The 57,671-nt window shown below is 66.9% G+C and carries 43 protein-coding genes (1 of these 43 running past the window's edge); 21 read left to right on the top strand and 22 right to left on the bottom strand.

Annotation, left to right across the window (positions count from 1 at the left end):
* Positions 1–238 carry the 3' portion of a gamma-glutamyltransferase gene (ggt, locus tag J7024_RS03555; protein WP_124826168.1) on the top strand. The gene continues 1,484 nt to the left of window position 1, outside the view, so the window shows 238 of its 1,722 coding nt (coding positions 1,485–1,722); its start codon lies beyond the left edge, outside the window; its stop codon occupies positions 236–238.
* Positions 239–351: 113 nt separating this feature from the next.
* Here the strand turns inward: ggt and J7024_RS03550 are convergent, their stop codons facing one another.
* On the bottom strand, positions 352–1,275 hold the full coding sequence (locus J7024_RS03550) for an alpha/beta fold hydrolase (protein WP_124826167.1): 924 nt from the start codon (positions 1,273–1,275) through the stop codon (positions 352–354).
* Between the two features lie 334 nt (positions 1,276–1,609).
* Between J7024_RS03550 and J7024_RS03545 the strand changes: the two genes are divergently transcribed.
* The gene (locus J7024_RS03545) at positions 1,610–2,059 is read left to right on the top strand and encodes a winged helix-turn-helix transcriptional regulator (RefSeq protein ID WP_124826166.1); all 450 of its coding nucleotides are present in this window, start codon (positions 1,610–1,612) and stop codon (positions 2,057–2,059) included.
* 21 nt (positions 2,060–2,080) lie between these two features.
* Here J7024_RS03545 and J7024_RS03540 read toward each other — a convergent pair whose 3' ends face one another.
* From J7024_RS03540 to J7024_RS03515, 6 genes are all read right to left on the bottom strand, one after another.
* Positions 2,081–2,692 carry an ANTAR domain-containing response regulator gene (locus tag J7024_RS03540; protein ID WP_124826165.1) on the bottom strand — a complete coding sequence of 204 codons (612 nt, stop codon included), beginning with the start codon at positions 2,690–2,692 and terminating at the stop codon, positions 2,081–2,083.
* A 6-nt stretch (positions 2,693–2,698) separates the two neighbouring features.
* On the bottom strand, positions 2,699–3,841 hold the full coding sequence (locus tag J7024_RS03535; RefSeq protein WP_124826164.1) for a transporter substrate-binding domain-containing protein: 1,143 nt from the start codon (positions 3,839–3,841) through the stop codon (positions 2,699–2,701).
* 32 nt (positions 3,842–3,873) lie between these two features.
* Positions 3,874–5,430, bottom strand: a complete 1,557-nt coding sequence (locus J7024_RS03530) for a nitric oxide reductase activation protein (RefSeq protein ID WP_234744795.1) — start codon at positions 5,428–5,430, stop codon at positions 3,874–3,876.
* 8 nt (positions 5,431–5,438) lie between these two features.
* Positions 5,439–6,272, bottom strand: coding sequence for a CbbQ/NirQ/NorQ/GpvN family protein (locus tag J7024_RS03525; protein WP_124826162.1), 834 nt, complete (start codon positions 6,270–6,272; stop codon positions 5,439–5,441).
* The gene (locus J7024_RS03520) at positions 6,272–6,754 is read right to left on the bottom strand and encodes an AmiS/UreI family transporter (RefSeq protein ID WP_096499012.1); all 483 of its coding nucleotides are present in this window, start codon (positions 6,752–6,754) and stop codon (positions 6,272–6,274) included. The genes J7024_RS03525 and J7024_RS03520 overlap by 1 nt, the downstream gene beginning before the upstream one ends.
* 70 nt (positions 6,755–6,824) lie before the next feature.
* Positions 6,825–7,862, bottom strand: coding sequence for an aliphatic amidase (locus J7024_RS03515; protein WP_124826161.1), 1,038 nt, complete (start codon positions 7,860–7,862; stop codon positions 6,825–6,827).
* A 1,112-nt stretch (positions 7,863–8,974) separates the two neighbouring features.
* On the opposite strand from J7024_RS03515, the gene ppk2 reads away from it, so the two are divergent.
* Positions 8,975–9,925: a polyphosphate kinase 2 gene (gene ppk2, locus J7024_RS03510; protein WP_124826160.1), complete on the top strand. Its 951-nt coding sequence runs from the start codon at positions 8,975–8,977 to the stop codon at positions 9,923–9,925.
* A 58-nt stretch (positions 9,926–9,983) separates the two neighbouring features.
* Here the strand turns inward: ppk2 and J7024_RS03505 are convergent, their stop codons facing one another.
* The 3 genes from J7024_RS03505 to J7024_RS03495 all read right to left on the bottom strand — a co-directional run bounded on the left by J7024_RS03505 (position 9,984) and on the right by J7024_RS03495 (position 15,223).
* Complete coding sequence (locus tag J7024_RS03505) at positions 9,984–10,571, bottom strand: IMPACT family protein (protein ID WP_124826159.1); 588 nt, start codon at positions 10,569–10,571, stop codon at positions 9,984–9,986.
* A gap of 722 nt (positions 10,572–11,293) precedes the next feature.
* Positions 11,294–13,495, bottom strand: coding sequence for a glycoside hydrolase family 3 C-terminal domain-containing protein (locus J7024_RS03500; protein WP_175786678.1), 2,202 nt, complete (start codon positions 13,493–13,495; stop codon positions 11,294–11,296).
* Between the two features lie 468 nt (positions 13,496–13,963).
* The gene (locus tag J7024_RS03495; protein WP_124826157.1) at positions 13,964–15,223 is read right to left on the bottom strand and encodes an oligosaccharide flippase family protein; all 1,260 of its coding nucleotides are present in this window, start codon (positions 15,221–15,223) and stop codon (positions 13,964–13,966) included.
* A 608-nt stretch (positions 15,224–15,831) separates the two neighbouring features.
* Here J7024_RS03495 and J7024_RS03490 point away from each other — a divergent pair.
* The gene (locus J7024_RS03490) at positions 15,832–17,688 is read left to right on the top strand and encodes an alpha/beta hydrolase (RefSeq protein ID WP_124826156.1); all 1,857 of its coding nucleotides are present in this window, start codon (positions 15,832–15,834) and stop codon (positions 17,686–17,688) included.
* Positions 17,689–17,819: 131 nt separating this feature from the next.
* Here the strand turns inward: J7024_RS03490 and J7024_RS03485 are convergent, their stop codons facing one another.
* A complete protein-coding gene (locus tag J7024_RS03485) occupies positions 17,820–18,245 on the bottom strand; it encodes a hypothetical protein (protein ID WP_175750546.1) in 426 nt (141 codons plus the stop codon).
* 128 nt (positions 18,246–18,373) lie between these two features.
* On the opposite strand from J7024_RS03485, the gene J7024_RS03480 reads away from it, so the two are divergent.
* From J7024_RS03480 to J7024_RS03465, 4 genes are all read left to right on the top strand, one after another.
* The gene (locus tag J7024_RS03480) at positions 18,374–19,612 is read left to right on the top strand and encodes a polysaccharide biosynthesis/export family protein (protein WP_124826155.1); all 1,239 of its coding nucleotides are present in this window, start codon (positions 18,374–18,376) and stop codon (positions 19,610–19,612) included.
* Positions 19,613–19,670: 58 nt separating this feature from the next.
* A complete protein-coding gene (locus tag J7024_RS03475) occupies positions 19,671–21,935 on the top strand; it encodes a polysaccharide biosynthesis tyrosine autokinase (RefSeq protein WP_124826154.1) in 2,265 nt (754 codons plus the stop codon).
* Between the two features lie 64 nt (positions 21,936–21,999).
* The gene (locus J7024_RS03470; protein ID WP_234744794.1) at positions 22,000–23,364 is read left to right on the top strand and encodes an oligosaccharide repeat unit polymerase; all 1,365 of its coding nucleotides are present in this window, start codon (positions 22,000–22,002) and stop codon (positions 23,362–23,364) included.
* Positions 23,365–23,468: 104 nt separating this feature from the next.
* Entirely contained in the window at positions 23,469–24,521 is a 1,053-nt protein-coding gene (locus J7024_RS03465) for an acyltransferase family protein (RefSeq protein ID WP_124826152.1), read from the top strand.
* 61 nt (positions 24,522–24,582) lie between these two features.
* Here the strand turns inward: J7024_RS03465 and J7024_RS03460 are convergent, their stop codons facing one another.
* Entirely contained in the window at positions 24,583–25,611 is a 1,029-nt protein-coding gene (locus J7024_RS03460; RefSeq protein WP_234744793.1) for a glycosyltransferase family 2 protein, read from the bottom strand.
* 593 nt (positions 25,612–26,204) lie between these two features.
* On the opposite strand from J7024_RS03460, the gene J7024_RS03455 reads away from it, so the two are divergent.
* The gene (locus J7024_RS03455; RefSeq protein ID WP_124826150.1) at positions 26,205–27,467 is read left to right on the top strand and encodes a right-handed parallel beta-helix repeat-containing protein; all 1,263 of its coding nucleotides are present in this window, start codon (positions 26,205–26,207) and stop codon (positions 27,465–27,467) included.
* Positions 27,468–27,527: 60 nt separating this feature from the next.
* On the opposite strand, the gene J7024_RS03450 is transcribed toward J7024_RS03455, so the two are convergent.
* Together J7024_RS03450 and J7024_RS03445 are read right to left on the bottom strand one after the other, a co-directional pair.
* Positions 27,528–29,108, bottom strand: coding sequence for a mannose-1-phosphate guanylyltransferase/mannose-6-phosphate isomerase (locus J7024_RS03450; RefSeq protein WP_124897132.1), 1,581 nt, complete (start codon positions 29,106–29,108; stop codon positions 27,528–27,530).
* Positions 29,105–29,677, bottom strand: coding sequence for a drug:proton antiporter (locus J7024_RS03445; protein ID WP_124826148.1), 573 nt, complete (start codon positions 29,675–29,677; stop codon positions 29,105–29,107). The genes J7024_RS03450 and J7024_RS03445 overlap by 4 nt, the downstream gene beginning before the upstream one ends.
* A gap of 302 nt (positions 29,678–29,979) precedes the next feature.
* Here J7024_RS03445 and J7024_RS03440 point away from each other — a divergent pair, with 302 nt between their 5' ends.
* Together J7024_RS03440 and J7024_RS03435 are read left to right on the top strand one after the other, a co-directional pair.
* Positions 29,980–31,221, top strand: coding sequence for a glycosyltransferase family 4 protein (locus J7024_RS03440; protein WP_175750549.1), 1,242 nt, complete (start codon positions 29,980–29,982; stop codon positions 31,219–31,221).
* 689 nt (positions 31,222–31,910) lie between these two features.
* Positions 31,911–33,302, top strand: coding sequence for a sigma-54 dependent transcriptional regulator (locus J7024_RS03435; protein ID WP_175750550.1), 1,392 nt, complete (start codon positions 31,911–31,913; stop codon positions 33,300–33,302).
* 60 nt (positions 33,303–33,362) lie between these two features.
* Here J7024_RS03435 and J7024_RS03430 read toward each other — a convergent pair whose 3' ends face one another.
* The 6 genes from J7024_RS03430 to J7024_RS03405 all read right to left on the bottom strand — a co-directional run bounded on the left by J7024_RS03430 (position 33,363) and on the right by J7024_RS03405 (position 40,264).
* Positions 33,363–35,807: a glycosyl hydrolase 2 galactose-binding domain-containing protein gene (locus J7024_RS03430; RefSeq protein WP_175750551.1), complete on the bottom strand. Its 2,445-nt coding sequence runs from the start codon at positions 35,805–35,807 to the stop codon at positions 33,363–33,365.
* Positions 35,808–35,836: 29 nt separating this feature from the next.
* Positions 35,837–36,892: a DUF1839 family protein gene (locus J7024_RS03425; protein WP_124826145.1), complete on the bottom strand. Its 1,056-nt coding sequence runs from the start codon at positions 36,890–36,892 to the stop codon at positions 35,837–35,839.
* Positions 36,889–37,872 carry an amino acid--[acyl-carrier-protein] ligase gene (locus J7024_RS03420; RefSeq protein WP_234744792.1) on the bottom strand — a complete coding sequence of 328 codons (984 nt, stop codon included), beginning with the start codon at positions 37,870–37,872 and terminating at the stop codon, positions 36,889–36,891. The genes J7024_RS03425 and J7024_RS03420 overlap by 4 nt, the downstream gene beginning before the upstream one ends.
* Positions 37,869–39,065 (bottom strand): acyl-CoA dehydrogenase family protein, encoded by a 1,197-nt coding sequence (locus J7024_RS03415; RefSeq protein WP_124826143.1) that lies wholly within the window; start codon positions 39,063–39,065, stop codon positions 37,869–37,871. The genes J7024_RS03420 and J7024_RS03415 overlap by 4 nt, the downstream gene beginning before the upstream one ends.
* Positions 39,062–39,313: an acyl carrier protein gene (locus tag J7024_RS03410; RefSeq protein WP_175717055.1), complete on the bottom strand. Its 252-nt coding sequence runs from the start codon at positions 39,311–39,313 to the stop codon at positions 39,062–39,064. The genes J7024_RS03415 and J7024_RS03410 overlap by 4 nt, the downstream gene beginning before the upstream one ends.
* A gap of 168 nt (positions 39,314–39,481) precedes the next feature.
* Entirely contained in the window at positions 39,482–40,264 is a 783-nt protein-coding gene (locus tag J7024_RS03405; protein ID WP_175750553.1) for a Crp/Fnr family transcriptional regulator, read from the bottom strand.
* 915 nt (positions 40,265–41,179) lie between these two features.
* Between J7024_RS03405 and J7024_RS03400 the strand changes: the two genes are divergently transcribed.
* From J7024_RS03400 to polX, 5 genes are all read left to right on the top strand, one after another.
* A complete protein-coding gene (locus J7024_RS03400; protein WP_124826141.1) occupies positions 41,180–41,962 on the top strand; it encodes a Crp/Fnr family transcriptional regulator in 783 nt (260 codons plus the stop codon).
* An 11-nt stretch (positions 41,963–41,973) separates the two neighbouring features.
* Positions 41,974–43,386, top strand: coding sequence for an undecaprenyl-phosphate glucose phosphotransferase (locus J7024_RS03395; protein ID WP_124826140.1), 1,413 nt, complete (start codon positions 41,974–41,976; stop codon positions 43,384–43,386).
* Between the two features lie 146 nt (positions 43,387–43,532).
* On the top strand, positions 43,533–44,705 hold the full coding sequence (locus J7024_RS03390; protein ID WP_442861894.1) for a glycosyltransferase family 4 protein: 1,173 nt from the start codon (positions 43,533–43,535) through the stop codon (positions 44,703–44,705).
* Positions 44,706–44,999: 294 nt separating this feature from the next.
* The gene (locus tag J7024_RS03385; protein ID WP_124826138.1) at positions 45,000–45,392 is read left to right on the top strand and encodes a TraR/DksA family transcriptional regulator; all 393 of its coding nucleotides are present in this window, start codon (positions 45,000–45,002) and stop codon (positions 45,390–45,392) included.
* A gap of 148 nt (positions 45,393–45,540) precedes the next feature.
* Complete coding sequence (polX, locus tag J7024_RS03380; protein WP_124826137.1) at positions 45,541–47,307, top strand: DNA polymerase/3'-5' exonuclease PolX; 1,767 nt, start codon at positions 45,541–45,543, stop codon at positions 47,305–47,307.
* Positions 47,308–47,328: 21 nt separating this feature from the next.
* Here polX and ald read toward each other — a convergent pair whose 3' ends face one another.
* Positions 47,329–48,444, bottom strand: coding sequence for an alanine dehydrogenase (gene ald / locus J7024_RS03375; protein WP_124826136.1), 1,116 nt, complete (start codon positions 48,442–48,444; stop codon positions 47,329–47,331).
* 350 nt (positions 48,445–48,794) lie between these two features.
* Between ald and J7024_RS03370 the strand changes: the two genes are divergently transcribed.
* From J7024_RS03370 to J7024_RS03350, 5 genes are all read left to right on the top strand, one after another.
* Positions 48,795–49,208 carry a DUF3995 domain-containing protein gene (locus J7024_RS03370; protein WP_124826135.1) on the top strand — a complete coding sequence of 138 codons (414 nt, stop codon included), beginning with the start codon at positions 48,795–48,797 and terminating at the stop codon, positions 49,206–49,208.
* Positions 49,209–49,824: 616 nt separating this feature from the next.
* Complete coding sequence (locus J7024_RS03365) at positions 49,825–50,565, top strand: gluconate 2-dehydrogenase subunit 3 family protein (RefSeq protein WP_124826134.1); 741 nt, start codon at positions 49,825–49,827, stop codon at positions 50,563–50,565.
* Complete coding sequence (locus J7024_RS03360; RefSeq protein WP_175760357.1) at positions 50,565–52,343, top strand: GMC family oxidoreductase; 1,779 nt, start codon at positions 50,565–50,567, stop codon at positions 52,341–52,343. Before J7024_RS03365 ends, J7024_RS03360 begins: the two co-directional genes overlap by 1 nt.
* Positions 52,340–53,737 carry a c-type cytochrome gene (locus J7024_RS03355; protein ID WP_124826132.1) on the top strand — a complete coding sequence of 466 codons (1,398 nt, stop codon included), beginning with the start codon at positions 52,340–52,342 and terminating at the stop codon, positions 53,735–53,737. The genes J7024_RS03360 and J7024_RS03355 overlap by 4 nt, the downstream gene beginning before the upstream one ends.
* Before the next feature lie 154 nt (positions 53,738–53,891).
* Complete coding sequence (locus tag J7024_RS03350) at positions 53,892–55,607, top strand: cation:proton antiporter domain-containing protein (RefSeq protein ID WP_124826131.1); 1,716 nt, start codon at positions 53,892–53,894, stop codon at positions 55,605–55,607.
* Between the two features lie 157 nt (positions 55,608–55,764).
* On the opposite strand, the gene J7024_RS03345 is transcribed toward J7024_RS03350, so the two are convergent.
* The gene (locus J7024_RS03345) at positions 55,765–57,660 is read right to left on the bottom strand and encodes a peptidoglycan D,D-transpeptidase FtsI family protein (protein ID WP_124826130.1); all 1,896 of its coding nucleotides are present in this window, start codon (positions 57,658–57,660) and stop codon (positions 55,765–55,767) included.
* Between the last annotated feature and the right edge of the window lie 11 nt (positions 57,661–57,671).

Here is a 57,671-nt window from a genome sequence, read left to right as displayed (position 1 = left end):
GTTGAAGGAGGCCGTCGGCGCGATGCGTTTCCACCATCAGCTGTTGCCGCCGAACACGATCTTCTGGGAGCCGTACCACCCGATCGAGGGTGAGCTCGCGAAGCAGCTCGAAGCGCGCGGCTACACGCTGAAGGGGCAGGACTTCAGCGGCGACATCCAGGTGATCAAGATCGACGGCAAGACGCCTGAAGCGGTGGCCGATCCGCGCGGGCGTGGCGTCACGCGGATCATTCACTGACGTCGGCGTGAAGCATGCGCGTTCGCGAAAGCGGCCGCGCATGCGGTTCGCGGCCGGTTGTTCGCCCGGCCGTGCAATGCACCGTGTCGTTTGCCCGAGCCGATGCGATGCGTTCAGGCGGTCGCCTGGATGAAGCGGGCGATTCGTTCCGCAACCGCATCGGGTGCATCCTCGAAGCAGTAGTGCCCGACACCCGCCAGCCGCTCCACGGGCGCCGACGGAAACAGCGCGGTGAACAGCGGCAGGAAATGTTCGGCGCCGAGCGTTCGATCGGCGTCTCCCCAGATCGCGAGCGCGGGTTTTGCGCGGATCGCGCGTTGCGCCGCCGCATCGGGTTCCTCGAACCGGTGTGCGCCGGCAGCAAATCCCCGCGCCCAGCCGATCGCGCCCAGGCAATCGGCCGGTCGTGCGAACGGCGCGCCGTATGCGGCGAGCCACGCATCGGTGACGATCGCGTGATTCTCGAAACCGTTCAGCTTCAGCGTGCTCAGGATGTTGAAGCCGAGCTGCCCGAGCACCGTCTCCAGCGAGCCGTCCGCCGCCGCGCGCACGATCCACTGGAACCACGGCGCATCGCGACCATTCGCGCCCAGGCGCTCGACGAGATCGGGCTGGCCGAACGGCGTAGGTCCGTTCGCCGACACGATACGCCGGATACGGTCCGGATGACGTGCGGCGAGCCCCATGCCGACCGGGCCGCCGAAGTCGTGCATCACGAGCGTCACGCGATCGAGGTCGAGCGCGACGACGAAACGCTCGAGGTTGTCGATATGGTCCTGCAACCAGTAGTTGCGTTCCTGCGGTGTTGCGCTTTTGCCGAATCCCATGTGATCGGGCACGACGACGCGATGGGCCGGGCGCAATGCGCCGATCAGATGACGAAACAGATAACCCCACGTGGGTTCGCCGTGCAGGCACAGGACGGTCTCGCCGTCGCGTGGCCCTTCATCCACGTAGTGCATCCGGAACCCGGATGTGTCGTCGAAGTGCGGGGCAAATGGAAAGGTACCGTCGAACGTGGCATCGGGCGGCATCATCGGGCGCTCCTTCATGGAGATGGGGGATTATGGTTTCAAATTGAAACCATAAGGAGCGTAGGTCGGGAAGTTCCAATTTGCAACCGAGCGGATCGAAAGTGGATGACCGAATATCCCCGCCGTGTGCTGCCTGGCAGGCAATGAAGAGAGGAAAGTCTCGCTTTCGAGAGCGAAAATGGATTGGCAGCCAATCGGCAGCACTCCAATCCCGGCGGGGAATCCCGCTTCGTTCGTGCTTTGCGAACAGTAGCGCCTCGACGATTGATTTCCGGTGTTGTTGGTTTTATATTGAAACCTTCCATGGCAATGAGCCAGCCGCCGCCGGCTTTCATCGATGACGCGACGAACCACCCACGAAGATTCCCTCTGCGGCGTTGCGCGCCCGCTGGACGCGATTGGCGACTGGTGGTCGCTGCTGATCGTGCGCGACGCATTCGACGGGCTGCGCCGTTTCGGCGAGTTCCAGAAAAATCTCGGCCTTGCGAAGAACATCCTCGCCGCGCGTTTGCGCAACCTTGTCGCGCACGGAATCATGGACATGGTGCCGGCCGCGGACGGCGGTGCGCATCACGAGTACGTCCTGACCGAAAAGGGGCGAGGCCTGTTTCCGCTGCTCGTCGCGCTGCGGCAGTGGGGCGAGGACTTCTTTTTCGAACCCGACGAAGCGCACGTGCTGCTCGTCGACCGCAAGACCGGCTTGCCCGTCAGGAAACTGGAGCTGCGCGCGCAGGACGGCCGCGTGCTCGGCCCCGAGGATACGGTCGTGCTGCCGCCGCCCGACTGACGCACGGCGCGCGCGCATGCATTACCGCTTCAGCAGCGCATGCGCATGCACGATCTGTTCGGCGATCTGGTTGATCGAGATGCGCCGCTCCATCGCCTGCGAGCGGATCTGCTGATACGCCTCTTCCTCGCCGATGCCGTTGTGCTGCATGAGCAGCGTCTTCGCTTCCTGCAGCGTGCGCGCGGATATCACGCGCTGTTCGAGCTGCGCGATGCGGCGCCGGTATTCGTCGTGCCGGCGGCTCTGGTGACACGCGAGCGCCATCGCGCTCAACAGCCCGAACGAGCGCACGGGCGTCGTCACCGCGCTTTGCGCGTCGATGCGCAGCATCAGTTCGAGGATGGTCGGGCTTTCATAGGTCGTGACGGCGATCAGCGGCGGCCGAGCATCGTCCTCGAGCCACGGGATCGAAAGGTGCAGCAGATCGGGCCGCACCGCGAGAATCACGAGATCGACGCTCTCCGGCAACTCGGCGGGCGGCGGCCAGCGCTGCTCGCTCGGGCAGCCGATACGCGACAACTGCTCGACGATCAGCAGGCCGTTGTCGTCGTCCGGGTAGTACACCATCACGCGAAGCGAACGGAGTTCGGCGAGCAGGCGCGGCGTCGAGCGGATCGGGGTGCGGGCGCGCATCGTCGGCTATGCCTTCAGTTCGTCGGGCGTGTGCACGCGGTCGCCGAGCGAATGCGTGACGAGATACGGATCGGGATGCACGCGCCGCGTCGCTTCGCGCACGATCGTGAAATTGCCGTCCGCCGTCGCGCAGCCGATGCGCGGATACAGGCACGTGTGCTGCGTGAGCCGGTCGATCTTCACGCGGCCCTGCGGCGCGTCGAATTCCGATTCGGCGAGATGCTCGACGAGCCGCTCGCGCTGGTCGGTGCCGGCGCGAGCGAGCGCGTTCGCGAACAGGTGCACCTGGAAATACGCGGCTTCCCATGGGGCGGACGCGTTGGCGTCGTCGCCGAAGCGCGCCTTCAATTGCGCGATGCAGCGCCGGTTTACGTCCGAGTCGATGGTCTGGAAATAGGGCGACGACGTGTAGTGGCCGGCCGCGGCCGCGCCCATCTGGCCGAGTTCTATCTCGGACGTCGTCAGGCTCGCGATCGGCATCTTGCGCGCGTCGAGCCCGGCTTGCGCATACGCGCGGTAGAACGCGGCCGTGCTGTCGCCAACCAGCGTGCTGAACACGAAGTCGGGCGCCTTCGCGCGGATGTCCGCGACCACCGCCGCGAAATCCTGCTCGGACGCGACGAGCGGCATGTAGACCTCGCCGAGGATCTGGCCATCCGGATGCTGCGTGACGAGGTCGATCATGATGCGGTTCGACTCGTACGGGTAGATGTAGTCGGACCCGACGAGGTACACGCGCGCGCCGAACTGCGCGGTCATGAACGCGGCGAGCTGCACGCTGTTCTGATTCGGCGCGGCGCCCGTGTAGATCACGTTCGGCGAGAATTCGAAGCCTTCGTACAGCGTTGGATAGAACAGCAGCTTGTCCCACTTCTCGACAATCGGAATCAGCGCCTTGCGGCTGCTCGACATGTATGCGCCGAACAGCACGTTCACACGCTCGGTGGCGATCAGGTCTTCGGCAAGACGCGCGTAGACGGCCGGATCCGAGCACGCGTCGCGCACGATCGGCACGATCTCGCAGCCGTTCGCGCCGCCGGCTTCGTTGATCTCGGCGATCGCCTGCAGCGTGCCGCGCAACTGGCTCTGGCCGAGGTGCGACGTGCATCCGCTCTGCGAGAACAAAACGCCAACCTTCACACTGTTCATTCGGTCTTTCCTGTCTCTTCCGGGTGGGGCCGTCAGGCGGTCAGCTGCCCGGCCGCCCGTGCGACGACGGCGGGCAGGGCGTCGCCGTTCGCCGCGTGAACGCAGTTCGGGCCGACGCCAAGTATTGTAGACAAGCCGGGCGGCGCGCCGAACGACAAACCCGCGATCGCGACGCCATGCTGCCGCCCGTGGCGCGCGGCATGGCGTGCATCCTCGACGAGATAGCGCGGGTCGAACACGTCGATGTCGGCCGCTTCGCCGTCGCCGATCATCAGCACGGCAGCGCGCGCGGACCCGGTCTCGCGACGCAGCAGCGCAAGCGCGTGGCGCAGCGCGGCGCCGGTGCGCGTGCTCATTCCGGCGTCGGCCGCGAGCAGCGCCGTGCGGCGCGATGCGTCGAACGCGTCGTCGAAATCCTTGAAGCGCGCGTAGTACACGCGGTGCCGGCCGTCCGACGTGTAGCCGTGCACGGCCCAGCGCCGCCGCTGCCGATCGAACAGGTCGCCGAGCACGAACGCCGCGCGCTTCTCGAGCGCGGCTACGTGCGCGGCCGTCGACGCGGACAGGTCGAGCAGGATCAGGACGGGCCCGCACGCGTCGTGCGGGACGCGGCGACGGAATACGCGCGGATCCGGCGCGTGGCCGGCGTGTCGTGCGATGCGTGCGGCGATCGCCGCATCGACGTCGAGCGCGTCGCCGTCGAGTTGGCGACCGACGCGTCGCAGCAATTCCGTCGCGCGTGCCGGGTGCATGTGCCGGACGGCGCGCCGGTCCGCGTCCACCCGCGCGGCGAGCGACGGCGATGGCGCGGACGTGGGCGGCGCGCGTTCGACGATCGTTACCCAGTCGCGCCGTTCGCGCCGTGCGTGGCAATTCCACTCGGGATAGCGCGGTGCACCGGCGTGCGGCGCCGGTGTGTCGTCCGGCGCGTCGTCGCGGCCGCCGGTGGCGGCCGACGTGTCGACGCCTTCGCTGCCCGCACGCTCGGATGCGGCGGCCGGCTGCGTCCACAGCCACGCGTTGTCGTCGCGATAGCGCAGCCATGTGCCGTCGTCCGGTTCGAAGCGCACGCGCATCTGACCGAGATCGTTCGCGAGCCGCGACGCGATCGTGCGACATGCGCGGTAGTCGTCGAGCCGGTCTCGCAGCGCGTCGAACAGTTGCACGCCGGTGTCGACCCACGGATTGCCGTCGCGATACGAACGATCGTACAGCGCCTTCGCGAGTCGCGCGCACAGGCGGCTGAACGTGAGCCCTTCGCGGTCGATCGGCGCGAACGCCGGCGCCCAGAAGGTCGCGAGCCCCGGCCATTCGCGGGCGAGCAGCGTTTCGACGCGTGCATCCTCGATCAGGCCGGCGATCGCGATGCCGATCGGCGTGAGCGTGCCGACCGGTTCGCCGGACGGCGAGTGCCGCCAGTGCGCAAGGGCGTGTGCCGCGGCGGCAATCCGCGCATCGGGCGGCAACGCGCGCGGCACGCGCAGCGTCGCCTGGCCGAGCGTCGCGCGCGGCGCGGCATCGTCGAGCTGCACGCCGGTTTCGCGCGCGGTCATTCCGTGCAGGAAGCGGGCGAGCTGCAGCGCGTTCATGTCGGCGCTCATGTCGCGAAGTGCGCGGCGGCCATCGTCTGCAACGCGGCGCGCGTGTCGGCGTCGTCGGTTGCCGCATCGCTGATCGCGATCCGGCACGCATCGAGCGGCGCAAGCCCCGCGACGATCAACCGGGCCGCATGCACGAGCAACCGCGTCGATGCGCCTTCGTCGAGTCCGTCGCCGGCGAGCGCACGGGTGCGCTGCGCGAGATCGACGAGCCGACGCGCGGTGTCCCGGTCGGCGCCGCTTTCGCGCACGACGACATCGGCTTCATGTTCGGCGTCCGGATAGCCGAAGTCGATCGCGACGAAGCGCTGGCGTGTCGACGGTTTCAGCCGCCGGTGGTCGCCGTGATAGCCCGGGTTGTACGAGATCACCAGATGGAAATCCGGATGTGCGTGCACGACCTCACCGAGCCGGTCGAGCGGCAGCACGCGCCGCGAGTCGGTGAGCGGATGGATCACGACGGTCGCGTCCGGGCGTGCCTCGACGATCTCGTCGAGATAGCAGATCGCGCCGTGGCGCGCCGCGAGCGTGAGCGGCCCGTCGGCCCAGTAGGTGCCGTCGGCGTCGAGCAGGTGCCGGCCGGTCAGGTCGGCCGCCGACGTGTCGTCGTTGCACGCGACCTGGATCAGCGGCAGGCCCATGCGCCACGCCATGTATTCGACGAAGCGGGTCTTGCCGCAGCCGGTCGGCCCTTTCAGCAGCACCGGCAGATGATGGCGGCAGGCCGTCTCGAACCAGTCGGGTTCGGCGCCGGCCGGCTGGTAGAACGGTGCATCGGCGATGCGGTGGCCGGCGAGCGGATCGGCGGCGAGCGGCGTATCGCGTGCGCTCATCACCACCTCCCCGTCATCATCAGCATCCCGGGCAGCCAGCAAGTGCCGACGCCGATCGCGATCGTGTAGCCGGGCAGGAAACGCACGCGGCGCTTAAGCCCCAGCGCGACGAAGAACAGGAACCACAGGCTCGACCACAGCAGCCACATCGCGCCGAAACGCAGGTCGTGCGACGTGCCCGCATAGACGAGCGCGCTGATCGCGACGAACAGGCAATACCAGCCGAGGCCCGCGCCTTGCAGCCCGCGCCACTGGACGGCGGCGAGATACAGGTACGTGAACGCGAACAGCAGGCCGCCCGCGCTCGAGAAATACTGCGGCGGCGCGGATGCCTGCACGAGGCCGGCGAGGTTGATCAGCAGCGCGAGCAGCCCGACGAGCAGGTTCAGGCCGGCCGCATCGCGCGGTTCGATGCGGCCGGTGAGCGCGACGCCGTTGACGACCAGCACCGCGCCGATGAAGAAGAGAGCGACACCGAGCATGATGAGGGCTCCAGAAAGAGGCGGAGCCGTTCGCGCGCATGACGCGAACGGCCGGGCAGAGGCTGCGTGCTCAGCGGTGCGCAGGCGCTTCGGCCGGGATGCCCTCGATCGGGCATTCCGGCGTGCCGGGCGTCGCGCGCGTGAGGCGCTCGACAGCCTGGCGCGTGCCGTCCGGGTCGTTCACCCAGTTCGCGTAGAACTCGAACGGGCATTGCGCGACGCCGTTCGGCGATTCGCCGGAACCGATCTTGCCGGTGTAGCCGCGATGCAGCAACTTGTACAGGTGGTTCTGCGACTGCATGTTGCGGCGCGCGTCGCGGATCAGGCTCACCGACAGCTCCGCGTACTGCACGCCGTTTTCCTCTTCGCCGCATTCGCCGAGCGTGCGGCCGTCGAAGCCGACGATCGCCGAGTGGCCGAAATACGAGTACACGCCGTCGAAGCCTGACGCATTCGCGACCGCGACGTAGCAGTTGTTCATGAACGCCATCGCTTTCGACACCAGCACCTGTTGATCCTTCGCCGGGTACATGTAGCCCTGGCAGCGCACGACCAGCTCGGCGCCGCGCATCACGCAGTCGCGCCAGATTTCCGGGTAGTTGCCGTCGTCGCAGATGATCAGGCTGATCTTGAGTCCCTTCGGGCCATCGGCGACGTACGTGCAGTTGCCCGGATACCAGCCTTCGACCGGTACCCACGGCATGATCTTGCGGTACTTCTGCACGATTTCGCCCTGGTTGTTGATCAGCACGAGCGTGTTGTACGGCGCCTTGTCCGGATGCTCCTCGTGACGCTCGCCGGTCAGCGAGAACACGCCCCACACGTTCGCCTTGCGGCACGCGGCCGCGAAGATGTCGGTTTCCTCGCCAGGTACGGTCGATGCCGTGTCGTACATCTCCTTCGCGTCGTACATGATCCCGTGCGTCGAATACTCGGGGAACACGATGAGGTCCATGCCGGGCAGGCCGCGCTTGATGCCGACCACGCGCTCGGCAATCTCGCGTGCGTTTGCGATGACCTCGGCGCGCGTGTGCAGGCGCGGCATCTTGTACTGGACGACGGCGACGCCGACGGAGTCGTTGCTGCTGGAAATATCGCCATGACGCATGGTGTGCTCCTGATTCGGATGAGGAAGTACGTTTTCGAAGGACAAAAAAAAGCCCTTGCCTCGACGAGCGAGGCAAGGGCTTCTTTGCCGGTCCGTTCACCCGACAACGCTGTCGGATAACGGGAATGCGGATAGGGTGGCCGCTTGCGGGGCGGCCGGCACGGCACGGGCTAACGGACCCGGGCTGCGCACGATCGTGGGACGTCTTTGTCCGCCGGAATCGATGGGATGCACTCTATGCAAAGTTCTTTCTGGATGCAACACCACGTATACCCCTGCACGGCGTGAAGGCCGTGAGGGCGGGCAGTGTGCGGCCGGGTCTGCGAATTGCGCGGTGCGATGGCGCAGGGGCGGGGTGAGTTTGCAGGGTGTGATGCCGTGACATGTGCGTTGCTTCGAAGCGGCGAAGCGCACGGCGCGCAAACGGCATTTCGGGAGAAGGTTGTGTGCGCAACTAGAAGTCGGGGTGTTTTCGAGTGGCCTGTGACACTCGATTGCAGTCGGCCGGTGAGTTGTATTCGCCGAAAATTTTCTGTCTCGCTCAGCGGCTTCTCGTCGGGCTGGATGGGCAGGGTTTTCAAACGAAGTTTGCGCGCATCGACATGGCGCGACGGACAGATTTTTCGCGATGCTCGAGGCGTTGCGCAACTGATTCGGCATGTCGGACATCGTGCTGTAGTCAGCGTGCGGATGCGCGGCCATCAACGCGCCGTATTCGAGCCAGCCAGCCGGTCTGGAGGTCCGGTACGTATCGCGGCAAGAGGCTGCCGGTCCCGGCCGTCGCATTCCCGGCCGAGGACCTGAACCCGCTGGACGGGCGGGGCGGCTTCCGAACGCCGCGGACCCGCTTCAAGGCCCGGGTTCGGTTCGCCGCCGGGCATATGTCGCTAGCCGCCGGGCGATCGTGGATCCGCGGCGGCGGGCCGGGACGATGTTTCGACCGTGCGGGCATCGCGCCCGAGTGGTCCGGCCCGTCCGGCCAACCGTTCCCGCCGTGCGACCAGCGCCGGTTGCGCTCCCGGCGGGGTTCGCGCAGGCCGTTTCATCAATTTGACGCGCGACGCTGGGATAATGGCGTAGTTTGGCTGCGTCAACTGAAGGAAGGAGGCCCCATGGGCGACAACACTACCCGCACCGAGATCGACAACCTTACCGATATGGCATCGCTCGAAGCGCGACAGCGCCGTTTCGAGGAGGATCTCGTTGACGCGTACGACGAAGAGCTCGAGATGGAACTCGACGATCGCCGCTTCGACGACGGCGACGACCTGCTGTTTTCGCAGGAGCGGCGCGCCGCGCGCAAACAGTATTTCCGCGAGCTGTTCCGGCTGCAGGGCGAACTCGTGAAGCTGCAGGACTGGGTCGTGGCCACGGGGCACCGGCTCGTCGTCATTTTCGAGGGGCGCGACGCGGCGGGCAAGGGCGGCGCGATCAAGCGCATCACGCAGCGGCTGAACCCGCGCGTGTGCCGGGTGGCGGCGCTGCCCGCGCCGAACAACCGCGAGCGCACGCAGTGGTATTTCCAGCGCTACGTCGCGCATCTGCCGGCCGGCGGCGAGATCGTGCTGTTCGACCGCAGCTGGTACAACCGCGCGGGCGTCGAGCGTGTGATGAATTTCTGCACCGACGACGAGTACGAGGAGTTTTTCCGCTCGGTTCCCGAGTTCGAAAAGATGCTCGTGCGCAGCGGGATCCAGATCGTCAAGTACTGGTTCTCGATCACCGATCACGAGCAGGAACGGCGCTTCCAGAGCCGGATCGAGGATCCGCTGAAGCAGTGGAAACTGAGCCCGATGGACCTCGAGAGCCGCCGCCGCTGGGAGGCCTATACGGCTGCGAAGGAAGAAATGCTGCAGCGCACGCATATCGCCGATGCGCCGTGGTGGGTCGTGCAGGCCGTCGACAAGAAGCGCGCGCGGCTGAACTGCATTCGCCATCTGCTGGACCAGGTGCCGTATCACGACGTGCCGCGTTCGACCATCGACTTGCCGCAGCGCGAGCACCACGAGGACTACATCCGTCGTCCGGTGCCGGACGACATGATCGTGCCGGACGTTTATTGAGCGGATGAGGCCGGCAGGGCCGGCCGGAGATGCGCGCCGTGCAACGCGGCGCGCCCGACTACAGATCGGGGAAGCCCGAGCGCCCCTGTGTTAGGTCGAACAGCTCGGCTTTCGCGGCTGCCTCGGCCGTTTCGGGCAGCTTGATCACCAGCTTCACCGTCATCCCGTAAGCGCTGTCCACCAGTTCGTAACCCGCCTGTTCCATCCAGCGGCGCACCCGCGCTTCGTCGGGGTAGCCGATTTCGATCGCGAATCGCGTGTAGCGAATGCGCTCGACGCGCTCGGCATCGAGCAGCGCCGACGCGATCGCGTCGGTATAAGCGCGCACCAGGCCGCCGGCGCCGAGCTTCACGCCGCCGTAGTAGCGGACGACCGCGCCGAGTACGCCGTCCAGATCGTGATGGCGCAGCACTTCGAGGATCGGCCGGCCGGCGGTGCCCGACGGTTCGCCGTCGTCCGACATGCCCGACTGACCGCCCGCGAGCAGCGCCCAGCACACGTGGGTGGCTGTCGGATGCTCGTCGCGCAGGCGTTGCAGCGCGTGCATCGCGGCGTCGCGGTCCTCGACGGGAATCGCGTGCGCGATGAAGCGGCTCTTGCGGATTTCGAGTTCCCGGATGTACGTGGTGGCGAGCGAGTAAGTCATGTTCCGGGAAACGGTAAATGTATAAAAATCAAGGAGATAGAAGCTCCTGTGCCACGAGCTGTCGATGGGCGGCGAGCGTGCCGGGATTGCGTCCGTCGCGGCGCCTGAATGACGCGACCAGCGGGTCGCAGTGGAATTTTACAGGGACGTGCGCCCAGGTACTCGACGCCGTTGGGTCGCCGGGGGGCACCGGGCGTGAAAACGCGCGCGACGAATGGCTTGCGTGTGCACGCCGTCGCCGCGGCAACGAGTGGATCGTCGGGCAGCGATGTCGGCGTTCCGGCCGCTATCAGACCCCCGGCTTTCCGTAGCGAATGGAGGTTCGGGGGCGCTCGAAGCGTTCGATCGCGTTGTGCCGGGGTGAACTGGCGACGGGGATTGGGAGAGGGACGTCCGGACAATTCGCGGCGGACTCAGGATGCCGTGACTCGGTATCTGCGCAGATTCGTCGTATCGATGCGGTGCGACATCGCCGATGACGAATCGCATTCCTGATCAAAAGGCGAAATCGCTTTTCGATGAAGCGACACCGTCGGCATCGATCGACGAAATTATAGTGAGTCGGCTCGATGCGATGCGCGAACATTGCGTTCGCTATCCGGAAACAACCGGCGAACGTTGCGTCGTCCGCCGGGGCATCATTCGTCACGGAAATCGCAGTCCCGCCGGGCCGGGCGCCGAGCGATGTCTCGCCCGACGCCCGGTATCCCGTCACCGCTTGTTCAGCTACCCTGCAGCCGGATATCGCGCGACGACGCGCCGACATACACCGTCCCGCCCGGCACGATCTTCCAGCCGTTGCGCGACGTGTCCCACACGCTCTGCATCCGCGGCGAAACGGTCACGTGCACGTGCCGCGCCTCGCCCGGATTCAGCCGGATCTTGTCCCAGCCGACCAGCCGCTTTGGCGGTTCGTCCTTGTACGGCACGCCGAGATAGACCTGCGGCGTTTCCGCGCCCGCGACACGGCCGTCATTGCGCACGGTAAACGCGACGCTCAGCGAGCCGTCCCGTTGCCGCGACACCGACAGTCCCGAATACGCGAAATGCGTGTACGACAGCCCGTAGCCGAATTCGAACATTGGCTTGATGTTGCGCGCGTCGTACCAGCGGTACCCCATGTCGAGCTTCTCCGTGTAGACGGGATCGTTCTCGAACGTGCCGTTTTGCCCCCACGTCGGCGTATCCTGGTCGCGCGCCGGGAACGTGACGGGCAGTTTGCCGGACGGATTGACCGCGCCGAACAGCACGTTCGCGATTGCCTTGCCGCCGGCTTCGCCCGGATACCACGCGTCGACGATCGCCGATACGTTGTCCTTCCACGGCATCAGCACGGGATTGCCGCTCTCGACGACGACGATCGTGTGCGGGTTCGCACGCGCCACGGCTTCGACGAGCGCATCCTGATTCGACGGATTCGCGAGGCTCAGGCTCTGGAGATCGCCGAAATCCTCGCCGGCCGGCTGCGCGACCACGACGATCGCGACGTCCGAGCGGCCTGCAAGCGCCGCAGCCTGGTCGATCTCCTGCTGCGTGTACGCGCGAAACGGCGACTGCTGATCGCTGTTGCCGGCGAACGTGACTTGTGCAGCCGGCGCGAGCGCGCGGATCGCAGCGACGATCGGCACGTCGACCTTGAGCCACGGATTGCGCCACCAGCTGCAGCCCGTCGACGACCCGAACGTGAGGCCGCCGCAGCCCGCGAACGAGCCGGTGACCGGATCGCGCGTATTGCCCGAGCCGCCGCCGGACAGCACGGCGGCGTCGGCATGACCGCCGATCACCGCGATGCGCGACAGCGCGGAAGCCGCGAGCGGCAACTGGTTGCCGTCGTTCTTCAGCAGTACGATCGACTGCTCGGCGACACCCTGCGCGAACCGGTTCGCGGCGGTGAAATCGATGGTGCCGCCGCCCTTGGCCGGATCGTCCATCACGCCGACGCGGATCATTACGGCCAGCTTGCGGCGCACCATGTCGTCGAGGCGCGCGGTCGACACCGAGCCGTTCGCGATCGCCTGCTTGACGGCGGCAGGCGTCAGGTAGACGGTCGAGCCGACGTCCTCTTCCTCGTCGAGTCCCGCGTTGATCGCGGCCGCGGTGCTGTGCGTCGCACCCCAGTCGGACTGCACCTGGCCCTGGAAGCCCCATTCGTTCTTCAGCACGTCGTTGAGCAGGTGATTGTTCTCGCATGCATACGCGCCGTTCAGGCGGTTGTAGCTACACATCACGCTGCCGGGTTGCCCGCGCTTCGCGGCGATCTCGAACGGCAGCAGGTAGAGCTCGCGCAGCGTGCGTTCGTCGATCTGGCTGTTGCCGCCCATCCGGCCATGTTCCTGCTCGTTGCCCGCGTAGTGCTTGATGGTCGCGATGACCTTCTGCCGCTGCGTGCCGAGCGTGCGTTCGGCGAGCAGATCGCCGGCAAGCAGCGGATCCTCGCCGAGATACTCGAACAGCCTGCCGCCGCGCGGTTCGCGCGCGAGGTTGGTGCCTCCGCCCAGGCCCATGCCGAACCCTTGTGCGCGCAACTGGATCGCGATCTGCTTGCCGTAGTCGTACGACAGCCGGCGATCCCAGCTCGCGGCCACCGCGATCGTCGCGGGGAAGGTCGTGCTGGCGAGCGACGTGCTGCCGGAGCCGGTCGACGAGTCGGCCATGTTCAGGTCGGGAATGCCGAGCCGCGGCACGCCCTGGATATAGCCGGCACCGCCGCCCGGCACTTGAGACATTTCGTATTGCGAATGGATGAACTGAAGTTTCTCGTCGAGCGTCATCTTGCGCACGAGCAGGTCGGCGCGCCGCTGCGCGGCGGACGACGCGAATGCGTCGGCGGCGTCGCCCTGTGAATTGAAATCGGTGTTGCCCGCGTAGACGCTGGTGCAGAGGGTCGCTGCCAGCACGGCGGCCGGCCAGAGTGTGTCCCGCATGTTGTTCTCCATGATCGTATTGCCGGTTGTTCGAATGATGTCTGGAGCTGCGCAGGTCCGATGGATTCGCATCGAACGCATTCGGCTGGCGATGCAGGGTGGTTGCGCGTCGGCATGCCAGGTCAGGCGGGGAATCGTTACGGCCGGTTGGGCCCGATCGAACCATGCGGACGGCGACGCGGACCGCCCGACACTACCGAATCGGATGTGGCGATTCTCTGCAGCGACTAATCGTACGAATGTAGTTTGACTACAGCATCGGTGTTTCTACCGATACGTACGATCTTTATTCGTCGGGGTGGCGCGACGTGGGAAAAACGCGGTCATCGTTCCCGATGTGCGTGCGCAGCAGAGTAAGAAGTACCTGCGTGCAAGCGTTCGGAGGCGGGCGACGAGAGGAGCGGCAGGCAACGGGCAAGCGCATGCGCATGCCACGCTCGTTGCATGCGCATCGAATGCGGGCCGGTGCTATGCGCGTCGCGCGGCGGGACTGCCGGGCAGCGGAATGCCGGCGCGATAGACGACGGTCGCGAGCGCGGCGGCGACCGCGGCCTCGGCCAGCAACACGGCAGCGGCCGCGCCCAGTTCGGCGAAGTACTTTGCAAGCACCGGCACCAGCACGATGTTCACGATGCCGGACGACATCAGGATGCGCGTGAATGCGGACTTCATTCCGAGCGGCAGCATCGTCTGCACGCCGAACAGGTCGGTCATGCCGGCCATGAACGGGACGAACGCCATCCAGCGCAGCACCTGGACCGTCGGCTCGTACGACGGGCCGTACAGGATGCGCACGGCGAGCGGCGCACCGAAGAAGATCGCGAGCGAGATGCCGAGCACCATCACGACCTGCACGACGAACAGCTTGCGCAGGAACGAGAACGCGTCGTTGCGCGCATGCCGCATCAGATAGTTGATGCGTGGATAGGTGGCGGCCTTCAGCGGCTGAAGCATGCTGAGCGCGGCGCGGATCAGCTTGTCGCCGGCGGCGAAATAGCCGGCCGCGACGTTGCCCGACACGAAACCGAGCAGCACGGTGTTGGTCGACGCGTAGAAGGCGATCGACGTCGATGCGAGAAAAACCTGCCAGCCGCCTTTCAACGATTCGGCAATGTCGTCGAAACCAACGCGCACGAAGTCGACTTCGCGATGTAAAAACAGGTAGACGGCGAGCGCAACCGCGGACAGCGTCGGAACGGCGGCGTTGACGATCATCGCCCGGTCGATGTCGGCCGGGCTGTGCACGAGCGCGAACATCGCGGGCAGGCTCACGATGCGCCCGACGAACAGGATCACGCTCAACGCGCGCAGCTTCTCCATTCCCTGGAAATACCAGCCCGGCGTGAACGCGACGCCAGCCACCATGCCGAAACCGATCAGCAGCAGGTCGCGATCGTCGCCGAAGCGCCGGACCACGAGCGTCAGTACGACCAGCACGATGAAACAGAGCACCGCGATGCCGATCTGCGCGTACAGCGTCGCCCAGAAGATGCGCGAGCGTTCTGCGCGGTTGTCGCGGGCGAGCGCGATGCGCGGCGTGGCGGTCAGGTCGAAGCTGTAGCTCGTGCAGTTGGTGAGATACGCGATGACGGCAAGCGAGAACGCGAGCTGCCCGTAGCCTTCCGGACCCAGCGCATGGGTAAGCAGCGGTGCGATCAGCAGCGGCACCGCATACATCGAAATCTGCAGCGTCAGCAGCAGCAGGAAGTTCTTCTTGAGGTTTGACATTCGCTCGGTCGGCGCCGTGGGTGTCGCATGAGGCGGATCGGGGCCGCCGTGCGCTCGCGCAGCCGGCCGGCCTGACGCGGCTGCGCGGGTTTGCGGCCCGCGCCGGCGGGCGCCGGTTTTCGTCCGGCGACGCCGGGCACGGCCACATCGTCTGGCGGTCATGATACGGGCCGACGGGTGCGCCTTTGTTCGCGAGCCTACCTTTCGTCGATTCCGTGCGTGCGCGCGGAGGCAATCGTGTCGGCAAGTACGCCGTTGTGTCGCGACAGTAAGGAATACATTTGTAAGCTGGCGCACCGAAGCCCGCTCGGGCCAGATGATCTAATCAACGCACCGTTCTCGTTCATGACGGACAGCGTGCACGGCGACGGCTATGGCCGGGGCACGCACGGGTGCGCAAGACAAGACGCTTCCGCACTGCATGAGCAGGACGGCGAGCGCATGAAGCAGGGCAGGCGGGCCGCGCAGGGGCGCGGCGGCTATCCGTTGCCGTGCTGCCATGCGTTCGTCCGGCAGTCGCATGAGCGGCGGTGCCGCCCGTTCCGATGAAGCCGGAACGCGTACGCGTACGCGTATCCGATAACAAATACCGATCCGAGGAGTACCGATTGAAGCCGATAACGTTTGGCGGCTGCGTAGGGTGGCTGCACGAGGGACAGACGAGACAAGGCGTGATCCTGTGCGAATCGCTGGGTCACGAGGCTTCGTGGACGCACAAGCTGGTGCGGGCGATCGCCGAGCGCCTGGCTCGCGAGGGCGTCACGGTGATGCGATTCAACTATCCGTGTACCGGCGACTCGGCGGGCGACGACCGTGAAGCCGGCCGGCATGCCGCCACCATCGGCAGCATTCACGATGCGATCGACCTGTTGCGTGACGAAATCGGCGTGACCGGACTCACGCTCGTCGGAATCCGCGCGGGCGCGCTGTTCGCGATGCTGGCCGCCGCGGGCGTGGGTCCGCATCCGCCGCCGCGCGTCGACGCGCTGGTCGCGCTGGCGCCGGTCGTGCGAGGCCGCGCCTACCTGCGCGAGCTGTCGTTCGTGCATCGCCAGTGGCTCGACACCACGTCGCCCGCGATTCGCGCCGCGCACCGCGACGAACCGTGCATGAACGTGCTCGGTCATCGCATCCCGAACGATCTGGTCGACGCGCTGAAGGCGGTCGATCTGTGCGACGTGGTGCGCGATGCGCCGACGCTGCCGGGCGCGATGCTGCTGATCCAGCCCGACCAGGGCGACGGGCCGGCATTGCACGACGCGCTGCTCGGGCGCGGCGTGAACGTGACGAGCGAACCGTTTCGCGAGTGGCCGACGACGATGCTCGACGGCACCCGCTCGCGCCTGCCGCTGACGGCGATCGACACGGTCGTGAACTGGATCGTCGAACGCTCGCCGAGCACGCCGGCTGCCGACGAGGCGCGCTTGCACGCGGATCCGGCGTGGAACGGCGAATCGGCCGTCGCGCTCGACATGAACGACATGACCGAGCAGGTCGTCGCGGTCGGCCCGGCCCGGCTGGTCGGCGTGCTGTGCCGTCCCGCGGACACGCGGCCGGCCGAGCCGGTCGGCCCGGCGGTCGTGATCGCGAACACATCGACGAATCCACGCAGCGGCGAAGGGCGTTTCAGCGTGCGCTTCGCCCGCGCGCTCGCGCGCGTCGGCGTGACGACGCTGCGGATCGACGTGCAGGGGGTCGGCGACAGCGGGCGTGTTGCGCTGGACGATCAGTCGGGCGTCGTGTACTCGACGCAATCGGTCGACGACGTGGCCGCCGCCGCGGACTGGCTTCGCGCGCTCGGCTATCCGGAAGTGGTCGCAACCGGCATCTGTTCCGGCGCATACGCGGCGCTGCATGCTGCGGTGAAGACGCCGTCGCTCGGCGGCGTGATCGCGGTCAATCTCGCCCGCTTCGTATGGCCGGCCGGGCTCTCGCTCGAAGCCGTGCAGAAGCAGCGGAACAACTCGGTGCGCGGGTACTGGCTCTCGGTACGCGACTGGCGGAAGTGGAAACGATTCGTGCTGGAGCGGCGCGATTTTCGGCCGATCGTGCGCGCGGTGGCGGCGAATGCCGTTGCGCGCGTCAGCGTGCCGGTGATGGAAATCGCGGCGCGCGTCGGCTGGAAGCCGCGCATTGACACGCCGCGCGGGGTGATGCGAGAACTCGCGCAGCGCAACGTATGGACGATGCTCGTGTACGGCGCGCTGGATCCCGGCATCGACGACGTCCGGCGTCACTTCGGCGCAATCGAGCACGCATTCCGGCGCTCACGCCACGTGCGCTTGCACCTCGATGCGCAGGTCGACCACGCGGTGTACGGCGCGGTGGGCACGGACGTTGTGATCGATTTGTGCATGCAGGCGCTGGCACGCGAGTCGGACTGGCCGGTCGCGCGCGTCGCCGCTCAGGCCGCGCCGGAGGCGGCCGGGCAGTCGTACGCAGGGGTGTCGGTCGGCCGGTCGTGATGTCGGGCGCGATCCCGATCGGGAGGGAGATGGGCGTTCGGTGGGGTCGCTCACAAACGCGCGAGTCGGCGTGGTGTCCAATCCGGTATGGACGCACGGGCGGTCATGCGAGGGCATGACCGCCACAGGCGTCAGTCCGGAGGGCCGGGTTGCTCGTACGGGGATTTCGCGTAGGGCGACGAGTAGAGCGTGTCGGCGCTCCATGCATCCGTGGCCGGTGCGCTCGCGGCTTGCGGGCGGTGCGGCCGGTTTGCCACGAGCGGTCGGCGCAGTGCACTGCGAGGGCGCGATTCGGGTTGTGCCGCGGCACGGGTGGCGGCAAGCGGAAACGCGAAGCCCGGCGCCGCGACATCGGATGCAGGTGTGTCGGACTCCGCAGCAGCCCCTGGCGCGGCGGTTTGCGCCGAACGTTGCAGCACGGGCGGCGCGGACAGCGTCGACGATGCGGAGACCGGCGCGTCGGCCGGAGCGGCGGGCGGCGTCTGCGCGGGGGCGGCACCGGCAAGGCAGGCCGACACGATGCAGACGAGAGACGAAAGCGGCGAAGGACTGTTCATGACGAATCGTACGGAGTGACGTGCGGTGAAGAGGGAGGCGCGGCACTGCAATGCGAGCCGCGCTGCCAAGCGTAATGCGGGAACCGGTCGGGTTCGGCGGGTTACCGCACAGTTTCGGAAAGGCACGAATGTCAACCACCACGCAAAAGAGATCGACGCTCGGGACGCGATGGCCGCAGACGGCCGCCGTCCGTCGCGCGCCGTGGCTGTCGCTCATGGCGATCATCGCGGCTGCATGCGCATTGAGTGCGTGTGCGTTGTCGCCGGGCATGACGTATCGGGGGCCGGCCGAACGCGATGCGAATGCGCGCGTCAGCGCCGACGCATCGGGTTCCGGCGGCCTCGACGGCGTGCAGAACGTGTCGAGCGAGGATCTGATCGAGATCACGCCGGCACTCGTCGCGCAGCAACATGGCGTGCCGCAAGGCGTCAATGCCGATGCCGAAATCCGCCAGCTGTTCGGCAAGCCGCATCCGTACACGATCGGTCCCGGCGACGTGCTCGGCATCATCGTGTGGGATCACCCGGAACTGAACCTGCCCACGACCCAGATGACGGGCGGCGGCGCGGGCGGCGACGGTGTCGGCGCCAGCTCGGTTGCGACGGGCTACACGGTCGACGCGAATGGCAACGTGCAATTCGCGTATGCCGGCCTCGTGCACGTGGCCGGGCTCACCGAGGCACAGGCGAGCGCGCTGATGACGAGACGGCTCGGCGAATACGTGCGCAAGCCGCAACTCTCGCTGCGCGTGCAGGCCTACCGCAGCAAGCGTGTGTATCTCGACGGCGAAGTGCGCTCGCCCGGGCTGCAGATCGTCAACGACCTGCCGATGACGCTGCCCGAGGCGATCGACCGCGCGGGCGGCTTCACCGCGACGGCCGACCGCTCGCAGGTGTCGGTGACGCGCGGCGACAAGACCGTGAACGTGAGCCTGCCGGCACTGATCGCCGCGGGCGTGAACCCGTCGAACATCCTGCTGCGCGACGGCGACCTCGTGCGCGTGCGCGCGGCGAGCGACGCGAAGGTGTTCGTGCTCGGCGAGGTGTCGCGTCCGGCGACGCTGACGCTGACCGACGGCCGGATGAGCCTCGGCGAGGCGCTCGGCGACACCGGCGGCGTGAGCCAGTACACGTCGGACGCACGGCAGGTGTTCGTCGTGCGTCGCGGCCCGGGCAACCGTCCGCAGGTTTATCACCTCGACGGAAGTTCGCCCGCGTCGTTCGCGCTGGCCGACCAGTTCCCGCTCGAGCGGCGCGACGTCGTGTTCGTCGATTCGTCGTCGCTGGTGCGCTGGAGCCGTGTCGTCAACCTGCTGATTCCGTCCTCCGCGCAAGGCGCGCTGACGGCCAAGGCGATTTCGCCGTGACCTTCGCGGCGAATTCGTGATCGCGACCGTGCGTCGCGCCCTACGGGACTGATGCTGTATGACTTCTTCGACCTTGCCCGACCCGTTCGACGGAGCCGCCTTGCGCCCGTCCTCGCCGGTTCGCCGCTACTGGCGCATGCTGTACGGCAGCCGGCGGCTGATCCTCTGCACGGCACTCGCCGGTGCGGTCGTCGGCGCCATGTATGCGCTGTGCGCCGCGCCGGTCTACCGATCCGACATCCTGTTCCAGGTCGAGCAGAGTCCGACCGATTCGAAACCGACGGCGCCGACCGGCGATCCGTCGTCGGTATTCGATCTGAAGACCGACGCATCGACGGAGATCGAGGTGCTGAAATCCCGCGCGGTGATGGCGCGCGCGGTCGACAGTACCAACCTGCCCGTGAACGTCCGGCCGCACTACCTGCCGATCGTCGGCTGGCGGCTCGTGAGCGCGGCCGACGGTTTGTCGTCGCCGCTGCCGGGCGGTTACGTCTATGGCACCGAGCGCATCGACGTGCCGACCTTCGACGTATCGAAGCGATTGCTCGACAAGCGCTTCGCGCTGACGCTCGGCGATGACGGCGCGTATACGCTGCAGCGCACCGGCTTCTTCGGCAGGACGGGGCCGGTATGGCAGGGCCGGGTCGGCCAGCCGCTGCACGTCGAAACGCCGCAGGGGACGATCGACCTGTTCGTGCGCGACGTGGCGGGCAAGCCCGGTGCGCGCTTCGACCTGACGCGCTACGGCGACGAGGAGGCGACGACCTGGCTGCAGAAGAACGCGCTGATTTCGGAGCGCGGCAAGCAGTCGAACATGATCGGCGTGACGCTCGACGGCACCGATCCCGTGCACGACAGCCGCGTGCTGAATGCGATCGGCGATGCATACCTCGCGCAGAACACGCAGCGCAAGTCGGAAGCGGCCGACAAGCTGATCCGCTTCATGGATGCGCAGCTGCCGCAGTTGAAGGCGCAGCTCGAAACGGCCGAGAGCCGCTTCAACGCATACCGTGCGTCGCACGGTACGGTCAACACGAGCGACGAGGCGCTGGCGTTGCGCCAGCAGTCGGTCGACATCGAGACGCGCGTGCAGACATTGCAGCAGCGGCGCGAGGAGTTGCTGACGCGCTTCATGCCGAAGCATCCGGCGGTCGAGGCGGTGGATGCGCAGCTCGCCGACGCACAGCGTTCGCTCGATGCGACGCGCAAGCAGATCGAGCAGTTGCCGGCCGTCGAGCAGGGCGTGCTGCAGTTGCAGCGCGACGTGGCCGTCGATACCGCGTTGTACACGAACCTGCTCAACACGCGCCAGCAGATGATCCTGGCCCGGGCGAGCAAGACCGGCACCGTGCGGATCGTCGACGTCGCGAAGGTGGCGGAGGTGCCGATCGGGCCGCATCGCGGGATGATCGTCGTCGCGTCGCTGATCGTCGGCTTGCTGGCAGGCGCCGCGATTGTGGTCGTGCGCCAGCGTATCGCCGGCACGGTGGGCGACGCTGACGAAATCGAATGGTCGACCGGCTTGCCCGTGTTCGCAACGGTGCCGCACAGCCCGGCGCACGCGCAAATCAGTGCGCGTGCAAAGCGCGGCGCGAGCAGCGCACGCGCACCGGTGCCGACCGTCGCGGCGCAGGACGTCGCGCTTGAAAGCCTGCGCCATTTCCGCACCGAGCTGCAACTGTCGATGCGCGACGCGCCGAACGCCGTCGTGCTGATCTCGGGGCCGACGACGGGCGTGGGCAAGTCGTTCGTTGCCGGCAATCTTGCGTCGTTGATGGGCGCGGCGCGGCGACGGACGTTGCTGATCGACGCGGATCTGCGCAAGGGATCGCTGCACGAACGGTTCCGCTACAGTCGCGCGCCGGGCCTGTCGGACGTGGTGGCCGGCACGCACGGCATCGACGAGGCGATCCGCCACGGCGTGACGCCCGGCCTGGATTTCCTGCCGATGGGCAGCGTCGTTCCCGATCCGGGCGAACTGCTGCTGCAGCCGACGTTCGCGGCGCTGGTCGAGCAGGCCGCGTTGCAGTACGACATGGTCGTGATCGACGGGCCGCCGCTGCTGCCGGTCGCCGATGCGTTGCTGCTTGGGCGCCTGGCGGGCACCGTGTTCCTCGTCGCGCGCAGCGACGTGACCACGCGCACGGAGCTCGACGAAAGCGCACGACGGCTCGAGCATGCGCATATCGCCGTGCGCGGCGTGATCCTGAACGACTTCAAGGGCGTGCCGGGGCGATACGACTACGGATACAACGACGCGAGCACGCATCAGGCGATGTCGGGCTACGCCGACGCGATGGCGGCGCGACCGCCGGCGCGCTGAGCGGCGCATGCGTCGCTCCGGCGGCTTCGCGCGATCCGCGCATCGAAAGGATGGAATGGGCGTCATGAACAATCGGCCGGCAGCCGGCTTGCGTACGCAGCGACGACAGACCGGGCCCGCCCGCCGGGCCGCGGCGGCGCGCGCCGCGCGTGCGGCCGGGTATCAGGCCTACTGGTGGGAGGATCCTGCGCGGCTCGTGCTGATCTTCATCCTGCCGCTGTACGGGATGCTGTCGATCGGCTTGCTGGGCGACCAGAAGTCGATCGCGCGCATCTATTTCGACGGCTATTACGCGATTGTCGGTGCGCTGTTCCTGCTGGTGCTGATGGCGGCCGCCTGGTTCGCGTCGAACGACGCACCGGCCCCGCGCATCCCGGCCGACGAGCCGGTCGAGCTGTCGCCGCGCATGCTCGATTTCGTGTTCGCGCTCGCGCTGTTCGGCTACCTCGTCATGATGAGCGGCATTCTCACGCATCCGGCCATCCTGGTGTCGTATCTGCGCGGCACGGCCAACACGTTCGAGCTGATCGAACTGAAAGGGCGCGTGACGGGTCTGAGCACGTTCACGCAGGCGACCGCGCCGTTCGTCGCGCTCTATTTCTACGTATTCAGGACGCCGGTCAAGGGGCTGAACCGCTACAAGATCTATCTGGCCGTGCTCACCGTGCTGACGCTGCTGCGCAGCTTCATCTTCGCGGAACGGCTCGCGATCATCGAAGTGGTGTTGCCCTTCGCGCTGATGGTGGTCCGGTTCCGCTTCGGCCGTCCGGGTTCGCGCTCGCGGCTGCTGACGCTCGGGCCGTATGCCGCGATTCCGCTGCTGCTCGGGCTGTTCATCGCGAACGAGTACAACCGGTCGTGGGAAACCTACTACATCAATATCTACGACAACATCTTCGATTTCGCGCTCGAACGCCTGGGCCTGTACTACTCGACGTCGCTGAACAACGGTGCGGGGATCCTGAGCGTGCTCGGCTGGGACAGCGGTCACCCGATGTTCACGTTCGACTGGCTGCTGCATTTTCCGGTGGTCGGCTCGATGGTGCAGCCGTGGCTCGACTCGGGCGACCGGCTCGACCTGTTCCTGAACAGCTATGCCGACCCGGAATTCAACAATCCGTCGGGGATCTTCGTCCACTTCTACGAGTGGGGCTGGTTCGGCTTGCTGAATGCGGCGTTTTCCGGCTGGGTATTCGGGCGTGGCTACGCGGGCTGGCGAAGCGGCAACGGCTTCTGGTGCTGCGCGCACGCCGTGCTTTACGTGTCTCTTCTGGAGATACTACGGATTCCGAATCTGTTCAGCGGGCGGAATTTCGTGCCGGTCGTGCTGCTGATCGTCGTATTCCAATGGTTCTCGAAACGAGCGCGGCCTGTTGCGTCGGCGCGCTCGCGTGTCGCGACGGTGCGGGCAGGTTCCGATATCGTCTAACTGTCGTCCAGCCCACTGTTCTTCCGGGCAAGCGTGGCTACTGTGTAGCGATCCTCACTCGTTGCCGACGCGCGGGCTTCGACGAAGCCGCGCATCGAACAGACATGACTGCACGCGAAACCACCCTCGACGCGGCACGCGGCGCAGGGATCATTCTTGTCGTCTACGGCCACGTGCTGCGTGGCGCCGTCGGATCGGATCTCGTACCGGCGGGCCTGCCCACGACCTTGCTCGCGTGGAGCGACTATGTGATCTATACGTTCCACATGCCGCTGTTCTTCTTCCTGTCCGGATTGCACGTATGCAGCTCGCTGCGTCGCGCGCCGGAGCGGTTCATCGGCGCGAAGATCAGGACGATCGCCTATCCGTATCTGCTCTGGTCCGTTCTGCAAGGCGGCGTGCAGATCGCGATGTCGTCGCACGGCAGCAATCATCCGTTTACGCGGGACGACCTGCTCGCGATCGGCTGGCGGCCGTTCGCGCAGTTCTGGTTCCTGTATGCGTTGATGCTCTGCATGCTCGCGGTGTGGCTGATCGGACGCCATGTGCCGACGCTCACGCGCGTGCCGATGTCTGCTCGCACGCGCGGCGGGCTGCTTGCAAGCGCGGTGCTGGCGCTTGCGATCGGCGCGACGACGCAGTGGGGCATCCTGTCGACGACGCTGATGAACTGGCCGTTCTTCGTGGCCGGCATCGTTGCATCCCGTGCATTGCCGGGCTGGCTCGAGCGCTACAGCCAACCATGGGTGAGTGCGGTGACCGCGGCGATGTTCGTCGCGGCGATCGCATTTGCGCACGGTCAGGGCAGTGCCACGAGCGTCTGGGCCATTCCTGCCGCATTCGCGGGCATCGCGTTGCTGCTGCAGCTGGCATACCGGCACGCGTCGTTTCCCGCGCATACTGGCTGGCTGGCGATGGTCGGCTATGCGTCGATGCCGATCTACCTGATGCATATTCTGGCGATGGCCTGCGTGCGCATCGTGCTGATGCGCGCCGGCATGACGAATCTCGTAATTCACCTTGCTCTCGGCACGCTCGTCGGCGTCGCGATCCCGATGGCTGCCTATCTGGTCGCGTTGCGCATGGGCATCGCCGGCATGGCCGGGTTTCCCGCATGGCCCGGGCGCGACCAGGCGATTCGCGCGCAGACGACATGAGGGCACCGGAGCGGTCCCGCTTGATTCGTACCGGAACGCTATCCGCCGCGCGCGACGACGTTCAACGCGCGCTGGCCCGTCGATCGGACTGCCCGCGTACCCGGGCAAGCGGATTGGCGAGATAGCGGATCGCGCGGTCGCTGAGTGTCGTCGACGGCAACAGGCACGCGAGCGACAGCCCGGCAACGACGATTTTCTTGAATGGACGCCAGAACGGATTGCGCAGCACGGTGTGCCAGTAGCCGCCCGATTCGCACAGGAACCAGCGCCAGCGGCGCGCGAATGGCGCGCGATAGAGCGTGCTCGCGAAACGGGCCTTCTCGATCGCGAAGTCGAACGGCGCGATCGGTAGCGATTCGTGCAGCCGCGTGCCTGCCAGCGTGCGCAGCGTGGCCCAGCGACGCCGCGCCTTCAGCGCGCCCGTGGCCGCGTCTTCCGAATTGGCCAGTGCCAGGCCCGACGACGCCGGCCGATGCACGCGGTAGCCGCCCAGCGTTGCATCGATCATGTGGACGTCGCCCAGCAGCGCGATTCCGTAGATCGCGTAGAAATCGGCGCCGTGCAGGTTGTCTGCCGTGACCGGCACGGGAAAGATGCGCTTGAGGGCATCGGTCCGGTACGCGTTGCCCGACGCCGGCGGTGACGGATACAGCCAGCCCTTGCGCAGCAGGCGCCCGCAATCCGTGTCGACGATCGATTGCGGCACGGTGGCGCCGGTCGGCATCCCATCCGGAGCCACCACGTCGAGCCGGAAATGCACCTTCACGAACTTGCCGGATGCGAACGCGTCGAGCACGCGGGCAGCCGCGTCGGCGTACAGCAGGTCGTCCGCGTCGAGCAGCAGCACGTACGGTGTCGCGACCTGCTCGATCGCGCTGTTGTACGCGGCGACCTGGCCGCCGTTCGTCTGGAAGATTGCCGTGATGCGCTCGCCGTACGAGCGGATGATGTCGCGTGAGTCGTCGGTGGAGCCGTCGTCGATCACCAGTACGTGGATGTCCTGGACCGTTTGTCCCAGCGCGGAATCGATGGCGGTGCGCAGGTATGCGCCATGGTTGTAGTTGCAGATGGCAATCGTCAGGTCTGTCATGAGCACCTTCGGGCAGGCTGTGTTCGGACGATCCGGTTGCCGATGGGGGCATGCGTGCGGCATCGCCCGGAAACGTGCGTGATATCGGGTGGCAGCGGCGGCTCGCGTCTGCCCGGCACTTCTACGGCTCCGACCGTATGGGTCGACGCACAGGCAATCGGCTTCGGCATGCGCGGGCCGGTGAGCACAATCGCCCGCCGAAAGCACACGGCGCCGCATGCGCATTCGCGACAACCCGGAATCGGCGGCCGGCAGCGATTTGCCCGGCATGCAGGCGCCTGGACCCATCGCCATTCGCGTCACGTCGGATAGCGGCTCATGATAGGCGCGCTACAACGCAGACTCTGTTCGCGAACCTACCATTCGCGGATTCGCCCGTCTTACCCGGCGCAACGGCCCGCCGAGTTCGATGCAAGTCTGCTGGCGCACCGAAGCCTGCCGGATCGAATGCTCTAATCAGGCGCATCGTTTCGCTTGTTCCAACGGGCCGTGGGCTGTCCCGCGACTGGCGGACGTGATGGGCTGCCGCCGATTCGCGCAACACGGGAATCGTGGCGCGGCGGCCATCTTCTGACCCGGGGGAACGACTCGATATGCACAGATTGCGATGTCTGCCCGCTACGTGTGCGGTACTGGTCGTCATGTTGACGGCCGGTGGCGTGTCGTGGCCGGCGCTCGCCGTGGCGGCGTCCGGAACGTCCGCACCTGCAGCACCTTCCGCGAACTTCCCCGACGCATACGTTCACCCCGCATCCGACGCGGCCGATCAGACCGACGCGTTGCAACGCGCACTCGATGCGTTGCAGCCGGGCCAGCGGCTCGTGTTTACACCGGGGCGGTACACGGTCAGCCGGTCGCTGATCGTACGACAGCCCCGCGTCATCGTGTCCGGCTATGGTGCGATGTTGAACGCCACCGTTCCCGACGATCAGACGATCGAAATGCGCGGCGACGGCACGACGATCGTCGGATTCCGGCTGACGGGAACCGGTACGACGCGCCTCATGAATCCGGAGTCGACGAAGATCGAAGTGACGGGGCGCGACGTGCAGGTGCTCGACAACGTGATAGACGGCGGTGGCGGCGGCATCTTCGTGTTCGGTGCAACGGACGTCGCGATCGTCGGCAACGAGGTGATGTCGACGCTGGCCGACGGCATCCACATCACGCATGGTTCGCGCAACGTGCTCGTGCGCGGCAACGTCGTGCGCGGCACCGGCGACGACATGATCGCCGTGGTGAGCTATCGCGAGGACGGCGTGCCGAGCGGCAACGTGCTGATTACCGGCAACTCGCTGGAGGGCAACCCGTGGGGACGCGGCATCACGGTGGTCGGCGGCGAAAACGTCACCATTTCGAAGAACATCGTGCGCAACGTGCAGGTGAGTGCCGGGATTCTCGTCGCGCAGGAGGACAGCAGCCGGACTTTCGGCGCGTCCGACGTCCGGGTCGAGAACAACGTGATTACCGACATCCAGACCGCGACGGGCCGGGTCGATCCGCGTCCGCTCACGCAGCAGGCTGCGATCGACGTCAGCACGTGGTCCGGTTCGGTCACGCGGGTGGCCGTGATCGGCAACCGCGTGTCGCATGCGCGGTTCGACGGTATTCGCTTGTGGGGAAACGTGTCGGACGTCCGGCTCGAACACAATCAGTTGTCGGAGATCGGCGGAATGCCGGTGCGCATCGGTCCCGCGCCAGGTTGCGCGGCGGACCAGGCGACAGGCGTATCGTGTGCCCCGGCGCGCCAGCCGCTGTCGGCTACGGCCGATGCGATCGGCGCGGATGCGTCGCTGCTGCCGCGTGTACGCGAGTCGCTCAGGCGGCCGCGGTGGTCCCAACGCGGGATCGACTGACCACGTGCGCGAGAGGCAGTGCGGCGGTATGCCGAGCACACAGGCGTGCCCGGCGCGCGCTCACCGGACGGTCTCGCGCTCCGCTCCTTCGTCGCGCGGCTCGCGCGCGGCGCGTGCGGTCGCCGGCTTCGGCGGCAGCGTCTGGACGACGGTGCGGCCGTACTGATCGTCGAAGCGGACGATGTCGTCCTCGCCGAGATAGTTGCCCGATTGCACCTCGATGATTTCGAGCGGAATCCTGCCCGGGTTCTCGAGTCGATGCACTTCGCCGACCGCGATGTACGTCGATTCGTTCTCGCTGAGCAGGAATGTCTCGTCGCCGCGCGTCACCTTCGCCGTGCCGCGCACGACGATCCAGTGTTCGGCGCGGTGATAGTGCATCTGCAGCGACAACTGCCTGCCCGGCTCGACGACGATCCGCTTCACCTGGAAGCGCTCGCCGAGATCGATCGAGTCGTAATGCCCCCACGGCCGCTGGACCTTGCGATGTTCGCTGGCTTGCGGGAGCCTGTCGATCTTCAGGCGCTCGACGATGTTCTTCACGCGCTGCACGTCGTGCTTGTTCGCCACCAGCACGGCATCGGCCGTCTCGATCACGACGACGTCCTTCATGCCGACGCAGGCGATGAGCCGGCCCTCGGAGCGGACGAAACTGTCCTGCGTGTCCTCGAACACGATCGGACCGCGCGCGACGTTGCCCTGATCGTCTTTCGGCATGATTTCCCAGATCGCGTCCCAGGTGCCGATGTCCGACCAGCCGGCCGCGAGCGGCACCACGATGCCCTCGATGCCGAGCTCGGGGTGGTCGGTCAGGCGTTCCATCACGGCATAGTCGATCGAGTCGGACGGGCACGTGTCGAAGGCCGCCGCATCGACCCGGAAGAACGATTCCTCGGCGACGCCCGCGCGCCAGGCGGCCTCGCACGCGGCGTGGATGGCCGGCGCGAGCGCGCGGATCGCCTTCAGCCAGACCGACGCGCGCGTGACGAAGATCCCGCTGTTCCACCAGTAATCGCCCGAATGCAGGTAGCGCTCGGCGAGCGCGACGTCGGGTTTCTCGACGAAGCGGCCGATCGAGTAGCCGCCTTGTCCGCCGAGGTGGCCGGTGCGTTGCGCGCCGACCTGGATGTAGCCGTAGCCCGTTTCCGCGCGACGCGGCAACACGCCGAGCGTGACGATCGCGCCTTCCTGCGCGTAGCGCGCCGCGCGCCCGATCGCGTCCTGGAAGGCCGCGACATCGCTGATGATGTGGTCGGCCGGCATCACCGCGAGCACCGGATCTTCGTCGAGCGCGCTCGTATCGAGCGCCGCGAGCGTGAGCGCCGGCGCAGTGTTGCGCGCGGCCGGCTCGAGCAGGATGCGCGGCGGCGCCGCGCGGCCGGCGACCTGCGCGGCACTCATGATGCGATGCTGTTCGCCGCAGACCAGCAGCAGCGTATCGCCGAGCGACGCGTTGCTGATGCCGTTCAGGCGGCGTGCCGTCGCAGACAGCGGCGATTCGTTCGAGATCAGTTCGATCAACTGCTTCGGATGGCACTCGCGCGACAGCGGCCAGAGCCGTGTGCCCGAGCCGCCGGCAAGGATCACGGGCAGAATGCGCGGCAGGTCGGGTTCCGGAACCGGGAGAAGGGTGGGGGTCATCGATTGACTCCGGTATCGGTGGGAAGTCGGTTGTGCGCGCGGCTGTCGGTGTCGGGCCCGTGCGGCGCCGATGCGACCCGGGACAGCAGGTTGCGCAGTGCTCCGGCGGTACGGTCCACCGGGCGGATCAGGCCGATGAACGGCGTGCCCTGTTCCAGATACGGTCCGTAGGCCTTGCGGAATCCGAAGCGTTTATAGAACGCGTGACGCGGCGCCGGTACATGCGTACGCACGGCGACCTCCGGCCATGCAGCGTGCGCGGCGGTGAGCGCGCGTTCGATCAACCGTTCGAGCGTATCGTCGTCGCGACAGGCCTCGCTCGTGAGAACCTTGTCGATCACGACTTCCGGATCGATGTCGTCGCCCGGCAAGAGGCGCGCGTAGGCCGCGATTTCCACAGTGCCGCCGTTGCGTACGCGCGCAAAGATGTGCAGGGCGTCGGCGTCCTTTCCGTCGATGTCGAGATGCGTGTGGGCATCCTCGACGACCAGCACCGCGTTGCGCGCGCGCAGGATCGCATACAGATCGACCGAGCTCAGATGTTCGAATTCACAACAATGCCATTCCATGATGCCGTCCTCGCGTGATGCCCTCAGCAGGCCGTGTCGCATGGACGCGTTCGTTCAGGACGTCACGGCTGAAGACATGATGCTGACAAGCCGCACGCCGGTCTGTTCGAAAGCGCACTCAGGCTTTCGGTCATGCGTGCGCCGCAACAGTGCGTGCGACGCATGCCGGGAAAGAGCAGGACAGTGTGTGGTAGCACACATCGGTGCCGCGACCGCCTTTTCATAATGGGCGGGTTGGAGCAGCCGGCGCGATGCACGGTCTGCCCGACGCGAACGTGAATGAGAATCCGGGGAGGCGGTACTTGAAGATTGCGATCGTTCACGACTGGCTGGTCGTGCAGGGCGGCGCCGAACGCGTGCTCGAACAGATGATCGACTGCTTTCCGCAGGCTGACGTCTACAGTCTTGTCGATTTTCTCGAGGATCGCGCGTGTCTGCGCGGTCACGACGTCCACACCTCCTTCATCCAGAAGCTGCCGTTCGCGCGCAAGCACTACCGCAGCTATCTGCCGCTCTTTCCGCTGGCGATCGAGCAGTTTGACCTGTCGGGCTACGATGTCGTGCTGTCGAGTTCGTATGCGGTCGCGAAAGGCGTGTTGAGCGGACCCGACCAGTTCCATGCGAGCTACGTGCATTCGCCGGTGCGCTATGCGTGGGATCTGCAGCATCAGTATCTGGACGAGGCCGGCCTCGCGCGCGGACCGAAGTCGGTGCTCGCGCGTGCGCTGCTGCACTACATCCGCAACTGGGATGCGCGTTCGGCCAATGGCGTCGACGGCGTGATCGCGAACTCGCGCTTCATCGCGCGACGCATCCGCAAGGTTTACCGGCGCGACTCGACGGTGATCTATCCGCCGGTCGACGTCGACCACCTGTCGCTGCGTACCGACAAGGAGCCGTTTTACCTGACTGCGTCGCGGCTCGTGCCGTACAAGCGCATCGACATGATCGTCGACGCGTTTTCGCGCACGCCCGAGCGCCGTCTTGTCGTGATCGGCGACGGGCCCGACATGGAGAAGATTCGTGCGCTCGCCGGGCCGAACGTCAGCCTGCTCGGCTATCAACCGTTCGACGTGCTGCACGATCACCTGCAACGCGCGCGCGCGTTCGTGTTCGCGGCGGAAGAGGACTTCGGCATTTCGCCGCTCGAAGCACAGGCATGCGGGACGCCGGTGATCGCATACGGGAAGGGCGGTGTTTGCGAGACGGTGCGCGCATGGCCGGGCGAGCGCGCGACGGGGCTGTTCTACCGCACGCAGACGGCCGACGCACTGCTCGACGCGCTCGCACGCTTCGAGGCGTTGCCGCGCGGCACCTTCGATCCGCATGCGTGTCGCGGCAACGCCGTGCGCTTCGGCGCCGCGCGCTTTCGCGACGAGCTCACGCGCTTCGTGACCGAGGGTTATGCCGCATTGCAGAACGAGATGGCGATGCCGGTGGAATGCCTGCCCGCGGATGGGGATGCGGACGGCGAACCAGGCGTCGATACGGACGAAGCGGACCATCCGGACGACCGGCGCGGCGCTGCCGCGCTGCGTACCTGAGCCGTCTCTGCCGGCCGGATCGTAACGGCGATGTAACAGACGGCGCGGCGAAGGATGCGACCGTCGCCATATTAGGGCGACCGGCCCGGAGCCATTGCCCGCCAAACCGTATGGCTAGCAGGGTTTTGTGTATATTTAGGCGACGTATGTTGGCAATGAGAGACGTCAATCGTGAGGAAAGGTTAGATTTACCACCGACGAACGGGAATCGTCGTAGATAATCAAACGACAGTCTTCAAAGCGCGGTTTCGCGAGTTTCGTCGGCGGCGTAATTGAATGATTCGGGGCTTACTTTTTGGTAACAGAGCCACTCGAAACGACGTGTAAGTTCAGGAGCGGAAGAAATGAGGCGGCCATTCCGGGTGCGGGTTGGCGGCCATCCGGTTCGGCATCGGGCGGGGCTGTCGTGTACGACGCGACGCAAATGCGGACGGAATTCGCGTTTGCCGACGTGCTGGTTTGAAGGTGCGTCGCATGAAAGCCGGAATGCCGTGGCGCCTGGCGCCGCGCATTCCCTTCGAGTTCGATGAATACGAGACCGGATGACGTCCGGCTCGATTTCCTGGGGCTTTAGCCGTGTGTAATTTCGATCTTCGCCCAAGCTGTAGAAACGCAGCGCGGATTGGCGGCCATGCACCGCCGGCACCGTGCGCGAACGGTTCGCGTAGTGGAGAAAGTGATGGTTCGTTATGAATATGCCAATAACGCGCGATAAGAGCGCCGGCGAGGGGAGAACTAGCGGGCCGCGTCCCCTGATTTACTGGACGCAGACGCCGTCCGTCATGCTCCGCAAGGAACTGGCGCGACGCGACTGGAAAGTGTCGATCGTCGCGCATGCCAGCGAGTTGCGCGACACCTCCGGTGAAATCACCTGCGGCATCCTCGACCTGAGCGGCGGCCATGCCGATGCGATCGGCAGCATCGCGTCCACCTGCGCATCGATGCGCGACGTCGTCTGGGTCGCGCTCGTCGAGGCTGGCCAGACCGCTTCTCCGAACGTGCGCGCGCTGTTGCGCGACTACTGCTTCGACTACATCACGTTGCCCGCGTCGCACCAGCGGATCGCCGATACGGTCGGTCATGCGTATGGAATGGAATGCCTGTTCGCGCGCGACCGGGAGCGGCTCGAATCCGAGGAACACGGCATCGTCGGCACCTGCAGCGCGATGCTGCGGCTGTTCGATACGGTGCGCCGCTTCGCGCGCACCGACGCGCCGGTGTTCGTGTTCGGCGAAACCGGAACCGGCAAGGAGCTGACCGCCGTCGCGATCCACCGGCATTCGGAGCGACGTAACGGCCCGTTCGTCGCGGTCAACTGCGGTGCGATCCCGTCGCACCTGCTGCAATCGGAACTGTTCGGCTACGAGCGCGGCGCCTTTACGGGTGCGAACGCACGCAAGATCGGCTACGTCGAGGCCGCGAACGGCGGCACGCTGCTGCTCGACGAAATCGGCGATCTCCCGCACGAGAGCCAGGCGAGCCTGCTGCGCTTCCTGCAGGAGCGCTCGATTCATCGGCTGGGCGGCAGCGATCCGGTGCCGGTCGACGTACGGATCGTTTCGGCGACGCACGTCGATCTGCGCGAAGCGATGGAAGAAGGGCGGTTCCGTGCGGACCTGTTTCACCGGCTTTGCGTGATGCGCATCGACCAGCCGCCGCTGCGTGCGCGCGGCAAGGACATCGAACTGCTCGCGCATCACATGCTCGAACGCTTTCGCGGCGACGCGCGTCATCGCGTGCGCGGCTTCTCGACGGATGCGATCACCGCGCTTTACAAGCACGACTGGCCCGGCAACGTGCGGGAGTTGATCAACCGCGTGCGCCGCGCGGTCGTGATGACGGAGGGACGCCTGATCACCGCGCAGGATCTCGAGCTCGAATACTGTCTCGACGCCGCGTCGCCGTCCGTCGCGGACATCCGCAAGTCGATCGAGCGCGAAGCGATCGAGACGGCCTTGCTGCGCACGCGCGGGCGCGTCGCGGCTTCCGCGCGCGAACTCGGCGTGTCGCGCGCGACGCTGTATCGCTGGATGGAAGCGTACGGAATCGAACGGCCGCGCGGCACGGGCTCGTCCGACTGACGGGCGCGCCGCGCTGCTGCTGCGGGTGCCGCGGCGGTCGCGCCGGCCAGGGCGGCCGCGTCAGTCGGCCGGTGCGGCGCGCACGGTTCGCACCGCGTTGAGCGCGCGGATCTCGACGATCGGCGGCGTGCCGGCCGTCGCCTGGGCGCCGGGGTTTTCCAGCGGCACCAGCGCGACGCGGGCCGGCGTGCCGGGCGCGAGATGGAACCAGTCGTCGCGCGGGACGAACCCCGGTGCATCGATCTGAACATGGCGCGCGACGTGACGCGTGTCGATATCCACGTGCCACGTATCGCCGGTGCGCGAGACGCACGCTTCGATCCCGAGCTCGCGCCGTGCGAACACGGCGGGATGCGTGCGGGACGGGAAGTAGAACGCCTGCGACAGCAATGTGTCGTCCTCGGCGCGCAGTGTCGCGACGACGGTGTCGTGCTCGCACGGCCCGAATCGATACGCGCAGGTCCAGTCGAAGAAGCGGCCGAGCAATTCGGCCGAGCCGAGCCGCACCGCATCGTGCGCGGCAATCCGGACCGGGCAGCCGGCACGCGCGACCGGCGTACGGCCGTCGCGCAGCGCGACCAGCTCGACGGTGGCCGACAGCGGCGCCGGCCGTTCGTTGAGCACGTGCATGTCGAGTCCGTTCAGCCCTTCGTCGACGAGCAGCACCTGCACCGGCTGAAGTACCTGGCGCAGCGCATACCAGGCCGATTTCGGCCGATGCGTCGCATCGATCAAGCCCCATCCCGCACCCGGCATCACGTCCTGGAACTGCCAGACGAGCGCGCCGGCGCAGCGCGAACCGGCACGCCGCCATTCGGAGAACGTGTCGCGCATCACGTCCGCGATCGCCGCGCGCGACAGCTCGAAGTAGCGCAACGGGTCCTCGCGCCGCAGGCGGTCGGGCGACACGTCGTACAGCGTCTGCAGGTAGTGATCGCGAATGTCCTCGAAATCCCACGAGGTGCCGGGATCGCGCGGCACGGCCGCCTTCCAGCGAGGCTCGTGAATGCCCGGCCAGCCGAGGCTGTCGAGCATCGCGTTGTCCGGCACGTTCGCGAACGCGAGGCATTCGCTCGCGAAGCGCACGTCGGCGCGGCGCGCGTCGTCGAGCGGGCGCAGATACGCGCCGACGCCGTAGTAGTGCGACACGCGCTCGCGCGGCACGAACGGCAGCACGCCGCCGTCGGGCGTGTCAGGCACGTAAATTGCATCTGGCCGCCGTGCCGCCGCATGTCCGGCGAGGCGCTCGGCGGTCAGTTCGACGAAACGCTGCTTGGGACCGAGGCCCGACATCGCCGCCTGCTGTGCGATTTCGCTGCCGCCGCACAACACCGCAAGCGACGGTGATGCCCGGTGACGCGTGAGGAACTGTTCGGCTTCACGGTCGATGGCGTCGGCGAATGCGTCATCGGCCAGCGCATAGTCGAAGTTCGCAAACATGAAGTCCTGCCAGACCAGCAACCCGAGACGGTCGCACCACGCATGGAACGCCTCGGCCTCGTAGGTCATCGTGCCGCCGACGCGAATCATGTTGAAGCCTGCGTCGCGCGCCATCCCGAGCAAGTGGCCGTAGGTCGCGTCGTCCGCATGCAGCGCGAGCGGTGCAGCGCTGCTCCAGCATGCACCGCGCGCGAAGATCGGCACGCCGTTCACGCGCAACCCGAATCCCTTGCCGTCATCGCCGGCGTCCTGCTCGATCGTGCGGAAGCCCGTCGCGCCGAGCGGTCGCTGTTCGGCGCCGATGTGCAGCGCGATGTCGTAGAGCACCGGTTCGCCGTGCGTGTGCGGCCACCAGCGACGCACGTTGGGTACCGCGACGGTGGCACGCAGCCGGTCGGCGCCGCAGCGTTCGAGCGTCGCGTGATGTTCGCCGCACGACAGCCGGGCCGCGAACGCGTCGGGCAGCGGCGCGGCGAACGCGAGTTCCGCGTCGAGCCAGCCGGTGTCGCCGTCGATGCGCGCATGCAGGTCGCAATGGACGAGCACGGGGCCGTGGGCCGGGTCCAGTACTTCGACCGGACGCCACGGGCCGGTCGGCACGCAACGCGGAAACCAGCCCGGCATGTGCCCCAGCAGCGACGTGCGCACGGTGCGCAGCGTCGCCGGTTCGGCAAGCCGCGTACGCCAGCGCGCGCGGCGCGGCGCACGCACGTCGCGCAGGTGCGGTGCGAGAGCGCGGAAGCAGACGAGCAGCCGGTGCGTACCGTCGAGCGACACGGACACGTCGTGCGTGACGAACATGCTGTCCGATCGCAGGATCGGCGTGTCGTCGAGCCACGCTTCCGCCAGCGTCGCGAGGCCGTGAAAGCGCAGCACGCGCGGCCCGTGTCCGCGCAGTTCGATGCGATACCAATGGTCGTGCTCGTCGTGCGATGCCACGTCGTCGGGGCGGCCGGCCAGCGTGAGCGCCTGGGCGACCGTGCCGGGCACGGGCGCCGCGATCCATTCGGCGGCAGCGGGTAGGTCGCGCGGCCCGCGGGCGACGCCCGCGGTCGTTGCGACCATCGACCAAGCGGGCACGGTGCGCTTGCGCGTCACCGCATCATCGGCACGGGTGCCGCGTTGACGCGAACGGGCGTCGCGGGCTGCAGCGGCGGGGCGATCTGCCGTGCGCCGTCGACGAGATCGGCGTAAGCCGCTTCGATCGCGTCGAGCGTCGCATCGCCGCGTTCCTCCTTGCCGCGCGCGCAGGCGCGCGCGAGCCGGAATTCCAGCACCATCGCCTCGGACGCAATGCGATCGCACGCGGCACGGATGTCGGCGAACGGGCCGACGCAGCCGCTCGCCTGCAGCCAGCGCGCGTAATGGCCGAACAGTTCGAAGTTCGCGCCTAGCTGGCGCACCGAATTGAACGAGTACGCGTGGAAGCGTTCGAGCGGCGAATCGGCAAGCGATTTCGCATCGGACTGCAACTGCCGCCGGAATGCCGCGACCGGATTGACGACCGGCAGGCGGCGCAGGTGCCGCTGCAGCGAGGCGAGCGACGCTTCGCACAGCGAGCGTTCGTCGAGCGGCGTGAAGCGTCGTTTCGCGCATTCGACGTACGGCGGCAGCGGCATCGGCGAACTGCCGCCGACGAGCCCGTTGTAGTCGAAGTCCTCGGCGACGTAATAGCCGCTGTTGTGGAAGTAGCCGATCTGGCGCCGGGTGCGATCGATCGCGTCGATGCCGATGGTCGTCTTCGTGTGCTGCGTGCGGTACGCGCTGCCGCGCGTGTCGGGCAGGAACCACGCGTCGACTTCGACGATCATCAGATGACCGCGCGCGACCTGCGTCTCGATGTGCTGTTCGAGCGGTTCGTAGATCGAGTGTTCCTGCACGACGATCCCGTAGAGCCGCTCCAGCTCGTCGTGCGGAAACTTGAAGAACGTGAACTGGTCGCCCTCGAAATCGAGCGCCACCGTAAACGGCAGCGCCGCATACGGATTGAGGCCCCACCACCGGAGCACCTCGAGCCACATATCGACGTAGCAGTTGGTCTGTTTCCAGACCATCTCCTGACTGTGCAGCGGGTGCGGCCGGTAGTGGCGTGCGCGGTGGCGCACGTCCTCGAACGACGCTTCCTGGCCGTCGCGGGACACGAATTTCATCGCGTTCCCCACAGCACGTCGCACACGTCGGCCGGCCAGGCTTCGATGTCGAAGCCATGGTGGCGGAACAGCGCGAGCGTCAACCGTTCGAGACCGAAGCCGACGCAGCCGGTGTGCGCGACGTCGTTCGTCGCGGTGCGGATGTCCCACAGCATCCCGAAGTGATCCATATGGTAGTTGAAGCTCAGGCACGCGGTCTGGCGGCCGTCGTGCTCGATCGGGATCAGCAGCTCGAACTTCAGGTTCTGCTCGCGCTGGCTGTTCGCGACGATCTTGCCGCCGCGTCCGAAGAACGGATCGTTCGCGAGATCGATCGTGTTCGGCAGGCGCAGCGCCTCGATCATGCGCGTGCCGCGCTCCATCCACGTTTCGCGGAACGCGACGATTTGCTCGGGCGTGCCGATGCGCACGTATTCGCGCATCCGGAACAACTGCATGCGGGTCGGGTCGAGCGACGGTTCATGCCGGAAGCAGTACGAGAACACATCGAAGATCCGGCCGTCGTCGGGCAGTGCGCCCGCGCGCGCGACGACCGGGTAGACCGGATAGCACGCGGCCGGCGTCATCACGACGTAGGTCGGCTTCTGGCTTTCGGTCCAGTCCTCGCCGCGATCGAGGCACTGCAGCACCCGCTGGTGCCGCTGTTCGTCGCCGCAGAACGCATGCACGCTGCCCGCGAGTTGCGGGAAGCTCTTCATGTACTCGCTGCGCTCGAACTCGGTGCGGCTCATCGCCGGCGGGAAGCGCAGGACTTCGGCCTGCTGGTCGGCACCGAGGCGCGTGACGAAGGCGTCGAGCGCTTCGACGACGCGCTCGAACCGTTCGCTGCGGCCGAACAGGCCCTGGATGCCGGTCGACACGAGCAGGCCGGCGTCGATCAGTTCGTCGCGCAGCGGGTTGACGCCCGCGCGGTCGAGCGGTGCGTCGGACGGCGCGGAAGCGGTGGAAGCGGCGGGGGGCACGGAGAGGCGATCGTTCACGAGTGTTTCTCCAGCGTCGCGGGACGCAGTGCGAGCAGCAGGCTCGAAGTGTTGGCGGCAATGCGGTCGTTGCTGATCATCAGCGGCGCCGCGTGCAGGTCGCGCAGGTGACGACCTATGCTGAACGGCGTGCCGTGCTTGTAGCCGGCCATCCCGCAGATCATCATCGCCTGTTGCACGACCTCGAGCGCGGTCGACGACACATAGGTCTTCAACGTATTGATTTCGGCGGCCCAGGCCATGCTGGCCGACCACGAGCGGGCCGATGCGCTGGCATGGAGACGCAGCACGTTGTCGACGCGGGCCTGCATCGCCTGCATCAGCGCGAGCGATTCGGCGATACGACGCGACGCGGGCGACGGCGCGCCGTCGGTCTGGCGCGCCTGCGCCCGGAAGAACTGGTGCGCGCGATGGAAGGCATCGCCGGCGACGCCGATCCATACGGCGGCCCAGAGGATGTGCGAAACCGGCACCATGGTCTGTTCGGCGATCTGCGCGAACGGCACCGGCAGACATTGCACGGTCGCGCCCTGCGCGTCGAGCACGAAGCCGTTGCTGCACGTGCCGCGCATGCCGAGCGTGTCCCATTCGCCCCGGCGCGTGAGCGTATAGCCGTCGCGCAGCAGCGTGACGAGCACCTGCTCGGACGCCGGCGCGTCGGCGTCGCGTCGCGCGGTCGCGAGGATGCCGTCGGCGTAGTCGCCGTACGAGATCGTCGGTGCGGACTTGTGCAGCCGGAATTCACCGCCGTTGCTTTCGATTGCGCACTGGCTCGCGCGCAGGTTGCCGCCGACGCCGTCTTCCGACGTCGCCGAGGCGAGCAACCACTGGTGCCGCACGAGTTGTTGCAGGAACAGCTTGTGCCAGCCCTGGTCGGCCGCGTGGTCGACGATGCAGGCAACCTGGATCTGGTGCATCGCGAACACCATCGCCGACGACGCACAGGCCTGACCAAGAATCGAGCATGCCGATGCGACGTCGGCGAGCGACGCGCCGGCACCGCCGAGGTGGGTCGGCACCATCGCGCTCAGCAAGCGGCGGGCGCGCATCGCTTCGATCGCCTCGACCGGGCAGCGCGCGTCGCGATCGACGGCATCCGCGTGCTGGGCGGCGATTTGTGCGACGGCGCGCGCGGCCTCGTCGAGCCGATGCGCTTCGTCGTCGGCCGCGAGTTCGGGAAGCAGCGTGCTCATGCGGAATGCTCGGCGCGTTGCAGGGTGGCGATCGTTTCCGCGAGCGCATCGACGCTGCGGAACAGGTTGCGGTTCAGCATCTCGTCGGGAATCTCGATGTTGAACTGCTTTTCGATCGCGAGCATCAACTGGATCGTATCGAGCGATGAAAGGCCCGCTTCGTAGAGGTCGTCCCCGTCACCGATCGAATCGATCGCGGCTTCGAGATGGGCGACGTGCTTGAGGATGGTTCTGATTTCGTTTTTCACGTGCGGCTCCGGCGTGCGTGGTGTCGTCCGCGCGGGCGGACGCGCACAATGCGCTGACATCCCCCCGGCAGTCCGGCACCAGTAGACCATTCGCGGGCACTGTGTTCTGTTCGCCACCCTACAATCTGCTGACCCCGCTCGCATCGGCGCGCCGAAACGCCGCGCGGGTCACGCGCGCGCGGCAGCCGTCACGCCCGAATCCGCCGACAGGATGCGCTTCATGTCGTCGCGCACGATCGCGCGGCACCCGCACGACAGCTTCTCGAGACCATCGAGATCGGCGAGCTCGATCGAACTGCGGTACTGCCGGATCAATCCGAGTTTCTGGATTTCACCCGCTGCGTCCGTGACCGTTTCGCGCCGCACGCCGAGCATCTGCGCGAGCATGCTGTGGGTGACCTGGATCTCGATGCTGCGCGAACGATCGTAGGCGAGCAGGAACCATCTGCATAACTGATGTTTGAGCACGTGATGGCGGCTGCAGAAGGTGATCTGCGAGACCTGCGCCATCAGCAGCCGCACGCACACGAACACGAGGTGGCGAATCACCGGCGACGCGTCGAAGGCCGTGGCGAACGCGCGCCGGTCGAGCCGATAGACGAAGCCGTCGCGACAGGCGACGGCGCGGCAGGGCATCTGGCCGCTGCCGCCGATCACGTCGTCGCACACGATGCTCTCGCTGCCGATCTGGGCGACTTCGAGCGTCATGCCGCCGGACGACACGTATTGCAGCGAAATCGCCGTCGTCACGGGCAGGTAGACCGCGGCCAGCATTTCGCCTGGCTCGCAGAGCACTTGCCCCGATTTCAGGTGGACCAGTTGGAGGTTGGCGATCAGCGCGGCGCGTTCGTCGCGGTCGAGCGCCGCGAGAAACCGGTTGGCGTCGAAGCTGTGGGAAAGCTCGATCATGCCGGTCGCCTGGGCGACGGCGTCATTGGCCTGTTGAGTCACGGCGCATCCTTGTAGCGTGGCGGTTGCACAGCGCGTGAAGACATCCCGACGGGATTTAGCACGCACGTGCGGATTTTGTGTTCAACGGAATTCGAATGCAGACAGCCGAAAAAAGGCTAGCACGCAGTTGAATCGAGTCAATCGCCTATTACGTCACTTCACAAAGTTTGACGGTTGAGAGCGAAAGCAAACGTTATGCGGATTTAAAGTTCCTGTTTTCTTGCATTAAACATCCATCAAAAAAACCGCGTGACGATCGGAATTCAACTTTGCCCGGAAATCAATGGTCGGCGATGTGCATCGTACAAGGAAAAAATCCCGTGCGCATTGAACATTCTTTGACATTTGAGATATCTGGACTCAATTTCTCAATGAAATCAGTGATCTGCATACGATGTGTGCGGTTGATTACAGAGCGGAGAATTAATGTCGCGATCCAAATTTGAGACAGTTTCAAACGATCATTCGAGATGCCGGATGGCCGTTGAACGTCGTGCACAACGTCACGGAAACAATTGAAAAAGTCCTGTAAGTAGTTGAACGATAAGACTCGCGGGCCGCTGCAGGCACCTGCCGCCGGGCCTGCCTGCATTGTTCAGTTGAATCACTTGCGGTGTCCGCCGCATCGGCGAGTGTCCGGAAATGAGACGCTTTTTGCCGCTTTCCGGCCGGCTATTCGGCGTTCTAAAACCGATGCCGTTTATATATTAAGGACGGAGAGGTATTGGCACGTAAATCGCTTATTCGGGCCGGCGAGTCGAAACGAGGCGATCGATTCGATCCGGCGACGAAGAAGCCGGAAGTCGATCGGATTCAGGGTTGTGGCCGCAACCCGCGTCACCTTGAGGACGCGCATCGCGATAACGAGTTCCAGACGCGGCGCCTGCGCCGCGGACAATAAAGAGGGATACAGACATGCTACATCTTCACTCGAGCTATTCGGCGAACGCCATCCTTGCCGCACTTCCGGAGGACAGCATCCGCGCCATCGCACCGCATCTCGAGCTGGTCAGGATCAAGGCCGGCATGCTGGACCGGGTCGGTGAACCCATGCGCCACCTGCATTTCCCGACGACCGCCATGATGTCGGTGCAGCACCTGATGGAGGACGGTGCGATGGTCGAGGTGGCGGTGGTCGGCCGGGAAGGTGCGGTCGGTCTGGCGACGCTCGTTGGCGGCGCCACGGTATCGAACCGGGTCGAGGTCCGCATCGGCGGCATGGCCTATCGCGTGCCGGCCTGCGTGATGCGCTCCGAGTTCGAACGTTCGCCCGCGACGTACCGGCTGCTGCTGAATTATTGCCAGGCGATGATGGCGCAGATCTCGCGCAGCGCGCTGTGCAACCGGCATCACTCGGTCAGCGAGCAACTGAGCCGCTGGCTGCTGCTTGCGCACGACCGGATCGACGGCGACGAGCTGGCCGTTACGCAGCAGACGATCGCGAACATGCTTGGCGTACGCCGCGAAGGCGTGACGGAAGCGGCCGGCAATCTGCAGGAAGCCGGGCTGATCCGGCAGCGTCGCGGCCGGATCACGGTGCTCGATCGCGAGGGCCTCGAGCGCAATTCGTGCGAGTGCTACGAGCTGATTCGTGCGGACTATCGCCGCCTGCTCGGCCCGCGCGAGAGTGCGAGGCTGATGCCGGTACTGTCCCGGATGCCTGAAATGCATGGCGGATTTTCCGTGCGCGGCGCATGACGATGCATTCGATGTCCGGAGGAACGAATGCGATGCGTCGCGCCGCGATTGCCGCGGCCGACGTTGCGCTGGTGCTGGCCGGTGCGCTCGCCGCGCAGGCTGCGATGAGGCTGGCGTGGCATGACTTGTCGGATGCGCAGCGCGGCGCGATCGCATTGCTGTGCGTGCTGACGGTCGGTTTGTTGCCGCGGGGCTTGCGCGCGGTACGCGGCGGCGCGCCGAGCTGTCGCGTCGAGCCCGAGCTGACGCGCATGGTGGTTGCGATCGTATGCGCGAGCGTGCTGACGGCGGCCGGAGCGACGTGGATCATGAACCGCGGCGGCACGATGACCACACGCTGGATTGCCCGCACGGTGCTGTCCGGCGACGCGGCGCTGCTGATCGGCAGGCTGGCGCTGTGCGCGCTCACGTTGAGGCGCGGCGATCCGCGCGCGCGGCAGCGGCGGGTCGCCGTCGTCGGCGCGACGGCATACGGACGCGTGGCGATCGAGCGGATACAGCTCGAACCGGACGGCGCGTTCGCGGCGGCGTGCGTATTCGACGACGATGCGCAGGCCGCGACTGCGTCGGACGCGATCGGCGGCGTGCCGGTGATCGGCGACTGGGCCGAGTTGCGCCGCATGATTCGCGGCGGCGAAATCGACGAAGTCTGGCTCACGTTGCCGATGTCGCACGAGTGGCGTATCCAGCGCATCGTGCGCGAGTTGCGCGACGAGTTCGTCGAACTGCGGCTGCTGCCCGACGTGCGGCAGATGGCCGTCGTCGAACGCTCGGCGACCGACGTGCTCGGTATGCCGGCGATCAACCTCGCGACCACGCCGCGCTCGGCGCCGGAGCTGTGGGCGAAGTTCGCGTTCGACCGGCTGTTCGCGGTCGCCGTGCTGATTCCGCTGCTGCCGCTGCTCGCGGTGCTGGCGATCGCGGTGAAGCTGTCGTCGCCGGGGCCCGTGTTGTTCAGGCAGCGGCGCAAGGGCGTGGACGGGCGCGAATTCCACATCCTCAAGTTCAGGACGATGCGCGCGCATCGCGCGCAGCCTGGTGTCGTGCGGCAGGCGTCGCGCAACGATTCGCGCATCACGCCGGTCGGCGCGTTCCTGCGCCGCACGTCGCTCGATGAGCTGCCGCAGTTCTTCAACGTGCTGTTCGGCCAGATGTCGGTGGTCGGCCCGCGTCCGCATGCGATCGAGCACGACGACTTCTATCGGCAGCTGATCGACTGCTACATGTATCGCTACCGCGTGCGGCCGGGCATCACGGGATGGGCGCAGGTGAATGGTTATCGCGGCGAGACGCGCAAGGTCGAGGCGATGGCCGCGCGCGTGAAGTTCGATCTGTTCTACATGCAGAACTGGAGCTTCTGGTTCGACATGAAGATCATCCTGCTGACGATCGTACGCGGTTTCATCGGGCGCAACGCATTCTGAGGACCACGAAGTTATTGTCGAATCGAAAGATTGTGCGGTCGAACGTACCGACCGCATCGACGCAGTTCGACACACTGACGGCATAGGAGCATCCCGCGATGCGGGGTGTCTGGCGGCGCGATCGCGTCGCAGCCATCGGAGTGATCATGTCAACGTCGATTCGGGAAGGTCGTGAAACCGCGCTGCAGGAAGGGCGTGCGGAACGGGGCGCCGGGACGGTCGCGCGCGTTGCGCGGCTGAGCGGCATCGCCGTCAACGGAAAATTCACCGCACAGCGGATGACGGGCGTGCAGCGGGTCGCATATGAACTGACGGCCGAGCTCACGCGTCTTGCGAATCCCGACGACGTGCCGGCGCTGGTCGTGCCGGCGGATCACGATCCGGCGGCGTTGCCGGCCGGTGCGCGCAGGCAGGTCGCCGGAGGTTTGCGCGGTTCGCTCTGGGAGCAGTTGACGCTGCCGCGTGCGACGCACGGTCGGATGTTGCTCAGTCTGTGCAACGTCGGGCCGCTCGCGAAGCGCGATCAACTCGTCCTGATCTACGATGCGGCGATTTTCGATCTGCCGGCCGGTTACTCCGTCGTATTCCGGATGTGGTATCGCTTCGCGTTCTCGGTGCTCAAGCGACGCGCCCGCCACATCGTCACGATTTCGCACTTCTCGCGCGCGCGCCTTGCCGCGAAGCTCGGCGTACCGCCGGCGCGCCTGACGGTCGTCCCGGCGGCCGTCGACCATATCGACCGGATCGATCCCGATCCCGGTGTGCTTGCCCGCCTGAACCTCGAGACGGACGGCTACGTGCTGTTTGTCGGTTCGCTTGCGCCAGGCAAGAACCTGGTGCGTGCGCTCGAAGCGATGCAATTGATGCGGACGTCACACCCGACGCTGCGTTTCGTGATCGCGGGGGGCGCCAATGCGAAGATCTTCGGCGGGAGCGTGCCGGGCCTGCGCGCCGACGATCCGTACGTGACGTGGGCGGGCTACGTAACCGACCGTGAACTGAAGGCGCTGTACGAACATGCCGGCTGCTTCGTGTTCCCGTCGCTCTATGAAGGCTTCGGGCTGCCGCCGCTGGAAGCGATGCGGTGCGGCTGCCCGGTGATCGTGTCGCACGAAGGCGCGTTACCGGAGGTGTGTGGCGGTGCCGCATTCTTTTGCGATGCGTATTCGCCGCCGGACATCGCCGCGGCGATCGCACGCGTGATGGACGATGCCGACCTGCGCGCGCGACTGCGCACGGCCGGCCGCGAGCGCGCGCAGCACTTCAGCTGGCAACGCTCGGCGCGCGCGCTGCTCGACATCGTGCGCGCGGACGTGTAACGACACATCGGCCGGATGAACCGGTCGGGTGTTTGTAAGGCGACGTCGTCGCGGCGCCTGCACGCCGCGTATTCGCGTCCGTCCCCGGATCCCGCACCGTCTTCGCCCATGCGGCTGACGACGGTCAACACGCGCCGGTCCATTGGGTTTATCCTGCGTCGAATGCGCCCGCTGCACTGTACGGCCGGGCGCCCCGGTACAAGGCGGGCGGATCATGCAAGCTCGCTGCACACCGGCGCGACAACCGCGCGCCGCATGCCTCATTGCGCGGAACCCGGAAAAGGAGAGACGGCGATGGCGCTCGACCCACAACAACGGCAGACGCTGCAGCGGCGGCTGACCGAAAGCGAGCAGGCGCTGCGTGCGGAGATTCGCACGAGCGAGGACCAGCGCGCGTCGGAGTCCTACGCGGATCTCGCCGGGGCGGCGCCGGACGAGGGCGACGAGGCGAACGCCGATCTGTTCGTCGACATGGATCACGCACTGATCGGGATGAAGCTGGCCGAATTGCGCGCGATCGGGCGCGCGCAGCAGCGCATGCGCGACGGCAGCTATGGCGAGTGCATCGATTGCGATGCGCCGGTCGGCTACGAGCGTCTGCTCGCGCGACCGAGCGCCGAGCGCTGTACGCATTGCCAGTCGGTGTACGAGCGTCGCTACGCGACGACGCCGCGCGCGTCGTTGTGACACCGGCAGCGCCGCGTGCCGCACGATGCGGAAAGTCGGCGCAGGATGACCAACGGGCGCCCGCCGCCGTCGACATGCGGCCCCGGGCGGGCAGACGTCGTCGCGCCAGCGCACGGCGCCATCCACGTGGAAGGGAGCCACGCCGATCATGCCGATCCACAATGCCGAGTGCGCGGCCGTCTTCGCCGAAATCGCCGACATGCTCGAGATCCAGGGCGCCAACCCGTTCCGGGTGCGCGCGTACCGCAACGCGGCCCGCACGATCGCCGACTACGGGCGCGACATCCCGACGCTGATCGCGAACGGCGGCGATCTCGGCCAGATTCCGTCGATCGGCCCCGATCTCGCGTCGAAGCTGCGCGAAATCGCGGCGACGGGCACTTGCGAACTGCAGCAAACACTGCGCCATGCATTGCCGGGCGCGATCGTCGAACTGCTCGACGTGCCGGGGCTCGGCGCGAAACGCGTGAAGGCGCTGCATGATGCATTGCACGTCGATTCGCTCGAACAGTTGCGTGCCGAAGCGAAAAGCGGGCATGTGCGCGCGCTGCCGGGTTTCGGCGCGAAAACCGAAGCGCATCTGCTCGACGCGATCGACGACCGCCTGCAACGCGAGCCGCAGCGATTCCTGCTGCCCGATGCCGCGCAATCGCTGATGCCGTTGCTCGAGCGGTTGCGTGCGGTGCCCGGTGTCGGCGAAGCGGTGCCGGCTGGCAGTTTTCGACGCGGCCGCGAGACGGTCGGCGATCTCGACATCCTCGTGAGTGCGCGCGATCCTGCCGCGGTGGCGGATGCGTTCGTCGGCTACGGCGACGTCGCGCGGGTGCTCGCGAACGGCAAGACGCGCTCGAGCGTCGTGCTGCGCAACGGGTTGCAGGTCGACTTGCGGGTCGTCGAAGCCGACGCGTTCGGCGCGGCGCTCGTCTACTTCACGGGATCGAAGGCGCACAACATCGCACTGCGCCGGCTCGCGCAGGCCGGCGGGCTGAAGATCAACGAATACGGCGTGTTTCGCGGCGACGAGCGGATTGCGGGCGCGACGGAGGCATCCGTGTACGAGGCGATCGGCCTGCACTGGGTGCCGCCCGAACTGCGCGAGGATCGCGGCGAGATCGATGCATCGCGCGCCGGCACGTTGCCCGCGCTCGTCGAGCGCAAGCACGTTCATGGCGATCTGCACGCCCATACCGACGCGTCGGCCGGTCGCGACACCCTGCGCACGATGGCGGAGGCGGCGCGCTCGCGCGGGCTCGCCTATCTGGCCGTGACCGATCGCGTGCCAACCGCCGCGGGCGGCCGCACCGGTTTCGACTGGCTCGTGCGGCAGATCGACGAGATCGACCGCATCAACGCATCGTTCGACGATTTCGTGTTGCTGAAGGGCGTCGAGGCCGGCATTCGCGAGGATGGCAGTCTCGATGTGCCCGACGACGTGCTTGGCCGGCTCGACCTCGTCGTCGGCGCGGTGCACGACCATTTCGACTTGCCGCGCGATGTGCAGACCGCGCGGATGCTGCGCGCGATGGATCATCCGCATTTCACGATTCTCGCGCATCCGCTCGACCGGCTGCTCGGCGAGCGCGGCGCATGCGAACTCGACGTGCCGCGCGTGATCGCCGGGGCCGCAGCGCGCCGCTGCTTCATCGAACTCGACGGCGATCCGCGCCGGCTCGATCTGCCGGACATCTGGTGCCGCGAGGCTGCAAAGGCCGGCGTCGCAGTGGCGATCGGCTCGGATGCACAGTGCGCGGACGATCTCGACCGTCTCGCCTATGGCATCGGTCAGGCGCGGCGCGGCTGGCTGACCCGGCAGGACGTGCTCAACACGCGCACGCTCGCGCAACTGCGGCCGCTGCTCGCGCGCACGATGGGCGCGAGCAGCGTGCCGAAGCGAAGCCGCTCGAAGGGCACGTGACGGCGTGCACTCACGCCGACGTCAGCGCAGCACGTCTTCGGCCGGTATGTACGGCAGGCCGAGCGCCAGCGCGACGGCCTCGTACGTGATGTGCCCGTCACACACGTTCAGCCCCGCGCGCAGATGCGGATCGTCGGTCATCGCGCGTTTCCAGCCCTTGTTGGCGAGCGCGAGCGCATGGCCGAGCGTCGCGTTGTTCAACGCGAACGTCGACGTGCGCGCGACCGCGCCGGGCATGTTCGCCACGCAGTAGTGCACGACGCCGTCGACGACGAAGGTCGGCTGCGCGTGGGTCGTCGCATGCGAGGTCTCGAAGCAGCCGCCCTGGTCGATCGCGACGTCGACGACCACGGTGCCCGTGCGCATCGTCGCGATCATGTCGCGCGTGACGAGGCGCGGCGCCGATGCGCCCGGCACGAGCACGGCACCGATCACGACATCGGCGTCGCGCACGGCTTCGTCGATCGTGTGCGCGTTCGAGCAGACGGTCGTGATGCGGTTCGCGAAGAGCAGGTCGAGTTGGCGCAGCCGTCCGACGTTCGTGTCGAGCACGGTGACGCGCGCGCCGAGGCCGACCGCCATCTGCAGCGCACCGGTGCCCACCACGCCGGCGCCCAGCACCACGACGTGCGCGGCCGGCACACCGGGCACGCCGGCCATCAGCACGCCGCGCCCGCCGCGCGGGCTTTCCAGATGCGTTGCCGCAACCTGGATCGACATGCGTCCGGCCACCTCGCTCATCGGTGCGAGCAGCGGCAGGCCGCCGCCGGGCCCCGTCACGGTTTCGTATGCGATGCAGACCGCGCCGGACTTCACGAGCGCGGCTGCCTGCTCCGGATCGGGGGCGAGGTGCAGGTACGTATAGAGGATCTGCCCGCGCCGCAGCATCGCGCATTCGGCCGGCTGCGGCTCCTTGACCTTGATGATCATGTCGGCGCGCGCGAATATTTCGCTCGCGTCGTCGCACAGGGCCGCGCCGGCGGCCGTGTAGTCGTCGTCGAGCAGGCCGATCGCGGTGCCCGCGCTGCGCTGCACCAGCACATGGTGGCCATGTCGCGTCAGCTCGCGTGCGCTGGCCGGGGTGAGGCCGACGCGATATTCGTGATTCTTGATCTCTTTCGGCACGCCGATCAGCATGAGTCGCCTCCATGGGTATTCGTCATCGTTGGCGTGCATGCGCATTGCCATCGGTCGACCGTGCGTATCGGCACGACGGCACGCGGGCGGCGCTGGCGCATGCACGGATCGATTGCCGTGCTGGAATAAAAGGGTAGCGTTGCGCGGAGCGAAGTCAAGCGACGGCCTGACGCGCCGGTGGTGCGGATTGCATCCGGCACGCGTGGCATGGGGTATTGCGACCGGACGTCGCAATGCATGTCGCGTGGGGTTTGGGTATCGTCTTGTGTCGTGCGGAACGGGGCCGCACGCCGGCGTTTGTCGGCCACACCGCGACCCTGCGACACAATGAAACAACGGACCTTGCCAACATGATGGGCGCGTATTTCAGCGTGCCGACGCTATGTGCGATCGCACTCGTTCACGTCTACTGGGCGTTCGGCGGGCGGCTCGGCAAGCGTGCGGCCATTCCGGAGCAGGACGGCGTACCGCTGCTGCGACCGAGCGTGGCCGGCACGCTCGCCGTCGCGGCGGCATTGCTGGCTGGCGCATGCGCGGTGGCGTCGCGCGCCGGCTGGCTGTGGCCGAACCTGTATCCCGGCGCGATCGCGTTCGCGGTCGTTGTGCTCGCACTGATCTTCGCGGTGCGCGCGGTCGGCGATTTTCGCTACGTCGGATTCTTCAAGCGGATTCGCGGATCGCGCTTCGCTCGGATGGACAGCCTCTGTTACTCGCCGCTGTGCGCGGCGCTTGCGTTGTCGATCGCATCGACGCTGTGGCCGTGATGAGCGGCCCGCGGATCGCGATCGGCGTATAACGCAACGGGGCGGCTCGGGAACGGGCATCGCCGTGCCGTGACGGACGGCATCGACTGAAGCCGCGCGCGTCCGCGAAGTAGTGCGGGGCCGCAAAACCGGCCCCCAGTCGCCCGGTGCCCCCAATGCGCTGTCATTGTGCATTCCATAAGTCATTTTTCCGATTGTTGCGATTTTCGATGTAATGAATTGCATCCAGTCCTTTGGAGATGGAACCGGTTCCATTTATAATTCGCGGCACTCGTCGCCGGGCCCGAAATGAGGGTCGTGCACGTTGCGCTTGCCGTCGGCTCGCGCGGCGTCTAAGTTGAATCAGGGTCATGGCGATGGCGGACGGACCCGGCCGACAGGCCGCATTCGTCCGATCAGACCCGCGAAGAGGTCGATCCGCGCGGCGCTTCGAAACCGGCGCAACGCGGTTGCATGACGGCTCCGCCGCGCAGCGTGTGGCCGGCGCCCGTATCGAGGTTGTTCGCAGCACAGCAAGAACAAGGACGGCCGGCCGCGTGCGGCATGGCTATCGTGGCGGGCACGCCGCATGCGGAATGCGCGGGCTCGAACGCTCCCCAACGATCAACATCCGACCATGTCCACGCCACCTGACAAACCCAATTCGCGTCGCCGCTTCCTGCGCACGTCGGTCGCGCTCGTGCCGATCGCTTCGGTCGCCGGTTGCGACCTGCGCTCGTCGTCATCGTCCGCCACCACGGCGGACAACGCATCGGCTGCGTCGGCCGGCGCCGAGCGCGCTCCGTACAAGCCGACTTTCTTCGATGCGAAGGAATGGGCGTTCGTCCAGGCCGCCGTCGACCGGCTGATTCCGTCCGACGCCGAAGGCCCCGGCGCACTCGAGTCCGGCGTGCCCGAATTCATCGACCGCCAGATGGAAACCCCGTACGCGAACGGCGCGACGTGGTACATGCAGGGCCCGTTCCAGCAGGGCGTGCCCGAGCTCGGTTACCAGTTGAAGCTCGTGCCGCGCGACATCTACCGGCTAGGTATTGCCGCGGTCAACCGCTATAGCGAAAAGAATCACGGCAAGGCGTTCGCCGATCTCGACGCCGCGACCCGCGACACGGTGCTCGGCGAACTGGAGAAGGGGAGCGCGCAGCTCGACGACGTGCCGTCCGCCTTGTTCTTCGGCCAGTTGCTGCAGAACACGCGCGAAGGCTACTTCTGCGATCCGGTGCACGGCGGCAATCGCGACATGGCCGCGTGGAAGATGATCGGTTTTCCGGGCGCGCGCGCCGACTTCATGGATTTCGTCAACCAGAATGGCAAGCCGTATCCGTACGGCCCGGTCTCGATCAACGGGGAGCGTACCTGATGGCCGCAGAAAAGAAGTCGCATGTGGATGCGGTGATCGTCGGCTTCGGCTGGACCGGCGCGATTCTCGCGAAGGAGCTGACCGAAGCGGGCTTGAACGTCGTCGCGCTCGAGCGCGGCGAGTATCGCGACACCTATCCGGACGGCGCGTATCCGAACACGATCGACGAACTGACCTACAACATCCGCAAGAAGCTATTCCTCGACCTGTCGAAGACGACCGTGTCGATCCGCCACGGCGTGCAGGACACCGCGCTGCCGTACCGGCAGCTGGCGGCATTCCTGCCGGGCGAGGGCGTCGGCGGCGCAGGGCTGCACTGGTCGGGCGTGCACTTCCGGATCACACCGGAGGAACTGCGCCTGCGCAGCCACTACGAAGAGCGCTACGGCAAGAAGTTCATCCCCGACGGGATGACGATCCAGGACACGGGCGTCAGCTACGACGAGCTCGAGCCGTATTTCGATTTCGCCGAGAAGGTGTTCGGCACGTCGGGCCAGGCATACAAGGTCGGCGGCAAGGTGGTCGGCGACGGCAACGTGTTCGAGGCGAACCGCAGCGACAACTTCCCGCTGCCCGCGCAGCTCAATACGTATTCGGCGCAGCGCTTCTTCGATGCCGCGCAATCGCTCGGGCTGCATCCGTACCGGTTGCCGTCGGCAAACACGTCCGGGCCGTACACGAACCCGTACGGCGTGCAGATGGGGCCGTGCAACTTCTGCGGCTACTGCAGCGGCTACGCGTGCTACATGTATTCGAAGGCATCGCCGAACCTGAACATCCTGCCCGCGCTGAAGCAGGTGCCGAACTTCGAATTGCGCTCGAAGTGCCACGTGCTGCGCGTCGATCTCGACGATACGAAGAAGCGCGCGACGGGCGTCACCTATGTCGACCCGGCGGGCCGTGAAGTGCACCAGCCGGCCGATCTGGTGATCGTCGCCGCGTTCCAGTATCACAACGTGCACCTGCTGCTGCTGTCGGGCATCGGCAAGCCGTACGACCCGATCTCGGGTGAAGGCGTGGTGGGCCGCAATTTCGCGTACCAGAACCTGTCGACGATCAAGGCGTTCTTCGACAAGGACACCTTCACGAACCCGTTCATCGGCGCGGGCGGCAACGGCGTCGCGGTGGACGACTTCAACGCCGACAACTTCGATCACGGCCCGCTCGGCTTCGTCGGCGGCTCGCCGCTGTGGGTGAACCAGGCCGGCGTGAAGCCGATCAGCGGCATCGCGACGCCGGCCGGCACGCCGCAATGGGGCTCGGCGTGGAAGAAGGCGGTGAAGGACAACTACGCGCACACGATCTCGATGGACGCGCACGGCACCAACATGTCGTACCGCGACGTGTACCTCGATCTCGATCCGACCTATCGCGACTCGTACGGCCAGCCGCTCTTGCGGATGACCTTCGACTGGAAGGACAACGACATCAGGATGGCGCAGTACGTGACGGGGCAGATGAAGAAGATCGCGGAGGCGATGGGGCCGAAGTCGATCGGCGTGTCGACGCGCGAGTTCGGCAAGCACTTCGATTCGCGCGCATACCAGACGACTCACCTGGTCGGCGGCGCGATCATGGGCACCGATCCGAAGACGAGCGTACTGAACCGATACCTGCAATGCTGGGACGTGCACAACGTGTTCGTGATGGGCGCCTCGGCACTGCCGCAGGGCATCGGCTACAACCCGACCGGGATCGTCGCGGCGCTGGCCTACTGGTCGGCCCGCGCGATTCGCGAGCAATACCTTAAAAATCCCGCCCCGCTGGTGACCGCATGAAGAGGACAGTGAACCACTATGCCGCGCGCCACGTGTCGCGTGCGCTGGCGATCGGTGCGGCATGGGCCGCGTTCGGTTTTGCCGGCGGGTCGGCGTTCGCGCAACCGGCCTCGACGGCGGCGCCCGGCCCGGCGGCCGCGCCGGCCGACGCGGACCTCGTCAAGCGCGGCGAATATCTTGCCCGCGCGGGCGATTGCGTCGCGTGCCACACCGCGATCGGCGGCAAGCCGTTCGCGGGCGGACTGAAGTTCGATACGCCGATCGGCGCGATCTATTCGACCAACATCACGCCGGACCCGAAGACGGGCCTCGGCGGCTGGACGCTCGACGACTTCACCCGCGCGGTGCGCGAGGGCGTGCGCAAGAACGGCGACACGATGTACCCGGCAATGCCGTTTCCGTCCTATGCGCGCCTGTCCGACGACGACGTGAAGGCGCTGTACGCGTACTTCATGCACGGCGTCGCGCCGGTCGAGCACGAGAACCGCAAGGTCGACATCGTGTGGCCGCTGTCGATGCGCTGGCCGCTCGCATTCTGGCGCAAGATGTTCGCGCCGACGCCGAAGCCGTTCGATGCGGCGCAGTACAACGACCCGGTGATCGCGCGCGGCGCGTATCTCGTGCAGGGTCTCGGCCATTGCGGCGCATGCCACACGCCGCGCGCGGTGACGATGCAGGAGCGCGCGCTGACGGACGCGGGCGGGCTCGACTTCCTGGCGGGCGGCGCGGCGATCGACGGCTGGGTGCCGACGAGCCTGCGCGGCGAACAGCGCACGGGGCTCGGCACGTGGACGGAAACCGAGATCGTGCAGTTCCTGAAGACGGGCCGCACGCTGCGCACGGCCGCGTTCGGCGGGATGACCGACGTGGTCGGCCACAGCATGCAGCACATGAGCGACGAGGACCTGACCGCGATCGCGCGCTATCTCAAGACGCTGCCGCCGCGCGTGCAGGGCGAGCAGCCGCACGTGTACGACGCGGCCGCCGCGAAGGCGCTGCAAGGCGGCGACGCGAGCAAGCCGGGCGCGGCCGTCTATCGCGACAACTGCATGGCGTGCCACCGCAGCGATGGCCACGGCTACACGCGCGTGTTCCCGGCGCTCGCGGGCAACCCGGTCGTGCAGGGCGACGATCCGACGTCGCTGATCCACGTCGTGCTGGAAGGCAGCGCGCTGGAGGGCACGCGTACGGCGCCGTCGACCTTCACGATGCCGCCGTTCGGCTGGCGGCTGTCGGACCAGGAAGTCGCCGACGTGTCGAACTTCGTGCGGACGAGTTGGGGCAACACCGGCGCGCCGGTCACGGCTGCTCAGGTCGCGAAGGTGCGCAAGAGCGTGCCGTCGACCCGGCCCGAGCCGCCGCCAGGCGCGCGGTTCCCGCAGGCGTCGCGCTGACGCCCGCGCAGCGCTTCCCGTCCGGCCGGGGTTGCACCCCGCAATGGCGCGCCACCGCGTGAAATTTTCGAGGTGGCGCGCCATTTTTTCGTGTCATCCCTTATCCTCTGATGCTTGAACCTTACTAAATAGTTACAAGAGCTCGGGAGGGGGGATGCCTCATGATGTCAGCCTGATTGCACTGCTCGCGGCCGGTTTCGGTCTCGCGATGATTTTCGGTTACTTCGCTTCGCTGCTGAAGATGCCGCCGCTGGTCGGCTATCTGCTCGCCGGGATCGTGATCGGCCCCGGCACGCCCGGTTTCGTCGGCGACCTGTCGCTCGCGCAGCAACTCGCGGAAGTCGGCGTGATGCTGCTGATGTTTGGCGTGGGCCTGCATTTCTCGCTCGGCGACCTGCTCGCCGTGCGCAAGATCGCGCTGCCCGGCGCCGTCGTCCAGATTACTGTCGCGACGCTGCTCGGCGGCGGGCTGGCGCTCACCTGGGGCTGGAGCCTCGGTGCGGCGCTTGTGTTCGGGCTTGCGCTGTCGGTCGCCAGTACCGTCGTGCTGTTGCGCGCGCTCGAAGGGCGCGGGCTCGTCGAGACGGTGAACGGCCGCATCGCGGTCGGCTGGCTCGTCGTCGAGGATCTCGTGATGGTGCTGGTGCTCGTGCTGCTGCCGCCGGTCGCGGGGCTGCTCGGCGGTACGCCGCCCGGCGACGCGCACGCGGCCGGCGGCAGCGTGTGGGGCACGCTCGGCGTCACGATGCTGAAGGTCGCCGCGTTCATCGCGCTGATGCTCGTGGTCGGCAAGCGCGTGTTTCCTCGGATCCTGTGGCTTGTCGCGCGCACCGGCTCGCGCGAGCTGTTCACGCTGTGCATGATCGCGGCCGCGGTCGGCATCGCGTTCGGTGCGGCGAAATTGTTCGACGTGTCGTTCGCGCTCGGCGCGTTCTTCGCCGGGATGATGATGCGCGAGTCGGAGTTCAGCCGGCGCGCGGCCGACGAGACGCTGCCGCTGCGCGATGCGTTCTCGGTGCTGTTCTTCATTTCGGTCGGGATGCTGTTCGACCCGAAGGTGCTGCTCACCGAGCCGCTGCACGTGATCGAGGTCGCGGCGATCGTGCTGATCGGCAAGACGCTTGCGGCGGTCGCGCTCGTGATCGCGTTCCGTTACCCGCTGAACACCGCGCTGACGGTCGGCGCGGGCCTTGCGCAGATCGGCGAATTCTCGTTCATCCTCGCGGGGCTCGGCCGCGCGCTCGGGCTGTTGTCGGCCGAAGGGCAGAGCCTGATTCTTGCGGTCGCGCTGATTTCGATCGCGATGAACACGCTGCTGTTCGCGATGATCGACCCCGCGCTCGCATGGATTCGCAAGCATTCGGCCTTTGCGCGCAAGCTCGAGGCGCGCGACGATCCGCTTGCTGCGCTGCCGATGTCCACGCCGCAGACTCACCTGACCGGGCAGGTCGTGATCGTCGGTTACGGAAAGGTCGGCACGCGGATCGCGCACGCGCTGGACGAGCGCGGGATCGCCTATGTTGTCGTCGAGCAGAATCGCGAGCTTGTCGAGAAGCTGCGCGCGGATGGTGTCGCGGCCGTGTCGGGCGACGCGATCGAGCCGATCGTGCTCGTCCAGGCGCATATCGCGCGCGCCGGGATGCTGGTCGTCACGCTGCCGGATGTATTCGATGTGCGGCAGATCGTCGAGATCTCGCGCACGCTGAATCCGACGCTCGAGGTCGTGCTGTGCACGAACAGCAGCGACGAGGCCGCGTTGCTGTCGAGCGAAGGCGTCGGCACCGTGTTCATGGGCGAGAGCGAACTCGCGCGCGGGATGACCGAGCACGTGCTCGGCAGGATGGCGAAGCCGGTGGCGGCTGCGCACTGACAGGCGGGGCGGCCGTCCGGCAGTTCCCGCCGGCGACGGGCTTGCGACGGCAAGCCCGAGACGGGCAAGCGTGACTGGGAAGTAGGTGGCGGTAAAGCAAACGCAGGATGCTTTCGCCGCGCACATGACGCACATGGCGCAGCGCCGCCGGGCGGCGTCAGCTTGCCGCCGCCTTTGCCTGCACGGCCGCGCCGGATTGCGCAGCCGTCTTCATCGAAGCCGGCGCGTTCTGCGTGGCCGCCGTCTTCGGTTGCACCGCGGCCTTCGGCGCCGCGACCGTCTTCTGCGGCGCGGTTGCCTTGGCCGGTGCATTCGGCGCGGGGTCGACCGGCGCATCGGGCGGCACGCCGAGCAACTGCAGCGAGCCGCTCGTGACCGACGAGAACACCGGGCCGGCCACCGTGCCGCCGTAGTAGCCCTTGCCGCGCGGCTCGTCGATCATCACCGCGACGATCAGGCGGGGATTGCTCATCGGCGCCATCCCCGCGAACAGCGCGCGGTACTTGCCCTTCGCATACGACGTGCCGACCTGCTTGCGCGCCGTCCCCGTCTTGCCGCCGATCCGGTAGCCGTCGACGCGCGCCCGGCGCCCGGTGCCGCCTTCGCCGACCGCCGACTCCAGCATCGTGCGGATCGCCGCCGCCGTTTGCGGCGAAGTCACGCGGTGGCCGCGATGCGCGTCGATCGACTGCTGATCGGTGCCGTTCTTCAACAGCGACACCGGGTGCAGCGTGCCGTCGCCGGCGTACGCGGTGTAGGTTTGCGCGATCTGCAGCAGCGACATCGACAGGCCGTAGCCGTACGCCATCGTCGCCTGTTCGATCGGCCGCCAGCGCTTGTAGCCGCGCAGGCGGCCCGACGCGACGCCCGGGAACGTCAGTTCCGGCGCGCGGCCGATCCCGTATTCCTGATACTTGTTCCAGATGGTTTCGGCGGGCAGGTTCAGCGCCAGCTTCGCGAGCGCGACGTTGCTCGACTTCTGCAACGCCTGCGAGACGGTCAGCGCGCCGTGGTTCGATGTGTCGTGAATCACGGCCGGACCGATCTTGTAGGTGCCCGGCGACGTGTTGATGATCGTGTTCGGCGTGACCTTGCGTTCGTCGATCGACAGCGCGACGACGAGCGGCTTGATCGTCGAGCCGGGCTCGAACGTGTCGATCACCGCGCGGTTGCGCAGTTGCTGGCCGGTGAGCCGGGCACGGTCGTTCGGGTCGAAGGTCGGGTAGTTCGCGAGCGCGAGGATTTCGCCGTTCTGCGCGTCGAGCACCACGACGCTGCCGGCCACGGCGTTGTTCTCGATCACCGCGGCCTTCAGCTGGCTGAACGCGAGCTGCTGGATGCGCCGGTCGATCGTCAGTTCGATCGTCGCGCCGTGCTGCGCGGGCACGAGCGGGCGCGTGTCGGACACGATGCGGCCGAGCCGGTCGCGGATCACCTCGCGCTGCCCGGCGGTGCCTGACAGCCGCGCATTCGCCGCGAGCTCGACGCCTTCCTGGCCCTTGTCCTCGACGTTCGTGAAGCCGACCACGTGCGCGGCCGATTCGCCTTCCGGATAGAACCGCTTCGAATCGGCGATCTGTGTGATGCCGTCGATGTCGAGCTTGTCGAGCCGGCTCGCGGTTTCGGCGTCGATCTGCCGCTTGAGCAGCACGAACGTACGGTCGTTGCGCAGGCGGCGCTTCACTTCCGCGAGCGGCATGTCGAGCAGCTTCGAGATCTGTGGATAGTCGGTTTCGGCGACCTGTTTCGGGTTCGCCCAGATTTCATAGGTCGACAGGCTGACCGCGAGCATCGCGCCGTTGCGGTCGACGATGCGGCCGCGCATCGCGTCGAGTTCGATCGTGCGCTGGTAGCGCTTCTGGCCTTGCCCGACATAGAAATCCTGGTTCGCGACCTGCACCCAGAAGGCGCGTCCGATGAGCGCGGCGAAGCCGAGCGACACCAGGATCACGACCAGCTTCGAGCGCCACATCGGCAGGCGCGACGCGAGCATCGGGTGTTTGGTCGCGGCGGCGTACGGATCGGCGGGGTGGGTCTTCTTTTTTACGCTCATGCAAGGGCCGG

This window comes from Burkholderia sp. WTPI3, assembly GCF_021483755.1.
Lineage (GTDB): Bacteria > Pseudomonadota > Gammaproteobacteria > Burkholderiales > Burkholderiaceae > Burkholderia.
This window is presented reverse-complemented; position numbering and strand designations above follow the sequence as displayed.

Bases quoted from the DNA above. Each gene is read 5' to 3' on its own strand.
- J7024_RS03550 (WP_124826167.1), bottom strand. From the start codon at position 1,275: ATGATGCCGCCCGATGCCACGTTCGACGGTACCTTTCCATTTGCCCCG.
- J7024_RS03545 (WP_124826166.1), top strand. From the start codon at position 1,610: ATGACGCGACGAACCACCCACGAAGATTCCCTCTGCGGCGTTGCGCGC.
- J7024_RS03540 (WP_124826165.1), bottom strand. From the start codon at position 2,692: ATGCGCGCCCGCACCCCGATCCGCTCGACGCCGCGCCTGCTCGCCGAA.
- J7024_RS03535 (WP_124826164.1), bottom strand. From the start codon at position 3,841: ATGAACAGTGTGAAGGTTGGCGTTTTGTTCTCGCAGAGCGGATGCACG.
- J7024_RS03530 (WP_234744795.1), bottom strand. From the start codon at position 5,430: ATGAACGCGCTGCAGCTCGCCCGCTTCCTGCACGGAATGACCGCGCGC.
- J7024_RS03525 (WP_124826162.1), bottom strand. From the start codon at position 6,272: ATGAGCGCACGCGATACGCCGCTCGCCGCCGATCCGCTCGCCGGCCAC.
- J7024_RS03520 (WP_096499012.1), bottom strand. From the start codon at position 6,754: ATGCTCGGTGTCGCTCTCTTCTTCATCGGCGCGGTGCTGGTCGTCAAC.
- J7024_RS03515 (WP_124826161.1), bottom strand. From the start codon at position 7,862: ATGCGTCATGGCGATATTTCCAGCAGCAACGACTCCGTCGGCGTCGCC.
- ppk2 (WP_124826160.1), top strand. From the start codon at position 8,975: ATGGGCGACAACACTACCCGCACCGAGATCGACAACCTTACCGATATG.
- J7024_RS03505 (WP_124826159.1), bottom strand. From the start codon at position 10,571: ATGACTTACTCGCTCGCCACCACGTACATCCGGGAACTCGAAATCCGC.
- J7024_RS03500 (WP_175786678.1), bottom strand. From the start codon at position 13,495: ATGCGGGACACACTCTGGCCGGCCGCCGTGCTGGCAGCGACCCTCTGC.
- J7024_RS03495 (WP_124826157.1), bottom strand. From the start codon at position 15,223: ATGTCAAACCTCAAGAAGAACTTCCTGCTGCTGCTGACGCTGCAGATT.
- J7024_RS03485 (WP_175750546.1), bottom strand. From the start codon at position 18,245: ATGAACAGTCCTTCGCCGCTTTCGTCTCTCGTCTGCATCGTGTCGGCC.
- J7024_RS03480 (WP_124826155.1), top strand. From the start codon at position 18,374: ATGTCAACCACCACGCAAAAGAGATCGACGCTCGGGACGCGATGGCCG.
- J7024_RS03475 (WP_124826154.1), top strand. From the start codon at position 19,671: ATGACTTCTTCGACCTTGCCCGACCCGTTCGACGGAGCCGCCTTGCGC.
- J7024_RS03470 (WP_234744794.1), top strand. From the start codon at position 22,000: ATGAACAATCGGCCGGCAGCCGGCTTGCGTACGCAGCGACGACAGACC.
- J7024_RS03465 (WP_124826152.1), top strand. From the start codon at position 23,469: ATGACTGCACGCGAAACCACCCTCGACGCGGCACGCGGCGCAGGGATC.
- J7024_RS03460 (WP_234744793.1), bottom strand. From the start codon at position 25,611: ATGACAGACCTGACGATTGCCATCTGCAACTACAACCATGGCGCATAC.
- J7024_RS03455 (WP_124826150.1), top strand. From the start codon at position 26,205: ATGCACAGATTGCGATGTCTGCCCGCTACGTGTGCGGTACTGGTCGTC.
- J7024_RS03450 (WP_124897132.1), bottom strand. From the start codon at position 29,108: ATGACCCCCACCCTTCTCCCGGTTCCGGAACCCGACCTGCCGCGCATT.
- J7024_RS03445 (WP_124826148.1), bottom strand. From the start codon at position 29,677: ATGGAATGGCATTGTTGTGAATTCGAACATCTGAGCTCGGTCGATCTG.
- J7024_RS03435 (WP_175750550.1), top strand. From the start codon at position 31,911: ATGAATATGCCAATAACGCGCGATAAGAGCGCCGGCGAGGGGAGAACT.
- J7024_RS03430 (WP_175750551.1), bottom strand. From the start codon at position 35,807: ATGGTCGCAACGACCGCGGGCGTCGCCCGCGGGCCGCGCGACCTACCC.
- J7024_RS03425 (WP_124826145.1), bottom strand. From the start codon at position 36,892: ATGAAATTCGTGTCCCGCGACGGCCAGGAAGCGTCGTTCGAGGACGTG.
- J7024_RS03415 (WP_124826143.1), bottom strand. From the start codon at position 39,065: ATGAGCACGCTGCTTCCCGAACTCGCGGCCGACGACGAAGCGCATCGG.
- J7024_RS03400 (WP_124826141.1), top strand. From the start codon at position 41,180: ATGCTACATCTTCACTCGAGCTATTCGGCGAACGCCATCCTTGCCGCA.
- J7024_RS03395 (WP_124826140.1), top strand. From the start codon at position 41,974: ATGTCCGGAGGAACGAATGCGATGCGTCGCGCCGCGATTGCCGCGGCC.
- J7024_RS03390 (WP_442861894.1), top strand. From the start codon at position 43,533: ATGTCAACGTCGATTCGGGAAGGTCGTGAAACCGCGCTGCAGGAAGGG.
- J7024_RS03385 (WP_124826138.1), top strand. From the start codon at position 45,000: ATGGCGCTCGACCCACAACAACGGCAGACGCTGCAGCGGCGGCTGACC.
- polX (WP_124826137.1), top strand. From the start codon at position 45,541: ATGCCGATCCACAATGCCGAGTGCGCGGCCGTCTTCGCCGAAATCGCC.
- ald (WP_124826136.1), bottom strand. From the start codon at position 48,444: ATGCTGATCGGCGTGCCGAAAGAGATCAAGAATCACGAATATCGCGTC.
- J7024_RS03370 (WP_124826135.1), top strand. From the start codon at position 48,795: ATGATGGGCGCGTATTTCAGCGTGCCGACGCTATGTGCGATCGCACTC.
- J7024_RS03365 (WP_124826134.1), top strand. From the start codon at position 49,825: ATGTCCACGCCACCTGACAAACCCAATTCGCGTCGCCGCTTCCTGCGC.
- J7024_RS03360 (WP_175760357.1), top strand. From the start codon at position 50,565: ATGGCCGCAGAAAAGAAGTCGCATGTGGATGCGGTGATCGTCGGCTTC.
- J7024_RS03355 (WP_124826132.1), top strand. From the start codon at position 52,340: ATGAAGAGGACAGTGAACCACTATGCCGCGCGCCACGTGTCGCGTGCG.
- J7024_RS03350 (WP_124826131.1), top strand. From the start codon at position 53,892: ATGCCTCATGATGTCAGCCTGATTGCACTGCTCGCGGCCGGTTTCGGT.
- J7024_RS03345 (WP_124826130.1), bottom strand. From the start codon at position 57,660: ATGAGCGTAAAAAAGAAGACCCACCCCGCCGATCCGTACGCCGCCGCG.